The 57671-nt window shown below is 34.3% G+C and carries 47 protein-coding genes (2 of these 47 cut by a window edge); 35 read left to right on the top strand and 12 right to left on the bottom strand.

What is annotated here, in order from left to right; all coding sequences use genetic code 11:
- From ABD077_RS21755 to ABD077_RS21745, 3 genes are all read left to right on the top strand, one after another.
- A protein-coding gene (locus ABD077_RS21755; RefSeq protein ID WP_343914319.1) for a hypothetical protein crosses the window boundary here: on the top strand, positions 1–18 show its 3' portion. It extends 597 nt beyond the left edge of the window; the window shows 18 of its 615 coding nt (coding positions 598–615); its start codon lies off the left edge, out of view; it ends in the stop codon at positions 16–18.
- A 217-nt stretch (positions 19–235) separates the two neighbouring features.
- A complete protein-coding gene (locus ABD077_RS21750) occupies positions 236–829 on the top strand; it encodes a hypothetical protein (RefSeq protein ID WP_343914318.1) in 594 nt (197 codons plus the stop codon).
- A gap of 707 nt (positions 830–1536) precedes the next feature.
- Positions 1537–4314, top strand: coding sequence for an outer membrane beta-barrel protein (locus ABD077_RS21745; protein WP_343914317.1), 2778 nt, complete (start codon positions 1537–1539; stop codon positions 4312–4314).
- A 156-nt stretch (positions 4315–4470) separates the two neighbouring features.
- Here ABD077_RS21745 and ABD077_RS21740 read toward each other — a convergent pair whose 3' ends face one another.
- From ABD077_RS21740 to ABD077_RS21725, 4 genes are all read right to left on the bottom strand, one after another.
- The gene (locus ABD077_RS21740; RefSeq protein ID WP_343914316.1) at positions 4471–5412 is read right to left on the bottom strand and encodes a class I SAM-dependent methyltransferase; all 942 of its coding nucleotides are present in this window, start codon (positions 5410–5412) and stop codon (positions 4471–4473) included.
- Between the two features lie 88 nt (positions 5413–5500).
- Positions 5501–5830 (bottom strand): MerR family transcriptional regulator, encoded by a 330-nt coding sequence (locus ABD077_RS21735; protein WP_299606090.1) that lies wholly within the window; start codon positions 5828–5830, stop codon positions 5501–5503.
- A 2-nt stretch (positions 5831–5832) separates the two neighbouring features.
- Positions 5833–6951: a CapA family protein gene (locus ABD077_RS21730; protein WP_343914315.1), complete on the bottom strand. Its 1119-nt coding sequence runs from the start codon at positions 6949–6951 to the stop codon at positions 5833–5835.
- Between the two features lie 5 nt (positions 6952–6956).
- Complete coding sequence (locus ABD077_RS21725) at positions 6957–7934, bottom strand: M23 family metallopeptidase (RefSeq protein ID WP_299898463.1); 978 nt, start codon at positions 7932–7934, stop codon at positions 6957–6959.
- Positions 7935–8110: 176 nt separating this feature from the next.
- Here ABD077_RS21725 and alaS point away from each other — a divergent pair, with 176 nt between their 5' ends.
- Both alaS and ABD077_RS21715 read left to right on the top strand, forming a co-directional pair.
- A complete protein-coding gene (alaS, locus tag ABD077_RS21720) occupies positions 8111–10741 on the top strand; it encodes an alanine--tRNA ligase (RefSeq protein WP_343914314.1) in 2631 nt (876 codons plus the stop codon).
- Positions 10742–10788: 47 nt separating this feature from the next.
- The gene (locus ABD077_RS21715; RefSeq protein WP_343914313.1) at positions 10789–11736 is read left to right on the top strand and encodes a GSCFA domain-containing protein; all 948 of its coding nucleotides are present in this window, start codon (positions 10789–10791) and stop codon (positions 11734–11736) included.
- Here the strand turns inward: ABD077_RS21715 and ABD077_RS21710 are convergent.
- Both ABD077_RS21710 and ABD077_RS21705 read right to left on the bottom strand, forming a co-directional pair.
- The gene (locus ABD077_RS21710) at positions 11733–12155 is read right to left on the bottom strand and encodes a hypothetical protein (RefSeq protein ID WP_343914312.1); all 423 of its coding nucleotides are present in this window, start codon (positions 12153–12155) and stop codon (positions 11733–11735) included. The genes ABD077_RS21715 and ABD077_RS21710 overlap by 4 nt on opposite strands.
- A gap of 241 nt (positions 12156–12396) precedes the next feature.
- Positions 12397–13200: a S24 family peptidase gene (locus tag ABD077_RS21705; protein ID WP_343914311.1), complete on the bottom strand. Its 804-nt coding sequence runs from the start codon at positions 13198–13200 to the stop codon at positions 12397–12399.
- 289 nt (positions 13201–13489) lie between these two features.
- Here ABD077_RS21705 and ABD077_RS21700 point away from each other — a divergent pair, with 289 nt between their 5' ends.
- From ABD077_RS21700 to ABD077_RS21660, 9 genes are all read left to right on the top strand, one after another.
- Positions 13490–13645: a hypothetical protein gene (locus tag ABD077_RS21700; RefSeq protein ID WP_343914310.1), complete on the top strand. Its 156-nt coding sequence runs from the start codon at positions 13490–13492 to the stop codon at positions 13643–13645.
- 2 nt (positions 13646–13647) lie between these two features.
- Positions 13648–17076, top strand: coding sequence for a hypothetical protein (locus tag ABD077_RS21695; RefSeq protein ID WP_343914309.1), 3429 nt, complete (start codon positions 13648–13650; stop codon positions 17074–17076).
- A 137-nt stretch (positions 17077–17213) separates the two neighbouring features.
- Positions 17214–19778, top strand: a complete 2565-nt coding sequence (locus ABD077_RS21690; protein ID WP_343914308.1) for an HNH endonuclease signature motif containing protein — start codon at positions 17214–17216, stop codon at positions 19776–19778.
- On the top strand, positions 19778–20188 hold the full coding sequence (locus tag ABD077_RS21685; RefSeq protein WP_343914307.1) for an SMI1/KNR4 family protein: 411 nt from the start codon (positions 19778–19780) through the stop codon (positions 20186–20188). The genes ABD077_RS21690 and ABD077_RS21685 overlap by 1 nt, the downstream gene beginning before the upstream one ends.
- A 275-nt stretch (positions 20189–20463) precedes the next feature.
- The gene (locus tag ABD077_RS21680; protein WP_343914306.1) at positions 20464–23700 is read left to right on the top strand and encodes a M14 family zinc carboxypeptidase; all 3237 of its coding nucleotides are present in this window, start codon (positions 20464–20466) and stop codon (positions 23698–23700) included.
- Positions 23701–24229: 529 nt separating this feature from the next.
- Positions 24230–24658 carry a TIGR02594 family protein gene (locus ABD077_RS21675; RefSeq protein ID WP_343914305.1) on the top strand — a complete coding sequence of 143 codons (429 nt, stop codon included), beginning with the start codon at positions 24230–24232 and terminating at the stop codon, positions 24656–24658.
- On the top strand, positions 24651–25061 hold the full coding sequence (locus ABD077_RS21670; protein ID WP_299606130.1) for a phage holin family protein: 411 nt from the start codon (positions 24651–24653) through the stop codon (positions 25059–25061). The genes ABD077_RS21675 and ABD077_RS21670 overlap by 8 nt, the downstream gene beginning before the upstream one ends.
- A 191-nt stretch (positions 25062–25252) precedes the next feature.
- Complete coding sequence (locus tag ABD077_RS21665; RefSeq protein ID WP_343914304.1) at positions 25253–26227, top strand: hypothetical protein; 975 nt, start codon at positions 25253–25255, stop codon at positions 26225–26227.
- A 91-nt stretch (positions 26228–26318) separates the two neighbouring features.
- Positions 26319–26939, top strand: coding sequence for a hypothetical protein (locus tag ABD077_RS21660; RefSeq protein ID WP_343914303.1), 621 nt, complete (start codon positions 26319–26321; stop codon positions 26937–26939).
- A gap of 69 nt (positions 26940–27008) precedes the next feature.
- Here the strand turns inward: ABD077_RS21660 and ABD077_RS21655 are convergent, their stop codons facing one another.
- Positions 27009–28769, bottom strand: coding sequence for an aromatic amino acid hydroxylase (locus ABD077_RS21655; RefSeq protein WP_343914302.1), 1761 nt, complete (start codon positions 28767–28769; stop codon positions 27009–27011).
- A gap of 204 nt (positions 28770–28973) precedes the next feature.
- On the opposite strand from ABD077_RS21655, the gene ABD077_RS21650 reads away from it, so the two are divergent.
- Complete coding sequence (locus ABD077_RS21650; RefSeq protein ID WP_343914301.1) at positions 28974–30641, top strand: T9SS type A sorting domain-containing protein; 1668 nt, start codon at positions 28974–28976, stop codon at positions 30639–30641.
- 17 nt (positions 30642–30658) lie between these two features.
- On the opposite strand, the gene ABD077_RS21645 is transcribed toward ABD077_RS21650, so the two are convergent.
- On the bottom strand, positions 30659–31087 hold the full coding sequence (locus ABD077_RS21645; protein ID WP_343914300.1) for an META domain-containing protein: 429 nt from the start codon (positions 31085–31087) through the stop codon (positions 30659–30661).
- Positions 31088–31239: 152 nt separating this feature from the next.
- Between ABD077_RS21645 and ABD077_RS21640 the strand changes: the two genes are divergently transcribed.
- The 19 genes from ABD077_RS21640 (at position 31240) to ABD077_RS21550 (ending at position 49957) form a co-directional block, all read left to right on the top strand.
- Positions 31240–31809 carry a TetR/AcrR family transcriptional regulator gene (locus tag ABD077_RS21640; protein ID WP_343914299.1) on the top strand — a complete coding sequence of 190 codons (570 nt, stop codon included), beginning with the start codon at positions 31240–31242 and terminating at the stop codon, positions 31807–31809.
- A 77-nt stretch (positions 31810–31886) separates the two neighbouring features.
- Entirely contained in the window at positions 31887–32960 is a 1074-nt protein-coding gene (paaE, locus tag ABD077_RS21635; RefSeq protein WP_343914298.1) for a 1,2-phenylacetyl-CoA epoxidase subunit PaaE, read from the top strand.
- Positions 32961–33016: 56 nt separating this feature from the next.
- The gene (paaA, locus tag ABD077_RS21630) at positions 33017–33973 is read left to right on the top strand and encodes a 1,2-phenylacetyl-CoA epoxidase subunit PaaA (protein ID WP_299606148.1); all 957 of its coding nucleotides are present in this window, start codon (positions 33017–33019) and stop codon (positions 33971–33973) included.
- 11 nt (positions 33974–33984) lie between these two features.
- The gene (gene paaB, locus ABD077_RS21625; RefSeq protein WP_299606151.1) at positions 33985–34269 is read left to right on the top strand and encodes a 1,2-phenylacetyl-CoA epoxidase subunit PaaB; all 285 of its coding nucleotides are present in this window, start codon (positions 33985–33987) and stop codon (positions 34267–34269) included.
- A gap of 72 nt (positions 34270–34341) precedes the next feature.
- Positions 34342–35097, top strand: a complete 756-nt coding sequence (gene paaC, locus ABD077_RS21620) for a 1,2-phenylacetyl-CoA epoxidase subunit PaaC (RefSeq protein ID WP_343914297.1) — start codon at positions 34342–34344, stop codon at positions 35095–35097.
- 64 nt (positions 35098–35161) lie between these two features.
- A complete protein-coding gene (gene paaD, locus ABD077_RS21615; RefSeq protein WP_299606157.1) occupies positions 35162–35665 on the top strand; it encodes a 1,2-phenylacetyl-CoA epoxidase subunit PaaD in 504 nt (167 codons plus the stop codon).
- On the top strand, positions 35666–36034 hold the full coding sequence (locus ABD077_RS21610; RefSeq protein WP_343914296.1) for a VOC family protein: 369 nt from the start codon (positions 35666–35668) through the stop codon (positions 36032–36034).
- 56 nt (positions 36035–36090) lie between these two features.
- Positions 36091–36870, top strand: a complete 780-nt coding sequence (locus ABD077_RS21605) for an enoyl-CoA hydratase-related protein (protein WP_343914295.1) — start codon at positions 36091–36093, stop codon at positions 36868–36870.
- Entirely contained in the window at positions 36871–38097 is a 1227-nt protein-coding gene (locus ABD077_RS21600; RefSeq protein ID WP_343914294.1) for a 3-hydroxyacyl-CoA dehydrogenase NAD-binding domain-containing protein, read from the top strand.
- Positions 38098–38122: 25 nt separating this feature from the next.
- On the top strand, positions 38123–38557 hold the full coding sequence (locus ABD077_RS21595) for a PaaI family thioesterase (RefSeq protein ID WP_343914293.1): 435 nt from the start codon (positions 38123–38125) through the stop codon (positions 38555–38557).
- 31 nt (positions 38558–38588) lie between these two features.
- Complete coding sequence (locus ABD077_RS21590; RefSeq protein WP_343914292.1) at positions 38589–39140, top strand: hypothetical protein; 552 nt, start codon at positions 38589–38591, stop codon at positions 39138–39140.
- A gap of 5 nt (positions 39141–39145) precedes the next feature.
- Positions 39146–40354 carry a 3-oxoadipyl-CoA thiolase gene (gene pcaF / locus ABD077_RS21585; protein WP_343914291.1) on the top strand — a complete coding sequence of 403 codons (1209 nt, stop codon included), beginning with the start codon at positions 39146–39148 and terminating at the stop codon, positions 40352–40354.
- A gap of 165 nt (positions 40355–40519) precedes the next feature.
- Entirely contained in the window at positions 40520–43018 is a 2499-nt protein-coding gene (gene paaZ / locus ABD077_RS21580) for a phenylacetic acid degradation bifunctional protein PaaZ (RefSeq protein ID WP_343914290.1), read from the top strand.
- A gap of 51 nt (positions 43019–43069) precedes the next feature.
- Positions 43070–43822, top strand: coding sequence for an enoyl-CoA hydratase/isomerase family protein (locus ABD077_RS21575; RefSeq protein WP_343914289.1), 753 nt, complete (start codon positions 43070–43072; stop codon positions 43820–43822).
- Between the two features lie 3 nt (positions 43823–43825).
- Positions 43826–44425, top strand: coding sequence for an acyltransferase (locus tag ABD077_RS21570; protein ID WP_343914288.1), 600 nt, complete (start codon positions 43826–43828; stop codon positions 44423–44425).
- On the top strand, positions 44422–45195 hold the full coding sequence (locus tag ABD077_RS21565) for a DUF3050 domain-containing protein (protein ID WP_343914287.1): 774 nt from the start codon (positions 44422–44424) through the stop codon (positions 45193–45195). Before ABD077_RS21570 ends, ABD077_RS21565 begins: the two co-directional genes overlap by 4 nt.
- A gap of 46 nt (positions 45196–45241) precedes the next feature.
- Positions 45242–46564 (top strand): dihydrolipoamide acetyltransferase family protein, encoded by a 1323-nt coding sequence (locus ABD077_RS21560; RefSeq protein ID WP_343914286.1) that lies wholly within the window; start codon positions 45242–45244, stop codon positions 46562–46564.
- Between the two features lie 142 nt (positions 46565–46706).
- Positions 46707–47780: a branched-chain amino acid aminotransferase gene (locus ABD077_RS21555; protein ID WP_343914285.1), complete on the top strand. Its 1074-nt coding sequence runs from the start codon at positions 46707–46709 to the stop codon at positions 47778–47780.
- An 86-nt stretch (positions 47781–47866) separates the two neighbouring features.
- Positions 47867–49957 carry an alpha-ketoacid dehydrogenase subunit alpha/beta gene (locus ABD077_RS21550; RefSeq protein WP_343914283.1) on the top strand — a complete coding sequence of 697 codons (2091 nt, stop codon included), beginning with the start codon at positions 47867–47869 and terminating at the stop codon, positions 49955–49957.
- Between the two features lie 674 nt (positions 49958–50631).
- Here the strand turns inward: ABD077_RS21550 and ABD077_RS21545 are convergent.
- Positions 50632–53274 carry a TonB-dependent receptor plug domain-containing protein gene (locus ABD077_RS21545; protein ID WP_343914282.1) on the bottom strand — a complete coding sequence of 881 codons (2643 nt, stop codon included), beginning with the start codon at positions 53272–53274 and terminating at the stop codon, positions 50632–50634.
- Positions 53275–53458: 184 nt separating this feature from the next.
- On the opposite strand from ABD077_RS21545, the gene ABD077_RS21540 reads away from it, so the two are divergent.
- Entirely contained in the window at positions 53459–53881 is a 423-nt protein-coding gene (locus tag ABD077_RS21540) for a lipocalin-like domain-containing protein (protein ID WP_343914281.1), read from the top strand.
- Positions 53882–53943: 62 nt separating this feature from the next.
- Here the strand turns inward: ABD077_RS21540 and ABD077_RS21535 are convergent, their stop codons facing one another.
- The 3 genes from ABD077_RS21535 to ABD077_RS21525 form a co-directional block, all read right to left on the bottom strand.
- Positions 53944–56592 carry a TonB-dependent receptor gene (locus ABD077_RS21535; protein ID WP_343914280.1) on the bottom strand — a complete coding sequence of 883 codons (2649 nt, stop codon included), beginning with the start codon at positions 56590–56592 and terminating at the stop codon, positions 53944–53946.
- Positions 56589–57509, bottom strand: a complete 921-nt coding sequence (locus ABD077_RS21530) for a FecR family protein (protein WP_343914279.1) — start codon at positions 57507–57509, stop codon at positions 56589–56591. The genes ABD077_RS21535 and ABD077_RS21530 overlap by 4 nt, the downstream gene beginning before the upstream one ends.
- Before the next feature lie 91 nt (positions 57510–57600).
- Positions 57601–57671, bottom strand: partial view of an RNA polymerase sigma factor gene (locus tag ABD077_RS21525; RefSeq protein WP_343914278.1) — the 3' portion only. The gene runs 442 nt beyond the window's last position; only the last 71 of its 513 coding nucleotides appear in the window; its start codon lies beyond the right edge, outside the window; its stop codon occupies positions 57601–57603.

Here is a 57671-nt window from a genome sequence, read left to right as displayed (position 1 = left end):
TTGAGAAAACAAAAGTAGATTACTAGTCCATTTTCACTTTGATTGTAAGTTCTTCGAAGTTTGCAACTTCGTAGGATCATTATGTATTAAGATTGTAAAAATTATATAAATGATAAAACCAATTATAATATATAATGCCCACATATTACATAGGTATTATCCGTTATTGAAGTCTACAAAGTAGCGGCCGGAAAGGTATTTATATTTATCATGATAAATTTTAAAAATAGATATTATGCCTGGAACCAACGGAGATCAACCCAATGATGATAAACCTAAAAATATATTTGAACGTGTTAAAGATGCGTACAAACAACGAAAAGAAAGAAAAGCACGAGAAAGACAAAGAAGGGAAGAAGAATATCGAATAGATCTTCGGCGTATTAGTGGATCAAGAGAGAATAGAGAATTGCGTGAACAACAGTATCAAGAAAGGTTAGCACAACAAAGAAGGGAAAGACAGGAGAGGCAAGAAGCACGTGATATAGACCTTGATCCAAGAGAAACATTTGTAGAAGCTCATATGGCTAAAGAGCAGCCAAAAAATTCTCAACCAGGAGAAATGTATAGAGATGAAGACGGTAAACGCTATGTAAAAGCTTATGTAGAGGTTGAAGAAAATAATCTGTCAGAAAGAGATGTCAATGGATCTAGCACATCACTTATTTCCAAAGAAAAACTTACAAACCTGACCGAACAACCAAAAGAGAAAGCTGAAGAAAACGAAAAAGCTAAAGCTATAGAAAAAGATAAAAACAATAGAAATAGCCAAGATAGCACCAGAGGTAACAAGAGTAATAAAAGAAGAAGCCAAGGCAGAAATTTATGATGGTAAAGATATCGCGAATTTGTAATCCGTGCGATTCCGACGAAACTGTTCCTAAAACCCCGTCGCTGCCGCTAGTTTGTAACTAGTGGCTTTTCTATTTTATTAACCTAAATTAATCTAGCAGCCAAGAATAAAGCTAGTAAAGTATGTACCAGATATATTAGGAAACTTTTGCTTTCTACTCATTGCAACAAATTAAACAAAAGCTGTGATTATAGTAACCACAGTTTTTGTTTTTAAATGTGTTGTGCTAAGCACAAGCAAGACGTTCGTGCCAGCGTGGGAATCCGTAAAGTAGAGGTTTTTTAAAATACCTGTAATATTGTTGTTTTTCGTAACACTTTAAAATTTAATGTAACGCTATTTCAGTACGAGACATTTATTTAAAAAAAAGAGATTGCCGTTTAAAGACAATCTCATTATCATTATATTATATGTGCGGATTACAAATCTTCGCTATCGGGTTCATATGTATAACTGATATACAAGACTTTTTTTATGTGTCTCTAGAATTATTTTTCTTACTAAAATATAACCTATAAAAATAGCTTAGTGCAGTTTTTCTCAATTTCTTTTTTCTTAATAGTAGTGTATAAACTTTTTCAAAAAAAACATAAAAAGAAGGTAACATTTTTACTTTTGCGAACACTTATGAATAATGGATAATTAGTTTTAAGTAATCACAAATTCATCAATCAATTTTATACATGAAAATACAACAAATCACTCTACTGGGTATATTATTCTTTTGTTCTTTCTTTTTACAAGCGCAAAATTTTTCAATTAATGGTCAAATAAACGATGCGGAAAAAAGAACTCCAATTGAAGCTGCAACTGTGTATGTAGAAGCTGTGAAAGATAGTACGCTAATTACGTATACGATTTCTGATGCAAAAGGTAATTTTCAACTTTTAGGAAACACTCCAAGAAAAGAAGTTAAGGTTTTCATTTCGTCAATAGGATATCAACCCTATTTTAAAAAAATTAAGCTTACAAATCCAAAAATTGATTTAGGGCAAATTAATTTGGATTTTGCAGTAGAATCATTAGACGAAGTGCTAGTAAAGTCAAGAGCTCCTGTTACGATAAAAAAAGACACTTTAGAATTTAATGTAGCGTCATTTAAAACTAAAAAAGATGCTAATGTTGAAGATTTATTAAAAGAGTTACCAGGAGTTGAGGTTGGCGATGACGGAAAAATTAGAGTAAATGGAAAAGAAGTCAATAAGATTTTGGTAAATGGAAAACCTTTTTTTGGAGACGATCCTACAATTGCTACTAGAAATTTAACAAAAGACATTGTCGATAAAATTCAGGTTACAGATACTAAAACAGATGCAGAAGCATTTGCTGGAGAAGAAGGCGATGGAGAAAATAAAACCATAAATATAACAATCCAGGAAGATAAAAATAAAGGAACTTTTGGTCGAGTCGCAGCCGGTATAGGAACAGATGAACGTTATGAAGCAGCCGGGATTATTAATTATTTTAATGATGATCAAAGGATTAGTGTTTTAATGGGAGGGAATAATATCAACTCGCCTGGATTTAGTTTTGGTGAGATACGGAAGATGTTCGGAGGAGCCAGAAGTATGTCTGTAAACGATAGTGGAGCATTTTCTATTGATGGAATCTCTTTTGGAGGAGGAGAAGGTATAGTGACTTCTAGAAATGCAGGGGTTAACTACACTGATGATTTAAATAATAAAATAAATGTGAATGCTAACTATTTTTATGGCTCAACAGATTCAGAAAATGAAAGGCTTAGTGAGCGAGAAAACATCCTGCCAGACACGCGTTTTTTTTCTACTTCTTCTTCTAATTCTATTAGTAAAATAGATAATCATGATGTGAATATTGGTTTTGATATTAAAGTGGATTCTACTTTTTTAATCAATATAAAACCATCTTTAAAATTTATAACATCTGATTCTCGTTTTCAGAGTACAGATAGTTCTAGCGATGAAAATGGAGTGCAACTTAATAGATCAAATCTTTTTACCAATTCGGAACGTTTAGATAAAAGATTTACAAATGATATTGATATAACCAAGAGGTTTGGTAATCGTGGTGCTTTTCTAAAGGTTAATACCTCAACTGGATTTAATAATACTTCTAGTGATGAGTTTCTGCAATCAAATACAGATATATTTGGAGACTTACCCGAAACCTTATCTAGAGATCAGTTTACAAATACAGAAAATTCTTTTACAAGTTGGTATGCCAATATTACATATAGACATCCTTTAATTTCAAAAAAAGTATTTTTAGATGTCTCTTACTCATATAGATGGGATGTTAGAGAAAACCTGGAAAGTACTTTTAATTTTAATACAGTTACGCAGGAGTATGATGACTTTAATGAAGATTTAAGTACTGACTTTAGATTTATTAATACAAGAAAGACTCCAGGAGCAAAATTAGTATATCAAGGAAAAAAACTATCAGCAAGTGTTGGTACTGGTTATGTGTTTAGGACTTTAGAAAATCAAGACAAACTAAGAGGTATCGAATTTGAACAAGACTTTGATGCTATTGAACTTAATGGGCGAGTTAATTATAGATTTAGTCCAAAAGCTTCATTGTACACGGGATATCAGTTAAGTAATAGGCCGCCAGATATTTCCCAACTTCAGCCGTTTCAGGATGTTTCCAATCCTTTAAATACTATTACAGGAAATCCAAATCTTAAACCCTCTAATGAGCATAGCGTATATGTTGGGTTTAATGACTACGATTTTCAGAAAAGATCGGGATTTTATAGTTATTTTAATATTCGAGCAACTAACGATAAAGTAGTGCCAAGAACGATCATTGATGAAAATTTGGTGTCGAATACAACTTTTGATAATGTTAATGGTGATTATCGAATTTATGGAAGTTTATCAAAGAGTAAATCTTATAAAATAGACTCATTAAGAACTATAAAAGTAGGCCTTGGGCTATACGGTAATATAAATAGGATCGTAAATTTTAACAATGAAATACAATATAGGACTAATACTACCTCATTAACTCCTAATCTTAGTTTTACGTTTACATGGAAAAATATTTTAGAATTAAGACCTAGATATAGTATTTCATTTACGAATACTACTTATGATATTGATCTCTTTGATAATAGAGATTTTTTAAGGCACGATTTATGGTTAAGAACGACAACTTTTGTACCTAAAAATTTAGAATGGAGTAATGATATCAAATATAATTATAATCCAGATGTAGCAGCAGGCTTTCAACGAAGTTCCTGGTTTTGGAATACCACAGTCGCCTATTCTTTATGGAAAAAGAAAGCAACTGTTACTTTAAAAATATATGATTTGCTAAATCAAAATAACAACGCAAGACGTATTGCGACATCTAATTATATTGAGGATGCAGAAAGTACTGTTTTACAGCAATATTTTATGTTGAGTTTTAGTTATAAATTTAATAGTTTGGGAAAAAAGGGAGAGGTTGGAAAAGATAATTTTTTCTTTGATTAAAACTTTCTTAAAAGAGGTGTTAGCCTTTTGGGGTAGGATAGAACAGATGTAATGTGCCAATCCGTGTTATCAGTAAAGGTGATATTCGATATAGTATCAAAATAAAAAGATGTGTTACCTCAAAAACTTAATTTTTTTATAAAAAAAGTTTTGAAGCTAGATATTTTGGGCAATAAAAGTACCTCGTTGGTATTTGGTAAGTTTGGTTAGATCCGGTGAGACCTTGTATTTTTTTATGATATCTTCATGAACTTGGTCTAGTGCTAAAGAAATAGAAGGTTTGTAGTTTTCTCCTATAAAATCTAAAATGATAAGATCGTTTTTTTTAAACAATTCATGATAATATATATAAGATAGTCTGTTGGTGTAGGCTATCGAATTTCCAGCCCAGAACTTCCATTGTTTATCAGAAAACCTAAGAAAATTGTATTCGGAAATTTTTTTGTCTTGAAAAAAACCAGGATTGGTGAAATGATCAACAAAGTTTATGGTATGAACCGTAAATCCTCCTTTTTTTAACCAACTTCTGAATTTTTCAAATAGAACTTCTAAAAACTTTGGAGGAATGTGTTCAAAAACTACCTGAGAATATATATAATCAAAAGTAATTTCTTCATCTTCAATATCCTCAATTGTATAGGGCGCAACATATATAATATTACTAAAAGAAAGGGCTTCTTCTAAAGATGTACAACCTACTATAAAATCTAGTTTGTTTTTTATCTCTTTAGCAGAAAAAACACTTCTTTGAGATATGTTGTCAATAAACTCTGATTGATTTAAAAAATTGATCTGTTTTTGAAAAGTTTTGAAAGTAATATCTTTATCAATGTCAACAGTAACTACTTTTTTGAATCCTAATAAAGTCAGAATAATTGGTGAAATTATGGAATATCCGGTTCCTATTTCAAGAGCATAATTAGGCTGATTTAAATCCAAATTAGTGTAATCATATTTTCGTAAACATTCGTGAAATTGGTATCGAACTACATTTTGGTGATATTCCTTTTTTAAAGTTGCAGGAATATGGTTTAGCTGATCTCCCAATCGAGTAGCTGATAATATTTTTTGTAAAGAAGCTTTAACTCTCCAATTCATTCTGTTAAAACAATAATGAAATTAAATAAAACTAGCATTTACCTTAATGATTTATGGAAAAAACATATTCCAGAGGAAATAATATTCGTTATAACTGCTCCTTGATTTTTAATAACTGCGCTCGTATGGATTCTAATTTCCGAATAATATCAAAACTGTCTAAAGCTTCTTGTTTTTGTTCTTTAAGATGGGTTTTAGCGCCTTCTAAGGTAAAACCACGTTCTTTTACCAGATGGTAGATAAGCTCTAAATTTTTTATATCTTCTGGAGTAAACTTTCGATTTCCTTTGGCATTTTTTTTAGGTTTTAAAATATCAAATTCCTTTTCCCAAAAACGGATAAGAGAAGCATTTACGTCAAATGCATCAGCTACTTCACCAATACCGTAATATAATTTTTTGGGTAAGTCTACATACATATTTAGTTATCTTTTTGTTGGGTAAAACTCCCATCTTCTTTAAATACTAAATTGCTTTCAGGAAAATCTTCCTCTGTCAATTTTTTAATTTCTTTTAGTGCCCTTTTTTTATCATCCATAAATGGATAGATTTCATCAATTTGCTTAGCGGAATGTAATTTACCTTTGATAAAATTACCTTCTGGATCAATATCGATCTCTGCTATGGGGGCATATCCTTTGATTCCAGTTAAATTAAATCTAGAATAGGTGCAAAAATTTCCTAAACTATAAGCAATAAATTTGTTATTATATACTTCAAAAGCTCTGGAAACGTGTGGCCCATGGCCTAAAACAACGTCCGCTCCTGCATCTATCAATGTATGTGCAAAGAGGTATACATTACCGCGATCTTCGCCATAAAAACGTTCTGTTTTTCTAGGTACATGCGTATGATCCGATCCTTCTGCACCACCGTGGAAAGAAACAATTACAATATCTGCTTTTTCCTTCAGTTCCTTTACAATCCTTTTTGCTTTGGTTAAGTTATGAATTTTTACGCAATCTTTGTTTGGGGCAAAGGCACAAAATCCGTACGTGATTCCATTTTTTTCGAAAATAGTAGATTCCTGTGCAAAAATTCCGGCATAGGCAATGTTATGTTTCTCTAAAGTTTTAGCTGTGTTTTTAATACCTACAGCACCAAAGTCGCCAATATGATTATTCGCAACACTCATTACATCAAACCCGCTTTCCTCTAAATATTGACCAAAGAATTCCGGAGAACGGAACGAATAACATTTAGAAGGGTCAGAACAGCGCTTGGCATTTTCACCTTCGTTAGTAAGTGTACCTTCTAAATTTCCAAAAAGAATGTCTGCTTGTTGCAGTACAATATTCACATCATCAAATGGTCCTTTGTCTTTTGGAGGTAGGTAACTTTCGTTAGGGAAATTGGTTCCCATCATGATATCTCCAACAGCCATAAGTTTTATGCTTTTGGGAGCAGATAGTTTTTCCATTTCTAGTTTAAAACTCTCCACAATGGTAGTCATAGAGTCAATGGCTTCTTTTGAAAATTTCTGAGCTTGTATTGTAGTGCTAAAACCAATTAGAATTACAAAAAGAAGTGCTTTGCGCATATAGACTAGTCTAGAGTTTCATTAATAAGAGAAGAAGCTTTTAGCATTTCATTAAATTCCTCTGAAGTTAAACTTCCATAATAGAAATTTCGAGGATTGATACGTTCACCATCTTTAAATATTTCATAATGAAGGTGAGGCGCTACCGATCTACCGGTACTACCCACATATCCAATAATATCTCCACGTTTGACTTTCTGTCCTTTCTTTACATTGTATTTGCTTAAATGAGCATACAAACTAACATAGTTAAACCCGTGATCTATTCTTATATGTTTTCCGTAACCGCTTGAGTTTGCATCTGCACGAGTAACTGTTCCATTTCCAGAAGCATAAATTGGGGTTCCTGTAGCTGCAGAAAAATCCATTCCATAGTGAAACTTTCGGGCTTTGGTAAAAGGGTCACTTCTCCATCCATAACCAGAGGCCATACGTTTTAGATCAGAATTTTCGATTGGTTGAATTGCAGGAATCGTAGCAAGTAATTCTTCTTTCTGTTCCGCTAATTCTTTAATCTCATCTAATGATATAGATTGAACGGCGATTTGTTTGGTAAGTTTATCTATTTGTTTTTGGCTTTCAATAATCATTTCAGAGTTATCGTAACCTTCATACCCTTTATACCTATTTACTCCACCGAATCCAGCACTTCGTACTTCTTCAGGAATTGGTGGTGCACCAAAATATAAGCGGTAAATATTATCATCTCTTTCTGCAATTTCAGCAAGAACAGCATGATCTTTTTTCAATTGCTTGTTCATAAGTTCATATTGCAGTTTCATATTGTCTAATTCCCTTTTATATGCTTTCTCTTTAGGAGTTTCTAATTGAGGAATATTTAGGTAGATTACCAGAAGGATGAAGCCTGCTAAAAAAGCACCAAGAATCCCCAAGATGGCAAAACCAAATTTACGACCCTTCTTTTGCTCAATTCTACGATAAGATAGCGTCTCGCTATCGTAGTAATATTTAACCTTTGACATAATCTAAAATATACTATTTTTGCAGGATGTTAGCCAAAAACAGGCTAATTTATACTTTGAGGCTGCAACAAATATAATAAATTGTCGCAAAGTCCAGAAAAAACTGACAATTATCGATGGCGTAGGGAAGTCAGAACTATCGATAACTAACTGATAAGAAATAAAATAGAAGAAAAATGAAATCCCAAGACATCAGAAACCAATTTTTAGCGTTTTTTGAATCCAAAAAACATAGCATAGTGCCTTCTGCACCCATGGTGATCAAAGACGATCCTACACTGATGTTTACCAATGCCGGAATGAACCAGTTTAAAGAGTTCTTTTTAGGAAATGGGACACCAAAGAATAATAGAATTGCAGATACCCAAAAATGTTTGCGAGTAAGTGGTAAGCATAACGATTTGGAAGAAGTGGGAATGGATACTTATCACCATACCATGTTTGAAATGTTAGGTAACTGGAGTTTCGGTGATTACTTTAAAAAGGAAGCGATCGAATGGGCGTGGGAACTGCTAACCGATGTTTTCGGTATCGATAAAGATATTCTGTACGTTTCTGTTTTTGAAGGAGCAAAAGATGAAAATCTGGAAATGGATCAGGAAGCATACGATTTATGGACAAATATAGTTCCAGAAGATCGTATCATTATGGGAAATAAGAAAGATAATTTCTGGGAGATGGGAGATCAAGGACCTTGTGGTCCGTGTTCGGAGATTCACGTAGATCTAAGGTCTGAAGAAGAGAAGGCGAAAGTTCCTGGACGTGATTTAGTGAATCAGGATGATCCATTAGTAGTAGAGATCTGGAATCTGGTTTTTATGCAATTTAATCGCAAAGCCAATGGTTCTTTAGAAAAATTACCAGCGCAGCATGTGGATACAGGAATGGGATTTGAGCGTTTGTGTATGGCATTGCAAGGAGTAAAGTCTAATTATGATACAGATGTATTTACTCCGTTGATACGAGAAATAGAAACGATTACAAATAGTACGTATGACAAAGATAGTATCCCAACTAAGGAGAGTGGTAAGGTTAGTGTTGCTATTCGTGTAATTGCAGATCACCTTAGAGCGGTATCTTTTTCGATTGCAGATGGACAATTACCTAGTAACACAGGTGCTGGATATGTAATTCGTAGAATTCTAAGAAGAGCCATCCGATACGGATTTACGTTTTTGAATACCAAAGAACCTTTTATCTATAAATTGGTAGATACACTTAGTAATCAAATGAGTGATGCTTTTCCAGAGTTGAAATCTCAGAAAAACTTAATTGTCAATGTAATTAAGGAAGAAGAAAATTCTTTTTTAAGAACATTGGATCAAGGATTGGTGTTGTTGGATAATGTGATCAAGAATACCAAAGGAAAAGTAGTTTCAGGAGAAAAAGCCTTTGAGTTATATGATACTTATGGTTTTCCAAAAGATTTAACGGCACTTATTTTAAGTGAACAAGGATACGAATATGATGAAGCGAGTTTTGAAGTAGAGTTGCAAAAACAAAAGGACCGTTCCAGAGCTGCTTCCGAAGTAAAAGCAGGAGACTGGGAAATCCTATTGCCAAATGCTGAAGAAGGGTTTATCGGATATGATCATACTTCGGGAGATGCTAAAATATCTCGCTATCGTAAAGTAAATAGTAAGAAGGATGGAGAACTGTATCAATTAGTACTAGATCAAACACCATTCTATCCAGAAGGTGGAGGTCAAGTAGGTGACAAAGGATATTTAGAAGTTGCTAATGGCGATGTGGTATATATTGTTGATACTAAAAAAGAGAACAATTTGATTATCCATTTTGCTAAAAGTCTACCAAAGCATTTAGGAGAAACTTACAAGGCAGTGGTAGATACAAAACAACGCACCAGAACCGCTTCTAATCATACAGCAACGCATTTGTTACATCAGGCATTACGTACTGTTTTAGGAACTCATGTGGCTCAAAAGGGTTCGATGGTGCATAGCGGGAATTTGAGATTTGATTTCTCTCATTTTTCTAAAGTATCCGTAGATGAGTTACAGCAGGTAGAAGATTTTGTGAATGCTAGAATTAGAGAAGGATTGCCATTGGAAGAAAAGCGAAGTATATCCTATGATCAAGCAATTGCAGAAGGCGCGATAGCATTATTCGGAGAGAAATATGGAGATTCGGTAAGAGCGATTCGTTTTGGAGAATCTATGGAATTATGTGGAGGAATTCATGTGCAAAACACTAGTGATATTTGGCATTTTAAAATTACTTCTGAAAGTGCTGTTGCTGCAGGGATTCGAAGAATAGAGGCGATCACGAGTGATGCTGCTAAAGATTATTTTACAAATCAAACGGAAGCTTTTTCGGAAGTAAAAGCAATATTAAAAAATGCAAAAGATCCAGTAAAAGCAATTACTACTTTGCAAGAAGAAAATGCAAGTCTTAAGAAACAAATAGAAGCGCTTCTTAAAGATAAAGCCAAAAACCTAAAAGGAGACCTTAAAGCTGAGTTTAAAGAAGTAAATGGAATTCAGTTTTTAAGTAAAAAAGTAGATCTAGATCCAGCAGGAATTAAAGATCTATCCTTTGAATTAGGAGGAGAAGTATCAAATGCATTTATGCTTTTTGGAGCGGATAATAATGGCAAAGCATTATTGTCTTGTTATATCTCTAAAAACCTGGTTGAAGAGAAAGGGCTTAATGCTGGTCAGGTAGTGCGCGAACTTGGAAAATATATCCAGGGCGGTGGCGGTGGTCAACCGTTTTTTGCAACTGCAGGTGGTAAAAATCCAGCAGGTATCGAAGAAGCCTTAGAAAAAGTAAAAGAATATTTGTAACCTAATACAATACCAGTGTGCTATTTTAAGTTCTATTGGATAGTCTTATGAACTTGCAAACCAACATACCCTTAAAACCTCAGCAACCTAAGATCAACTATGATTCTAATCTAATGTTATTAGGATCGTGTTTTGCTGAAAATATTGGAGAGAAGTTCTCGTACTTTAAATATAAGTCTTTAATAAACCCCTTCGGTATACTTTTTCATCCTAAAGCTATTGAGACATTTTTGTGGATGGCTACTCAGCAGGAAAAGTATACCGAAACGGATTTATTTTTTCATAACGAACGATGGCATTGCTTTGATGCACATTCTAAATTGAGTCACCCAGATCAAAAAACAGTGTTGAATACACTAAATCAAGGGTTGGATCAGGCATATAATGATATGCTGTCTGCTACGCATATTTGTATAACTCTAGGAACAGCCTGGGTATATCGACTGCAAGCGTTAGACATGATTGTAGCAAATTGTCATAAAATTCCTCAAAAAGAGTTTTCTAAAGAAATATTGTCCGTTGCCGAAGTAGTGCAATGTTTGCAGAATAGTGTTGGTTTGATCAGAAGTTTTAATCCAGGTGTTCAGATAATTTTTACAGTATCTCCTGTTAGACATAGTAAAGACGGTTTTGTAGAAAATAATCGCAGTAAATCGCATCTTATCGCTGCAATACATCAGATTATTAGCGTTGATCAGAATAGTACTTATTTTCCTTCTTATGAGATTATGATGGATGAACTTAGGGATTATCGATTTTATAAAGAAGATATGATTCATCCCAGTTCACTAGCCATTGATTATATATGGGAACGTTTTAAGCAAACCTGGATTGATGAAAATGCCTTGCCGACTATGGATAAGGTAAATGAAATACAAAATGGGATAGCACATCGACCTTTTAATCCCGATAGCGAGCAACATCATCAGTTTCTTCTGAAATTAGAACAAAAAAAACTACAAATCCAGCAGCAATATTCTTTTATCAAGTTCTAATTTAAGAAACTGGATAATAATTGCAGACTGCCCGCTAATATTCCTGCACCAAGAGAAGTGGTATTGTAAGGATTGTCCCAATTTCGTCGATCTACAGAATAAGATGTAAATGGATCAAATAGGAATTCATGAGTAAAAGCATTGCTCGTAACCGCAACAAATGGACGAGATCTTGAGATTCCAAAAACTGGATAATCAGAAATTCTTGAAGCACCAAAAAATAGTCGGTAGTCTACATTATCCTTACTGATTCCTGTTAATTGATAGTTCTTAGACACAGAAACAGGAATGGAATCTATAATTAAAGTCTTTCGAACGTTCTTTTTCTTTGTTAATGACGGATTTTGTATTGATTGAGCAGGTAGTATTTGAATACAAAAAAAGCAAACGACACAGAATAAAAGATTAAAATTTTTCATATTTCAAAAGGTTAGAAGGTTTTGAAGAAAAATAGCATCAAAAAATATTCCATAAATATACACCATAAAATGTTAACCTTTTGATTTATTGAAAGACAAAAGTAAGGATAGATATAAGTATAAAAGTCTTTATTGTGAGGTTTTTTTACGTGAGATCGGGTGATGACTACGGTGGTTGCGCCCGATCTTTTATTTAATTAGGGTGCGTTCGAGATCAGTATTTCATATCCTCGATCTTTATCTAATGTGTTCTTCTTAATTCCTCTTCTAATAAGACAATTTTAGTCTCTAAATCGTGAAGCCTGTCATAAACATCTACAGGTTCAGGCATTTGTTTAGAAGCGAACATGGTAACATACCAAGCTTCCATAATTTCCTCATAATTTATCGTGTAGGTAGGATAGTTCCCGTTTTTATTGTCAGATTTTAGAATAAGCTTACCTCTTTCCTCAATTCGATTGATTACTCGTTTTAAAACAATACCGTCATTCTTACTTACAATTACATAGACTCTTCCGTCTTTGATGTCTTGTAAATCTTCTACGTACTTGCCAAAAACTAAATCTCCATCAAAAAAAGTACGAACCATAGAGTTTCCTTGTACTTCAAAACATCTAAAGGTTCCATTGGTAAGATGAGGCATGTTAAAAGAAGGAAGTGTTTCTATAAATTCGGTATCTCCATATCCATCTAAATAACCAGCACGTGCTTTTATGGGTACGTAGACTACATTTTCGTCTCCTTCTTGATTTACTGCAACAACTTGCGGAATTCCACCATATGTTGAAATTTCTTGTTGTTTTTGTTTTAATATTTGATTGCTTTTGCCAAAAAGATACTCAGGATCTATAGAAAATTCTTCAATCATACGCTCTAATAAATCGTAGCCAGGTTTGGTTCGTTTTCTAGAACCGTCAGATTGCAATCTTCCTGTGGTAATGCTATCTATTGTTGTGCTAGTGACACCTATCCGTTTCGCAAAAGAATGATTATTTAATCCAAAAAAATCTATTATCTCCCTTATTTTCGTGTCAATTTCTACCATTTTCCCATTCTTTTTGTTAAAAACATATGATGAAAATAAAATTAAACATTTTACAGAATATTTTTGTATTTTGTTGTAAATTTCTGTATAATGTTGTATATTTGTACTGTAATTAGTTGCTAAAATACAAAAAAGAATTCATAATCAAACATTTGTATTAATTCTATTGCAACATTTTCAGGTGAAATAGTATAAGACGTCGTGCTAAAATCACTTTAGACGGGTAACTATTCAAACTTTTGTTTGAATAGGGTGGTGTTTTTGTGTCTAATTTTAAAATAAGAGACTTATGCAACGAAGTAAACTGTTATTAGAAAAGCGTAAACAGTTTGTTCATAATTATGTACAAAACAATTCAGAAAAACAAATGAAAGTCATCGTTGAAGAGCTGATCGATCAGCTCTTCATTTCCGAAAAAACAATTTATAATATTTTAAAAGACTAAATATGAGTCAAAACATTAAGAATACACTGTATCGATTTGTTACGATGCGCTCTGCAGAGTTAATTGGAGATGAAGAAAAGAGAATTGGATTTATCAGTTATCCAGAGGCTCAAACTGATGTTGCTGAGGCTTCCTCTTTGATCATAGAAGAGACTGCAGATGTTTCACGAAACGAATTAACCGCAGTTGCTTCTATATATGTTCCTAAATTTAAAACTGTAGAAGATGTTAAAAGAGCATTTCCAGGTTTGGCTGAATTTGCAAAATGGTTAATTACTAATAGAACCAAATTAACGGTAGTAGAAACAGATGATAGAGTTGCTGATGTAGCGAGTGAAACCTTATCAACTATAGCCTTAAAATCACTTTGGGATGATTTGCACAATAGTATTCTAACAAGTGGTTCTCCATATCTCAGAGATTTGTTACTTTCTATTATCGTAGCGGATTATTTTATCAAACAATCTGTACGATTAGAAAAAACCGATGAAGCTTACAGAAAGATGGCACAATCACGGGTGATCATCGACAAATCTTTATTCGAAAATAATGATGACGAAGGATCTGATCCTCTTCCAACTCCAGTAGTGATGGCAAAGGATTTTCAGAAAGAAATGAATATTGCTACAGCTATCGAGAAAAATGAAGAGTTGAGTTTGATTTTAAAAGAAGTTGAACGTGCAGAAACAGTGTATGTAAGGGAAAATGAAAAGGCTAGAGAAATTTACCAAAGAGATTATGATGGGTTGGTTTCAAAAGCGTATAAGGATGCTACGATTATTGATAAAATTATAGAAGATCCTGGATCGGGAAATAATGTTGTAGTTCAGGAATATGAAAATCTAGCCCTTCCAGAATATGATTTTTCTATATCTAATGAGTTGGAAGATCCTAAGGTATTAGCATTATTGGGAGAAAAAACTAAAAGTTACATAAATACTTTGGTTTCAGATTTGGCAATAGACTCTTTAGAAGAAGTGAAAGATGTGATCAATGATCAAATCAAACAAAATGCTGAGGTTATTTCTGAAAACACCTCATCAGGAACCAAACAAGTAAGTGTTTTGGGTGCAACACTACCCGTGTCAGAAATCAATCCTGGACAGGCATTTACATTTAGTTGCTGTTCTTTGTCAGAATTAGGAAGTAATCGATATTCTATCATCATGACGATCAAAGTTCCAGATACATCCTTAGATGTTACCAGTACTTTGTATCATATGAACTATGCTGATGGAACATCAAATACCAATGGGTTTTTTAGACAAAGAAAATTTAATAATAGTATTTCTTTAAGCCTATATTCCGGAATTGTAATTGATAAACCTGTTAGTAATTTCAAAGGGAGTATAACCTTCTCAAATGGTGCGAAATACAAGTTCAATATTCCGAATTTTACACCCACTCAATGTGCTACAGGATCATTAATTCTAGTTTCTGGAGGAGATACGGGTACTCCAGAAGAGGAAGTACCAAATGGTTTTGGAATTCAGCGTTTGGGAATTGCTGATTATCGCAAAGTGGAACAAGAAGTTTGTTGCTATGTGCCAGGAGAAGTTTCTCATATCGAGAATATTATGGCTCGTGAGTACAAAGAAAAATCTACTCGAAGATTAAGAAGGCAAGAAGATACAGTGACTGTTGCTACAGAGCAAGAATTAGAAACATTAACGGAAACTACTTCCACAGGTCGTTTCGAGATGAATCAAGAGATTGCTTCAGTTCTGGCACAGGATAGATCATTTGCTGCATCAGCAGGAGTTTCGTATTCTAATGCCGGATTTAATGCTAGTGCTAATGCAAGTTTTGCAAGTAATACCAGTAAAGAAGAGTCTGATATTCAGGCGGTAAGTCAAGCAAGAGAAGTAACAGAAAGAGCCTTAGATCGTGTAGTTCAAAAAGTGAGAGAAGAACGAGTTACCAAAGTAATTGAAGAATACGAAGAAAATAGCTCCCATGGTTTCGATAACAGAGAAGGAGATAAACATATTTCTGGAGTATATCGTTGGGTTGATAAAATCTACAATAATAGAATCCTTAATTATGGGAAACGATTAATGTATGAGTTTATGGTGCCTGAACCTGCTGCTTTTCACGATTTGGCTGTTAAACTAAAAGGTGATAGTGATGCAGAGGTATTAGTAAAACCATTAGATCCTAGAACAGCTGCAGGAACAATGAATCTTAAAGATTTTAGGAAGATTACTGATAGTACCTTAGCGCATTGGGCAGGAATTTATAATGTAGAAGTCGATAGTATTGCAAAAGAAATGAATGTTTCTGATTCATTTAGTGTAACTGGAACTAGTTATTTAAGTTCGCACAACTATCCTGGAGCAAGCGATTTTAGCCTTAGAATTCCAGAAGGTTACAAAGCTACTAGAGCTTATGTAAATGGAGGTTATGTGTTTGTGCCTAATAGAATAGAGCTAAGTTATGCAACGATTTCTGTTGGTGATAAAAGTTTTAGCCTGTCTGGAAGAGCCTATTGGGATCAGGAAAGAACCTTGTATCTAAATGGTGTAGAAAATGAATTAGGAGTTTCTGTAATTGGCTCTGATGTTGGAGGAATTCGTGTGAATGTTGTTGCAAAATGTGTTTTAACAGAAAAAGCTAAGCAACAATGGCAAATGGATTCTTTTGGTAAAATTATCGAGGCATATGAAGCTAAGTTAGCGGAATATGAAGAGAAATTAGCAGAACAAAAGGAATTACAAGAAGAAACCTTCAAGACGAATCCAGGATTCTATCGCCAAATAGAAAAAACTGTTTTACGAAAGAATTGTATCACATATTTATTGGGTCATGAAAATATGGGACTCAATATGTTTACGGGTAACCAGAATAAGCTAGATGAATATCGTCCTGATCATACGAGCGATCGTTTAGATGCGTATGCTGCAAAAGTAAAGTTCTTCGAACAAGCTTTCGAATGGGATATTATGAGCTATCAATTCTATCCATTTTATTGGGCAAGTAAAAATAATTGGTCTAAGCGATACATTATCGAGAATAACGATCCATTATTCAAAGCATTCTTGCAAAGTGGTATGGCCAGAGTTATTGTAACCGTAAGGCCTGGATTCGAAGAAATGGTTAACTGGTATTTAGCAACAGGTCAAATCTGGAATGGCGGACAAGTGCCGACAATCGATGATCCAGAGTTTGTATCTATCGTAGAAGAATTACGTAACCCAGAAAGTGTAGTTGAAGAAACTTGGGAAACTAGAGTTCCGACCTCGCTTACCGTAATTCAAGCAGGATCTATTGGTCTCAATGTAGAAGGATTACCATGCGATGATGATTGTGCTGATTGGACACAGTTTGACTCTGATCGCAATCCTATCCAGCAAACCGATAATCTTATTGGAGGTAATGAGACTTCACAAGGAGTAGGTACTGATATTATTGGAGAAACAGCGGTTTCTTAATCCCAACAATTATAAAGGAATGATGAGTTATAAAACCTGAAAAATGGTTTGCTATTCATCGCATACAAGTGTCCCTATTCTTGGGGGTAGGGATGCTGTATGCCCTAAAATAAGTGTTAATACAAAAGAAAGTAATTATGTATGCATACGATTATGGGGTTAGGAATTTTAATAAAAAATATCAACCCTTTCCCAATATAACGGTTTTCAATGATCAAATAGAAGTACTAGATCAGTCCAGTTCATTGTTCTCAGAAGTTCTTATTTATAAACAAGTTACTTTGGATGAGAATAACGATTCTTACGCAAGAATTACGCCTTCAGGAATCGAATATTCGGATCTTTTTATAAAGGAATATTTGCAAAAGTTTGGTCAATTTCAATCAACAGGAGAAACGAGAAATATTGTTGGGTTTTCTGCCCAAAGAGAAATTTTTGAGTTTAAAGGAAATTACTTCGTTTTCAATCCTGAAATTGTGATTTTAGATGAGGTGGTAGTTACCGCTAAAGGAACAGGTAACAAGAAAAAATTCGCGCCAGATCTTAGGTTGTTGAGTGAGCAATTGCAAGGGTCGGAATTATCAGTGATTTTATTTATTACCAAAGATGGAGCAAAACTAGAACGTGCTTATCAAAAAATAGATCAATTCGGTGCGAATGAGATTGTCATGTTTGTGGAAAAAGACGATGCTTATAACACCTTTGGTTCGGTGATACGAGTAAATTCTGGTGATGAGATTACTGAAAGCACTGAAATTCCATTTAATGATATTGCCAAATTAACCAAAACTTTTGAAATTGGAGTTAATTCTTCTGCGATCAAAGATGTGTTAGAAGATCATGTAAAAGACAAAGACAGTGTTTTTTATCTGATTCGAAATGTATTTCAAAAAGGTATCGAAGTAGTAAATATTCCTGCCAATTTTGCTTTAGAAAAAGTAGCAGATGCGATGGATGCTGTTTCCAAAGGTATCGAAGATAACCTGAAGATAGGAAGTAAATACTGGAAAGCGTATGATCAAGAAGGAAATCCTGATAAAACTTATAGTCCAATACTTCCAGGTTTTGAATTGATAGAACAATTAGAAACACTGAATGAGAATATAGATTATGATCAGTTATTAAGTGGATTTACTCAAAAGTTAGATGCTTTGGAAAGTCAGTTACAAACAGGAATTGATAAAATCCCTTTTCAGTTGATTCGTGATTTTGTAAAAGAAAAAGTAAGTGTCCTTTTTGACTTTATTAATGAAGGGAAATCGTTTCTAAAAGAAGTGGCTTTACAGATATTGTCGTTTACCAAAAGCTATTTTATTTTCCTCAATTCTTTTTTAGTAGGATTGATCAATAGTTTGGTAGATGTCATTAAAGGTATTTTTGATCTGATTGGGTTGATCTGCAAGATTGTCATTGGGATCAATAAAGCACAAGAGCAAACTGCCAAAACTCCGGCATCTATGTTTAGCTTATTTGTGGAGCTTTTTGAAAATGCTATGGAGACTACTGCAAAATTATTTACGCTAAAAAATATCAAAGCTTTTTTCAAGTTTATGATTGGGCTTTTTGTGAAATTCCTGACGTCTCCACCATCTATTTCCTCTGATAAATTAGGGTATGGAATCGGATATTTAATCGGGTTTATTGTCGAAGAGGTGGTGTTTGCGATTCTTACTGGAGGTGCAAAAACCGTAGGAACAGCCCTAAAACTGGCTGCTGATTCTTATAAAAGCTTGATTAGAGGTGTATATCAAGCTACTAAAAAGACCATCAAATTAACAATCGATGGCATTTTAACTATCATCAGAGAAATACAAAAACAAGTGAATGATTTCCCAAAGCTTTTAGATGATTTAGGGAAATGGTTGGATGAGGTTTTGCAGGTGGGGAGGAAAATAGATGCTTATGCTCAATTTGCTAAGGGTTTGATAAGAGCACTACAGGATTTAGGAGTAGATATTGCTAGAACTCTACTCAATGGAACGGAAAGAGCGGTTGTAACTCAATACGGAGATGTGATTTATGAAGGGCCATTCCAGAATTTCTTTAATGCTTTAACGGATTTTAATAAAAAAGCAGGAGTTAATCGAAACCAACTGAAACAGCGTTTAGATGAAATTGCTTCTGGGTTAAATGAAGAAATGCTTTCTATTCTCAAAAAGAAAAAACTAAAAGTAGAAAGAAAACCAAGGGCAACAAAAACCTTAGACGTAGTGGATCGTAATGGTAAGATTGTATTTAGAGGGTTACCGGATGATGTGCCGAAATTCTTAGAGTTTATTAATAAACCATTGGAGCAAAGAAGAAAGTTGATATTGGAAATGCAGAAAACATTACGAGGAAAGACTACAAAATATAATCAACTCAAAACTTTGGATAAGGGATATGATATTCCAACTAGTAAAAGCGGTACTTCACCAGATTTTGATGGATTAACTGAATATTTGTATCAAGGAAACGCTAAATTTGGAAAAGTAAAAATAAAAATTACCGGTTCAAGAGATGTTGATTTTGCACAAGCAAATGAACTTATGAAATTGGACGAAATTCCAGAAGGCTATACCTGGCATCATCTTGATGATTTGGATGAAAACCTGGAAGGTACTATGCAATTAGTAAAATCCACTATACATACAGCAACATACAAGCATTTTGGATCAGCTAAACAATTACAGGAATTATTGGATATCAAAAAATACTTATAATGATTAATTTTAAAAATACTAAAAAACAATTATTACCAGAAGAATTAAGCGAGTTTGAAAAAGAGCAAGGTTTTATATTACCAATAGATTATAAATCACATATTTTGATTTATAATGGAGGTAGACCTGATAAGGATTATTTTGGAGACACCCGTTTAAGCTATTTTTACCCAATAAAGTATGGAGATTCTGGAACTTTGGAAGAGACATTAAATGTTATTTCAGATGTTTTACCAGATGGTTTTTTTCCTTTTGCTTACGATGGTGGAGGGAATCAAATATGTATCGCGTTGGATGAGAAAAACTATGGGAAGATTTTTATTTGGTATCATGATATGGATGATGATGAAGATATTGAATTACTTGCAAACTCATTTAAAGAGTTTATGAATGGTTTAACTGAAGAATAAGAGCTGTGTAAAACAAAATTATAATCCCAAAAACCGCTCAATCTGAGCGGTTTTTTTATGATATTTCCCCTTAGAAGATGATAGTTTTTACAAGCTTGTAAAACGATTTTGAATAGTTAATCTATTGATTTACTGGGGTGTTTTTGATGGAAAAGATTAGGGTTTAGAAGGGGTTTTTGATGTTTTTTATCCTATCTTTAAGATTGTTAAAACCAATTTAAAATTAAACACTGCTTCTTAACCAAAGCAGAACTTACACAAACACTCTTAAAACCATGAAGAAAACACTATCGTTTATCTTATGGATCGGCATGATCCTAAGTTATCCTATGTTTGCACAGCAAACTCCAAAAGAACAGGCTATTGAATATATAAATCTTAAAGGAGAAGTAATATTTGATATAGCTATTAAAAACCCTTTGCAAATACAATCTATTAGTCAGGGACTTTCAGTTGTTAATTATGATGAAAGCACTGGAATTCTTAAGCTTATGGCTAATCAATCTCAATTTGATCAGTTTTTGCAAAGAAACGTCTCATTCACAGTTAGTAAAGAAGATAATATCGTTGGTTATCAAACCATGACTTCAGATCTTTCTGTAAAAGCAGCAACCTTTCCATTAACAGCCTATCCAACGTACGCAGATTATGTAAGCATCATGAATGATTTTGCAACTAATAATCCTACCATTTGTCAGGTGGAAAACATTGGTGCAACTACAGAAGGTGATAAATCTATACTTTTTGTAAAACTTTCTGATAACGTATCGGCTAATGAACAAGAACCCAGAGTGATGTACACATCTTCTATGCATGGTGATGAGATCGCAGGATATCCTATGATGCTTAATCTTATTGATTTTTTGCTAAATACCTATAATGACACTTCGCATCCAAGACATGCAGAAATTAAACAATTGTTAGATAATAATGAGGTATGGATTAATCCACTAGCCAATCCAGATGGAACGTTTAGAAATAGTGCGAATAATACTTCGGTAGCTAATGCTACCCGAGGTAATGCTAATAATGTAGATCTGAATCGAAACTATCCAGATCCAGATGATGGGCCAAATCCTGATGGGAATAGTCATCAGATAGAAACACAACATTTTATGAATTTTGCAGCGGACAAACACTTTGTGCTATCCGCAAATTTTCACGGAGGAATTGAATTGATTAATTATCCTTGGGACACCTACGCTGGTGCACATCCAGATCAAGATTATTTTATTCACATCTCCGAGGAATATAGAGATTTTTGCCAGCAAAATAGTCCAAATGGGTATTTTGATGCTCTTAATAATGGAATTACAAACGGATATGCTTGGTATGAAGTACAGGGAGGAAGACAAGATTATCAAATTTATTTCCATAAAGGAAGGGAAGTAACAGTAGAACTTTCGAATGCTAAAACTCCTCCCGCAAATCAACTAGTCAATTTTTGGAATTATAATCAAGAAGCACTTATCGGATTTTTGAAACAAGTCAATTATGGAATTCGAGGTGTAGTTACCGATGCAGTAACTAGTCAGGCAATTGATGCAAAAATAACAGTAGTTGGAAAAGAGAATTATGAAACCTGGACTCCTACCGAATTACCAGAAGGAGATTATTACAGACCAATCAAAGCTGGAGTATACGATGTGCTTTATGAAGCAGAATGCTATGAGTCCAAAACCATTACAAATGTGGTGATTGCGGATGATCAGGCCGTTATACAAAATGTGCAGCTAACTCCAATTGGAGCGGTAGCTCCAACAGGATTAACCGCATCTGCAGTACAATCTAGTAGTGTTAGTTTAAGTTGGACCGGTAGTGCTGGAGCTACTTTTGATCTTAGATATAGAGAAACGGGAACAACTAACTGGACCGTTATCAATCTGGCTACAAATACAACTACGCTTACGGGATTATTATCAGAGACTACTTATGAAGCTCAGGTTCGTAGCATTTGCTCTGGAGCTACTACATCTCCCTATAGTGATGCGATATCATTTACAACAACAGCAACTCCGGCATGTTCTGGAATTAGCACATTTCCGTATACAGAAGGTTTTGAAACCGATTTGGGTGTTTGGTTAAATGCTAATAATGATGATATAAATTGGACAAGAGATAGTAATGGAACTCCATCCAGTGGAACAGGACCGTCTTCCGCTCAAGAAGGATCTTTTTATTTATTCACAGAAGCATCTGGTAATGGGAGTGGTTATCCAGGAAAAGTCGCTTTGTTAAATAGTCCTTGTATTGATTTAGGAAACCTAAGTGGAGCTACCTTGGAGTTTGCGTATCATATGAATGGCACAAATATGGGATCGTTAGAAGTATTAGTAAGTACGGATGAAGGGGCAAGTTATACATCTCTTTGGTCTAGAAGTGGAAGTCAAGGGAATCAATGGAATCAAGCATCGATAGATTTGTCTTCATATACAGGATCTGTAATTGAGTTTCAGTTTAAGGGGACTACCGGAAATGGATTCAGAAGTGACCTAGCAATCGATGATTTCGCAATTATCTCTAGCACACCAGATACACAAGCACCTTCTGCGCCAACCAACCTTACAGCATCAAATATTACAGGAACAACAGTAGATTTATCTTGGAATCCATCTACCGATGACATTGGAGTATCAGTTTACGAAGTGTATCAGGGAACAACACTCTTTGCTAGTTCAACTTCTGTAAACACCACAGTAAGTGGATTAAACCCAAATACTACATATACATTTGTTGTGATTGCTAAAGATGCTGCTGGTAACAGTTCAGCCGAAAGTAACGACGTTACTATTACCACGACAGGAGTTGTAATTACTTATTGCGATAGTCAAGGTAATAATGTAAATGATGAGTTTATTGATTATGTGAGTATAGGAGGAATCGATAATGTTTCCGCAGCAACCACGGGGTATTCGGACTTTACGAACTTAACGGGTTCGATTAGTTATGGACAAAACACGATTGTATTAAGCCTGAATTATACGGGTACAGTATATACAGAATACTGGAATGTATGGATAGATTATGATCAGAGTGGAACTTTTGAAAGTTCAGAGAAAATTGTTTCAGAATCTACCAGAAGTGATGCAAATCAATCTTATGATTTTTCGGTACCTTCTAGTGCATTATCGGGAACAACGAGAATGAGAGTGACTTTAAAATATAATGCTACGGCTACTCCTTGCGAAACCTTTACCTATGGAGAGGTGGAGGATTACACCGTAAATATTGGTAGCACAAAGGTTGCTACAATCATAAGTGCTAAAGATGACTTTGATAATAATGCAAAACTTCGGTTGTATCCTAATCCTGTAACGAACGGAATTCTTTTTATTGATGGAGTTACTGATTCGAATACAGAAATAAAAGTTTATAATTACGCAGGTCAAATACTAATAAATTCAAAGTTCGATGACGGAAAAATAGATGTAAGTAATTTATCTAATGGTCTGTATTTGTTACAAGTTGGTGATCAGTCTGATAAAAGAATAGAAAGATTTATAGTACAATAGTTTTTCTGTTTTATAAGCAATAAAATATCTTTTTTAGAAGGTCAAAATTCAGAGAGTTTTTCTTTTGAATTTTGACCTTTTTTCATCCCGTAGTTGCAGTAGGTAGTAGGCGAAATTTTTCTCAAAACCTTAATGTATTTGTATATTTGTATACGCTTTTCAAAGCACTGTAAATCATTGATTTTGATGACAATTCAATGACCAAAGTGTATTAACAGTTTACTGTATGATGTACAAAAAAAGAACGGGTTTTTAGGTTCCTGCAGGTATTATAATTAAGCCTAAAAACTTCACTCTTTTTAAGTGCAATTAACCAAGTTCTGCGTAATTAAAAAGATTCAAAAAAAAGGCAAACATATCACCAGTTTTCGGAGTGGATTAAGTGTTTTTTTGAACAATATTATTTACGTGGGAGTAATCAATCATTTTTAACATGTGAAATAAGCCATGATTACTATGTAGGTAGTAACCTAGATAGTTTATGGCAAATTACATCTGATAGTCAAATAAACTAAAAAACAAAAAACAGATGAATATTTTAGAAATGGCGCTATCTCAGTATGGCGTTACGGAGATTAATGGCTCCAAAGATCATCCACAGATCATTTCCTATTTTAATGAACTTGGCTTTGATGGCGCTCAATTGCATGATGAAACTGCTTGGTGCAGTGCATTTACCAATTGGGTAGCTAAAAAATCTGGTTATTCCTATTCTGGTAAGCTTACGGCTAGAAGTTGGCTTAATGTTGGACAATCTACAAACACTCCAGGTGTGGGAGATATTGTAGTATTATGGAGAGAAAGCCGCACCAGTTGGAAAGGCCATGTTGGTTTTTTTATCAAAGAAACGAAAGGATTTGTATATGTTCTGGGAGGAAATCAAAACAATAAGGTGTGTATTCAAGCATACCCTAAAAATCGAGTTTTAGAGTATAAAAAATTAACAAAAAATGGATAAAATTATTAATATATTATTTTGGCTGCTTGCGATCCTGTCTCCAGTGAATGGAGTGATGATGACAATGGTCTTCCTGATTCTGGTTGATTTTATTACAGGTTCCTATGCATCCTATAAAAACAAAGTTCCTATAAGTAGCGAACGAATAAGTAATACGATCTCTAAATTTTTTATCTATAATTTGGTGATTCTAGCATCTTTCTTATTAGAAACTTTTATCGTAGATGAAGTTCCTTTTCTTAAGATAATTGCTGGATTTATAGCCATTACAGAGATAAAATCGATTTTAGAAAACTTCAATAAAATTTATGGTATAGACCTTTTTAAAGCTTTAGTAAGTATGCTAAGATCAGGAGGTATTTCTGAGACCATAAATACCATCTCTAAAGAAGGAAAAAAATAGAGAGATGATCAGAATCACTACACTTTAGATAACACAATCTTAGGTTTTTCATTTTTTAGGCATTTGCGTATGAGTAATACCTGGCAGGTAGTTGCGTAGACGATTACATGATAAATTTTAGTATTGATACTCGCAAAAGTGTAGTGGTTTTTTAATGAAATAAAATGATAACTAATAGAAATACATAAAGAATGTCTATAAAAACAAAAGAAGAATTAAAATCATATTTCGAAACAGGGGATATTCCAACAGAGCAGCAATATGAAGAATTAATAGATGGTTTTTATCATAAGAATGAAGGAAAACTTGTAAAGAAGGTAATAGAAGATAACGATGAAGCTGTTGTAGTTGAATTTACGGATGGAACCGTACTAAATATTCCCAACTCTTGGGATATTGACCAGATAAACGGATTGTTAGAAGCACTAACGAATAAAGTAACTATTGAGGATGGTAAAGGATTATCTTCTAATGATTTTACAAATGCAGAAAAACAAAAGTTAGCATCATTATCGTCAACTGGTGGTAATGTAACCGTGGATAGTGTGTTATCTGACGCGTCTGTGAATCCCGTTCGAAATAATGCGATTACGGTAGCACTAAAAAACAAGGTGTCGATAAACGAAGGTGAATATAGAGCATTAAAGAATTCTGTTTTAAAACACAATGTTAGAACCTATACAAATGTAAAACCAGATGAAATTACTTTTGATACTGATTTTATAGAAGTAGATAAATTGCTTGATACTGATGGTACATCCATAGGGAGTTTTTTCTTTGTAAAAAACGTGTATTCTTCTTCTACAGGAGCATTTGCCTATTTTAAAAATAAAGGTAAAGTTAAAATCAGAGCGAACAAACATCCTCTTTCTTTAATTGTGGATACCACAAAAGAAACTGTTTCCTATAATAATTATACGGGTTATAGGATGCAATCGTATAGTGGTCCAATTACTAATAAACTTCTGGAAGATGTCTCTCTAAAATTTGAATTGATTTTCATAGAAACAGAAGCGGATCAAATTGAAGTAATGAAAGATCGTATGATAGAAAACATTGATATCGTAAACGGAAATTTACAATTAACTACTGGAACAAATCCCAGAAAGATAGTTGCTCAAATATCTCTTAAAAGTTTGAAAATAGCATTGGATAATGTGGTCTAATCCTTAGTAGTTCATTAATTCAAATAGCTCTAAAAATACCAGATTGATGTACTTCAATCTGGTATACTTTTCTAATTTAAAATATATTCGAATGTGGTATAAAATGTCGAGTAATAAAGTGCTGTTGATTATTATCGTAGTCTTGTCTGTATATATTTTGGCTCAAAAACAATGTTCTTCTGATAAAAATATACAATCAGAAAGGCCTAAGGTTACAGTAATGACAGATACTGTTTATCAAGTTAAAATAGATACGTTTTATTTACAAACAGAAAAATACAAAACAGTGTATATTTCTAAAAAGGTAGCATCTACAGAGGTTAATCTAAATGTTAAGGGAAAAACAGATGTAATAAAAGAAGAACAAGTTCTTTTTGAGGAAGCTAGAGAATACCGGGATACTTTATTTAAGGATGATCTAGAGATTTATAGTTACAATTTGTTAAAGGGAGAATTACTTTCTAGTAATTTATCTTATAAATTAAAAGTCCCTAGGGAAATTAAAATAACAAATACTATAGAGCACCCGAAAACATATAAAAGTGGTTTGTATGCTTTTGGCGAAGTAGGAGGTAATCAAAGACAGTTTAATAATATTAGTTTGGGACTTCAATATAACAGGAAAGGAGATTGGTTCGTAAGCTATAGATCTAATTTTAGTAGATTATCTAATGTAACCCATCATATAGGAGTAGGGTTTCGAATAAAATAACCGAAGAAGATAAATAATCAGACCAAGGTTTATGATGCTTTGGTCTGATATATGTCTATATGGTTTTAACTAGCTGATTAAAGCTTTTTTTGTAATAATTTCAATACCACTATCGATTAAATGAGCGATAGAAGGTTTAGCTGCTTTGATCTTATCTAAATGTTGTAAAATGTGATCTGCAAAGTTGGTATCCCGGTCATAAATCAATTCATAAATTTCTATAGGCAATAACCAATCTTCAGAATGATCTTTTTTTATAATCGCAAAAACCGCTTCCAGAGAAAATTTTGTGTTTTCACCATTTCTAACATTTTTTACAGCCTGATATAGAGCATGTAATTCTTTTTCTTGATCGGTATATGATCGTTTTATGGTATTCATATTGGGATTATGAGTAATCATATCAAAAGAATAATCATCTGCAGGGCCCGAAAAAGCAGAAACAATTTCTTTTCCTACTGCAAGATCAAAAGTTCCCCATTCAGGTCTGAATAAGAACTCATCCTTATATTTGATAGTACATTCTTTAAACTGAATAAGGATAAGTTCTCCTTTGATATTACGCATTCCAGTAACGTTGATTCCAGCTACCGTAATACCACTTTCAAACTCAAATTCAATATGTTCTCCATCATAAAAGTTATAAGCTTTTAAATCTCTTGGAGACATGTTTTCTATCGCTAGATTGATTCCTTTTAGTTTTCCTAATGGAGATCTGAATCCATTTGGATGTGCATCAATTCCTTGTCCAATTAATTCTTTTTCTCTAAAAGAAAGAGCAGTAGGACCTTCGGTTTCAAAATAAATAACTTCATTGTCTTCATTCTTGATCATTCTAGTAAAAACACCAGAGACTTGTAGACCAGTACTGAGCTCTATAGTGCCTAAGTTTTGAGATTCTATTAGTTTTGCAAGTCCTCGATGACCTCCTTTTCGTAAGGCCATTGTATCAGCAAACTCTTCTAATACCTGACATAGATAAGCAAAATCAGGAGTTACAAAAAGCTGAGGTTGAGGTTTCGTAATGTCAAAATCTTGAAACGCCGCATCTGGATGATAAGGAAGTTTTGTTACATTATCAGTCATACACCACTCACTTTCTCCAATAGATGAGAGTAATCCTGCACCATAAATTTTAGGATCTTCCACTGTTCCTATTAAACCATACTCAACCGTCCACCAATGCAGATTTCTTATCAGTGCCATTTCAGAAGGTTCTGATTTTTGGTTTTGTAGTTCGTTTACTCTTTTTTCCGCATTTTCAATCTCTTTAGGATCTGTATCAGGAGATTCTTTTAGTATAGAAAGTGTTCTTACGGCATCATACATGTCGTAGTCTCTCTTTGAAGAAATCGCTTTACAGCCAATTTTTCCGAAACGACGGAGGTATTCTGCATAATCCGGATTAGCGATGATAGGAGCATGTCCTGCTGCTTCATGAATAATATCAGGAGCAGGTGTATATTCTATATTTTCGAGTTGTCGAATGTCAGAAGCAATAACTAATATGTTGTACGCCTGAAATTCCATAAAAGCATTTGGAGGAATAAACCCATCTACAGCTACAGCTGCCCATCCAATTTCTTTAAGAATTCTATTCATACCATACATGCTCGGAATTTCGTTAATAGAAATTCCAGTTTTTTCTAACCCTTTTAGATACGATTTATGAGCTACTTTGCTTAATGTGGCAATATTTTTACGCATTACATACCTCCAAACTGCCTGATCTATAGGTGTGTATTCATCATAATTTTGTGGTTTGATGAACTGTTTAAGATGAGGTGGTAGTCTATCAAGTAAAGGATTAGATTCTATTGGTGATGACATGTATAAATTAAATTTTGTGTGCTAATTTTTGGATTCCGAAAAGTACTAGTTTTAAAACTAAGATTAGAATTAATTAACTAATTTTGTTAACGAACAGTAGGGTTTTATTCTAATATTATGTTAGAATAATAGATAGTAGTTTAATTTTTGTTCACTTTATCCGTTATAAGAAAAAGATTGTCAATCTTATTAAGATTATATCCAATGATGAGAAAATTTATATGTATTAGCGTTTCATTACTTTTTACGGTAGTGATATTTGGTCAGGTAACTAATGAACTTCCTAAAAGTTCGGAAGTACAATTTAGCAAAACGTTAGATAATGTGGAGATACCTTCTGTAAAGATGGCTTCTATAGATTTAGATGTATTAAAGAAAGAAGACGCTATAAATGATTTGGATAAGTCTAAGGTATATCGATTCGGTCATGAGTTTAAAGTAGATCTTGGGATTGCAAATGCGGGAGTATGGACAGAATTGCCAAATGGAGATAGGATATGGAGGATACGAATTATCTCAGAAGGTGCAAACACTCTGAATTTTGTATTTAATTCATTCAGACTTCCCGAAGGAGGAAAAGTTTTTTTATATAATGAGGATAAATCATTTCACCTAGGAGCTTATACGGATAAAATGAATAACCCAGACGAAACAATAGGAACGTGGCTTGCCGATGGTGATAATATAATAATAGAATACTTTGAGCCAAAATCCGTAAGAGGTTTAGGAAAATTAAATATTGGTTCAGTAGTCCATGGCTATAGAAGTAAAAGTAACTTCCAGGCATTTCAAAAGGGATTGAACACTTCTGGGGATTGTAATCAAGATGTAAATTGTCCTGTGGGATCGGATTTTGATAGTATTAAAGATATTGTAAAAAAAGCTGTAGGTATTATTCTTGTAGGAAATACTGGATTCTGTACGGGTACCTTGATTAATAACACTAGTAGAGATGGAGCACCGTATTTTCTTACGGCGAATCATTGTGGTACCGCTAATGCTAATTGGGCGTTTCGATTTAATTGGATAAGTACGAATGCGGTTTGTGCTACAACAGAAGATAGTGTAGATAATGGTCCTTCCAATTATTTTCAAACCACTAGTGGGGCAACACCAAGAGCAGTAAATCCAGAGTCTGACGTTCAGTTGGTGGAGATTACAGGTGGATTAGATGAAGATTGGGATATCGAATGGGCAGGATGGGATCGTACAGGAAATGCTCCAGATTTTGTGGTTGGAATTCATCATCCAGATGGTGATATTATGAAAGTATGTCGCGAAGATATAAGTCCGACTATAGAGGATAATGTGAATATTGGGGGTATACCAGACCCAGTGGATACATGGAGAGTGGATGATTGGGATTTAGGAGTTACTGAAGGAGGGTCTTCGGGTTCTGCTATCTTTGATCAAGAAGGTAGAATAGTAGGGCAATTAGCGGGAGGAGGAGCCGCTTGTTCTGGAACTAATGATAATGGAGCGCCGGATTTTTATGGAAGATTTAGTGTTTCTTGGGATTTCGGAACTACAGATGCTACCAGATTATCCAATTGGTTAGATCCAACAAATACGGGTCAAACGGCTCTTAATGCACTATCACAAGGAAATGATCCCGATCCAGGAGAAGGTGGGGAACCGTCAACAGAGATTGTTCTTTATCCAAATCCTACCGAAGGAATGATTACGATTTCTGAAGAAGAAAGCTCCTTTGATTATCTAGTGTTTGATATTTTTGGTCAAGTAGTTACCAGAGGACAAATCACAAATGAAAGAACCATAGATTTATCATCGATAGCTTCAGGAATGTATTTTGTATACATGGAAAACCTTTCCGAAGGAGGTGATTTTACTAAAAAGATAATAGTAGAATAAGAAAAGGGATATTTTCCTTAAAGTTTTTTCTTAGCAGAAAGGATAATTATGCCCTTATGATTCGTTAAGTTGAGTGTATTGCCTTCTAAGTTTTTGTACTTCTCTTCAGCGAACACTTTAAAAAACTCTTTCTCTACATCAGATGTTTCCTCGCAATAGATTTTAGTACCTATTGGGAAACCAGTATTCAAAGAGTTTTTGTCTGCTTTATAATCACAAGTGTAGGAATTGCAACCGGAAAAACCTGAAATACTGTTTTTAGCAGTATTAAAAATCATAGTTAGTTTATACTCGGAAACGTCCTTTCCGTAGAGATTGGTAACCATATAAGTACCATTAAGTTTGGATATATCTTGAGCTTCTTTATTGTTAGAATTTACAGCATTTACGCTATTGCAGTTAGTTAGGAATAGAAAAAAAGTAAACAATAAAGTGTAATATTTCATAGGTTTTCGATTTTTATTAAAAAATGGAGTAAAGAATGTCGTATAATTTCTAAAATAACAAATTTATTATATTTTTAGTGTTTAATCTGTAATCAAAACATGGAATTAATTTTTTAAAATGTTTGATTAACAGTCGTAAAACCCCTGTGCCAATGAAACAAGAGAGTAGAAAGCAAGAAATTGTAAATGCTGCGGCAATTCTTTTTAAAGAAAAAGGCTATAGTGCAGTTACTATGAGAGATTTAGCCACTGCTATGGGAATCAAAGCCGCTAGCCTCTATAATCATATTCAGTCTAAACAAGAAATCTTGTCCACGATTATAATCGAACTTGCTGAAGAGTTTACTACAGGAATGAATCAAATTGTAAATTCGGATCATAGTGCTATTCAAAAATTAGAAAACATAATAAGTCTTCACATAGACGTTACTTTGCGTAATTCTGATGGATTAGCTTCATTAAATAATGACTGGATGCATCTGGAAGAAGATAATCTGCTATATTTTGAAAAAATGAGAAATGATTATGAGGAGAATTTTAGACAGATTGTGATTTCTGGGGTAAATACAAATGAAATAAAACCTAATAATATAGAAATTATTGTGTTTTCAACTTTATCTACACTTAGAACACTTTATTTATGGTATCCTAAGCAGAAAAATATAGAAGCAGATATGCTAAAAAAAGATATGATTTCTGTACTGTTAAAAGGCTTGGTTTAAAATTAACAATTAATTAATTGTGTATCAAACTAACAATTGTTAGTTTTGTTGTACTATAACGTTATAGTGTAGCATGTATGAGTGATTTTTACACAGTTAAAATAGCTGAGGTTCAGGAAGAAACAAAAGATTGTGCCTCTATTACTTTCGAGATTCCTCAAAAGTTAAAAAACGTCTTTGCCTTTACACAAGGACAATATCTTACGCTAAAAACTAACATTGATGGAGAAGAAATAAGACGAAGTTATTCCTTATGTTCTAGCCCTGTTGAAGATGTTTGGAAGGTAGCGGTTAAAAGAATAGCGGGAGGTGTTTTTTCTAATTACGCTTGTGACGTTCTAAAAGCTGGTGATGAATTAGAAGTGCTACCTCCTGCAGGTAGTTTTTTTACTCCAGTAGATCATAATAGTGTCAAAAATTATATTGTTTTTGCTGCAGGAAGTGGAATAACTCCCATACTGTCTATTATTAAAACACATCTCGCTCTAGAACCTGATTGTACGTTTAAGCTGTTTTATTTGAACAGAAATGCGAAATCCATTATCTTTAAAGAAGAGATAGAAGCCTTACGTAACAAATATTTTGGTCGATTAGAGATATTTTATTTCTTAACTAAAGAACATCGAGATATTCCGTTACTAAACGGAAGATTTACTTCCGAAAAGTTAAAGGAATTAACTACAAAAGTGTTTGATGTAAATAACGTAGATGACTGTTTTATTTGTGGTCCTGAAGAAATGATATTTCTTATAAGAGATGAGCTTGTAAAAGCAGGAATGTCTAAAGAAAAAATTCATTATGAGTTGTTTTTTTCTGGAGGTTCTGAAGAGAATCAGAAAAAGATAGCTGAAGTACTAGATAAAAAAGTTGATGGAACCGAAATAACGATTATCGATGGAGGAAAAGAATTTCACTTTGCCATGGATGATGATTACGATAATATACTAGATGGAGCACTTGCTGCGGGAGCAGATCTTCCTTTTGCTTGTAAGGGAGGTGTTTGTAGTACCTGTAAATGTAAGGTTGTAGAAGGAAGTGTGGAAATGAAAATTAATTATGCTCTCGAAGAAGATGAGGTAGCCAAAGGTTTGGTGCTTTCTTGTCAAGCTGTTCCTACTGCCGAAAAAGTGGTAGTAGATTTTGATGTTTAACATTCTTAATGACTCTCTTCGTTGCTAGGATTTGAGTCATAATAAAAACTATTGTTATGAGTGAAAAAGAAATAAAAAATCTAGAAGAAATCTTTGAACAAAAGATCGCCAGAGATGAAAAGATTGAGCCAAAGGATTGGATGCCGGAAAAATATAGAAAGACTCATATTCGTCAGATATCTCAGCATGCACATTCTGAGATCGTAGGAATGTTACCAGAAGGTAATTGGATTACAAGAGCACCTTCTCTAAGACGAAAAGTAGCATTATTAGCAAAAGTACAAGATGAGGCAGGACATGGACTATACTTATATAGTGCCTGTGAAACCCTAGGTATTTCTAGAGACGAATTATATGATCAATTACATACAGGAAAAGCTAAATATTCAAGTATCTTCAACTATCCAACAATAACTTGGGCAGATATTGGAGCTATTGGTTGGTTAGTAGATGGTGCGGCTATTATTAATCAGGTACCATTATGCAGTACTTCTTACGGTCCGTATGCAAGAGCTATGATCAGAGTATGTAAAGAAGAAAGTTTCCACCAGAGACAAGGTTTTGAAATTATGATGACTTTAGCTAATGGAACTCCAGAACAGAAAGAAATGGCACAGGACGCTTTAAATCGCTGGTGGTGGCCATCTTTGATGATGTTAGGTCCTACAGATGCAGAGTCAGTACATACAGCGCAATCTATGAAATGGAAGCTAAAACGTAAAACGAATGACGAATTACGTCAGCAGTTTATTGATCAAACAGTGCCGCAAGCTGATTTAATTGGACTAACGGTGCCAGACCCTGATCTAAAATGGAACGAAGAAACTGGTCATTATGATTTTGGAGAAATTGATTGGGAAGAATTTTGGCAAGTTGTTAAAGGACATGGTCCTTGTAATAAAGAGCGTATGAGCGCTAGAGTAAATGCTTGGGAAAAAGGAGAATGGGTTAGAGATGCAGCTATGGCCTATGCAAAGAAACAAGAAGATAAAAAGCTGAGAGAAGCAATCTAATAATATAAGAAATGAAAAATAATTGGCCACTTTGGGAAGTATTTGTTAGAAGTAAAAATGGCTTAGAACATAGACATTTTGGAAGCCTACACGCTGCAGATGCAGAAATGGCTTTAGAAAATGCCAGAGATGTATACACCAGGAGAAGTGAAGGAGTTAGTATATGGGTTGTGGAGTCAAAGAATATTACAGCTTCAAATCCCGATAATAATGGAGAGCTTTTTGAACCCGCGCAGGATAAAATATACAGACACCCAACGTTTTATGATCTACCTGATGAGGTAAAGCATATGTAATTCTTCTATAAAAGGAAGTTTTTAGGTAAACTAAAAGTTAATTAAAAGATACCCGCTTTGACGGGCAATATCATGAAAAACGAAAATTTAGTTCAATATATATATGGTATAGCTGATAACGCCTTGATCTTAGGACAACGCTTATCAGAACTATGCGGTCATGGTCCTAGTTTAGAAACTGATATTGCAGGTACTAATATGGCTCTTGATCTTTTAGGTCAAACCCGTAGTTATTATCAATATGCAGCCAGTCTGGTAGGTGAAGGAAAAACAGAAGATGACATAGCTTTTCTAAGAACAGAAAGACAATATAAAAATGTACTGTTAGTGGAACAACCTAATAGACATTTTGGATATGTAATCGCAAGACAATTTCTATTCGATGTTTTTCACCTTTTACTACTTCAGGAATTGCAACGAAGTGAAGATGAAACCTTAGCAGCAATTGCCAAAAAAGGGATCAAGGAAGTAAGCTATCATAGAAGATTTTCCTCTGATTGGATAAAAAGGCTGGGTGATGGAACAGAAGAAAGTCATCAAAAAGTTCAAGAAGCGATTAATGATTTATGGAGATTCACAGACGAATTATTCCATATGACAGAGAATGATATGATAGTTGCCGATGAAGGAGTAGGAATAGACGTGAAACAACTAAGAGAGGATTATTATAGGATTGTAAAAGAAGTTCTAGAAGAAGCAACCTTAGCGGTTCCTGAAATAAAATATTTTCAAAAAGGAGGCAAGCAAGGAATTCATAGTGAGCATATGGGGTATTTGTTATCCGACTTGCAATATATGCAGAGAACTTACCCTAATATGAAGTGGTAAGAAATGTTTTTAAGTGCGAAAGAAAACCATTAGATTCTCATCTTTAATATAAAACAAGTATACATTGACTATAGAATTGCAACCTCATATCGATCCAAAACTGATTCCAATTCTGGAAAAAGTTCACGATCCTGAAATTCCCGTGTTGGGAATTTTAGATATGGGTGTAGTTCGTTCCGCAATAATGAAGGATAATGTAGCTCAAATTAAGATTACTCCAACATATAGTGGATGTCCAGCGATGGATGTTATTGGTGATGATATCGTAAGTGCATTTGCTAAAGAAAATATTACAGCCAAGGTGCAATTAGTACTTTCGCCAGCTTGGACTACCGATTGGATAACTCCAAACGGAAGGAAAGCATTAGAGGAGTATGGTGTAGCAGCTCCACTAGGAGAAGAAGCTGATAAGGCTGTTTTATTAGAAGGAAAGAGGATTGTAAAATGCACCAATTGTGGTTCTACAAATACGAAAATGATCAGTCAATTTGGTTCTACAGCCTGTAAAGCATTGTTTCAATGCGAAGACTGTCTAGAACCGTTTGATTATTTTAAATGCTTAAAATGAATGTTAGGACTTAGAACTACCATATACAAAGTAAGTGATCTTGAAAAAGCCAAGAAATGGTATACAAAGGCTTTTGAAGTTGCACCTTATTTTGATGAACCTTACTACGTGGGGTTTAATGTTGGTGGATTCGAATTAGGCCTACAACCAGATGAAGAAACTCCCGCTAAGAAATCTGAAAATGTACTATCCTATTGGGGAGTTAGTGATGTTGAAAAAGAATTTCAAAGACTTATTGATTTAGGAGCCACATCTCATGAAAAACCAACCAATGTCGGAGGAGAACTTATGGTGGCAACAGTAAAATGTCCTTGGGATAATATTATCGGAATTATTTATAACCCATACTTTAAAATAGAAACACAATAATCAAAAAAATAATCCTTAAAAATTTTTCTTCTTGAAGAAATTAGGATACATAGTTTATGAGCTCAATACAAATAAAAATAGAAAACGGAGTTGCCTGGATTACCTTAAACCGTCCGGAAACGTTTAATAGTTTTAATAGAGAAATGGCACTTACGCTTCAAAGCACGCTAGACGATTGTGAAAGTAATAATGAGGTAAGAGCTATTGTGTTAACCGGTAATGGTAAAGCATTTTGTGCAGGACAAGATCTAAACGAAGTTACATCGCCAGAACTAAATCCTGGTTTTAGAAAAATCTTAGAAGAACATTACAATCCTATTGTACAACGCATACGACAAATTGAAAAACCTATCATTTCAGGAGTCAATGGAGTTGCGGCAGGAGCGGGAGCAAATATTGCTTTAGCTTGTGATATTGTCATTGCATCAGAGGCTTCAAGTTTTATTCAGGCATTTAGTAAAATAGGATTGATCCCAGATAGTGCAGGAACATTCTTTTTACCAAGACTTATTGGTTTTCAAAAAGCGTCAGCATTAATGATGCTAGGGGATAAGGTTTCAGCCAATGAAGCAGAATCGTTAGGGATGGTTTACAAAGTAATCCCGATAGAAAGTTTCATGGAAGAAGTTGGGAAAATAGCAAATAAGATGGCTATGATGCCTACAAAAGCTTTAGGATTGACGAAAAGATTGCTGAACCAATCTATGGTTAACAATTTAGATCAACAACTCTCATTAGAATCAGATCTTCAAATAGAAGCTGCTGAGACCGAAGATTATTCGGAAGGTGTTAACGCCTTTATAGAAAAAAGAAAACCTGTTTTTAAAGGAAAGTAAATGATAGTAGGTATTATAGGATCAGGAACAATGGGCAGTGGTATTGCACAAGTAGCAGCCACAGCTGGCAATACTGTAAAAGTATTTGATACTAGAAAAGAAGCACTGGAAAAAAGTAAACTCGCTTTAGAAAAAATATTATCGCGTCTCATAGTAAAGGGAAGAATAACAGAAGCAGATAAAGATCACATTCAAGGTAATATTCAGTATGTTGATTCCTTAAAAAGCTTAGATAATACCGATTTGGTAATCGAAGCTATCGTGGAGAACTTAGATATTAAACAAAAGGTTTTTTCTGAACTAGAATCATATGTTTCAGAAAATACCATTATTGCTTCGAATACATCTTCTTTATCAATCGCATCTATTGCTGCTTCATTACAAAAGCCAGAAAGATGTGTAGGAATTCACTTTTTTAATCCAGCGCCATTAATGAAGCTGGTCGAAGTTATTCCAGCAGTACAAACTTCACAAGGGGTTACCCAAAAAGTTGTAGAAACTATTTCTGACTGGAAAAAGGTAGTTGCATTAGCAAAAGATACTCCCGGATTTATAGTGAATCGAGTAGCTAGACCCTTTTACGGTGAGTCACTGCGAATTTTTGAAGAAGGTTTAGCAGATGTAAGTACCATTGATAAAAGTTTAAAAGAGTTGGGAGGTTTCAGAATGGGACCCTTCGAATTGATGGATTTTATAGGTAATGATGTTAATTATACAGTAACTGAAACCGTGTTTACCGCGTTCTATTATGACCCTAGATACAAACCATCTTTGACACAAAAAAGATTGTCCGAAGCAGGATATTTGGGAAGAAAATCTGGAAAAGGATACTACAATTATAATAACGACGGGAAGATAGATTCACAAAATGTAGTAAGCCCTAAAAGCTCAAGTAAAGTTGAGAAATTATCCAAAGAAGAACTTCCTCAATATATTTTCAACCGAGTATTGGTGATGTTGATTAATGAAGCTGCAGATGCATTGTTTTGGAATATTGCTTCAGCAGAAGATATAGATAATGCTATGACCAAAGGAGTAAATTATCCTAAAGGTTTATTGGCATGGGCAGATCAAAAAGGTATAGACTGGTGTGTGAATAAACTAGATAAACTCTATAACGAATATCATGAAGATCGATATAGATGTAGTCCATTACTTAGAAAAATGGATAGAGAAAATAGAACCTTTTTTGCGAAACAAGAACACGCAGTAGATAATAATAATTAATACTAGTCATAATTCAGAACTTATAATGAGTAACACCACAAATTCTCATATACTTAAAAACTCTCAGACTATTCCTGAAAAAATGCTGAGCATGGATCCATTTAGCCAATGGCTGGGTATCGAAGTTTTAGAAGTAGAAAAAGGTAGATGTAAAGTAGGAATGACGGTTAGAAAAGAAATGTTGAATAGTATGGGTAAAGCCCACGGAGGCATATCCTATAGTTTAGCAGATACAGCTTTCGGTTTTTCCGCCAATACTCATGGTAAGTACGCTGTCTCTATAGAAACATCTATCAATCATATCGAAGCCCTAGAAAAAGGAGATTACCTAACTGCAGAAGCTGTTACCGATATAGCAAAAACAAAAGTTGGGTTTAATATCGTAGAGGTAAAAAGAGGAGAACAAATTGTAGCCCTTTTTAAAGGAGTGGTTTACAGAACAAATAAAGATTGGGAATAACTTTTTAACTAACTATTATTTACACAAACAAATGAGAGTATTATTAATAACAGTAATCCTGTTATCATTTCTTTCTTGCGGGAAAGAAACAAAGTCTAAAAAAGAAACACTAGAAGGAACAGAACCAGTTACCACTGAAACTGTAGAACAAAGATCTGAAGAGGTAGAAAGTGCTTTGGGAGGGTTGTTTAATGATCAAATTGATATGGAAGTTGATGAATCCGTTTTCGTAATTGATAATGGAACTAATAGAGCAAATGAAGATATGTCGGCAGGTATCATGAAAATGTTAGCGCCACAACCCTATGAAGCGTTTAAAAAGAGAATGATGGAAGAACCCGAAGATCAAAATGGAGTTACTTCTTTAGGATTGGAAGAAGTGGAATTAGGCGGGAAAACTGTTTTAGTCCAAAAGTCAAAAACGTTGGATGATGCTGGAGGAGAAATGATGATGATCATGCATGCTTTTGATGCAGGAGAGAACAAAACGATCATGATTTCTTCCTACTTTATGAAAGAGGAAGAATCTAAATATTTACCGCTAATAGAAAAATCAGTACTATCAGCAAAATTGAAAGAATAAAAACAATGAAAGAAGCATATATCATAGATGGAGTACGAACTCCGATCGGTAATTACAAAGGAACGTTATCAGCTGTCCGTACAGATGATTTAGGTGCTTTGGTTATTCAAAAATTGGTAGAAAACAATCCTAATATCCCAAAAGAAGCCTATGACGATGTAATTATGGGATGTGCTAATCAGGCTGGAGAGGATAATAGGAACGTCGCAAGAATGTGTTCTTTGTTGGCAGGGCTACCTTTTACCGTTCCCGGAGAAACTGTAAATCGTTTATGTAGTTCTGGATTGTCAGCAATTATTCATGCCAATAGAGCAATTAAAGCAGGAGATGGAGATCTCTTTATCTCTGGAGGAGTAGAAAATATGACTCGTGGTCCTTATGTAATAGCAAAGCCATCTTCGGCCTTTGGTAATGACTCTAAAATGTATGATTCGAGCTTTGGATGGCGATTCGTGAATCAAAAAATGCATGAATTGTATGGTACTGATGGTATGGGGACTACTGCAGAGAACTTGGTGGAGAAATATAATATCTCTCGAGAAGATCAGGATGCATTTGCCTATTGGAGCCAGATGAAAGCTACAAAAGCGAGAGAATCGGGAAGGTTAGCAAAAGAGATTACTACAGTAGAAATTCCGCAACGTAAAAAAGATTCAATTCTGTTTTCTGAGGATGAGTTTATAAAACCAACTACAACAGAAGAGGTGCTGGCAAAATTACACCCTGCCTTTAAGAAAGAAGGAAGTGTTACTGCGGGTAACTCTTCAGGCCTTAACGATGGTGCAGCAGCAACCATTATTGCTTCAGAGGATGCAGTAAAGCAATATGGGTTGAGTCCTATTGCAAGAATAGTAAGTTCTGCGGTAGTTGGAGTGGAGCCGAGAATTATGGGAATAGGCCCTGTACAAGCATCTAATAAGGCGTTAGAAAAAGCAGGGATTACGATGGATGATATTGATATTATAGAATTAAATGAGGCTTTCGCTTCACAAGCACTGGCTTGCATTAGAGAATGGGGATTAAAAGATGATGATCCTAGAATTAACCCAAATGGAGGATCCATTGCAATAGGTCATCCTCTTGGAGTAACAGGAACTAGAATTGCCTATTCCGCAGCACTCGAATTACAAGAGCAAAATAAACGATTTGCCCTTATTACGATGTGTGTAGGAGTTGGCCAAGGATATGCCTGTGTAATTGAACGAGTGAGTTAGTCGATGAGTGTTGAGTACACTCGCTTCGCTCGCTGTGAGGTTTGAGAATATAAGAAAAATTGTCATTCCTGCGGAGGCAGGAATCTATATAAGATTAAACTTTTTTGTTTCTTTTTTACATTACACGAAAAGGAAATAAAAAAAAGAAAAATAAAAAGCGAAAGCATGAAAATACTACAAAGCTATATCAACGGAACATGGGCAGAAGGGAATGGTGATGGTATCATTATGCATGATGCCGTAACTGGAGAAGTAATTGGTCGTTCAACAACAGATGGTTTAGATATACCATCAGTATTACAATACGGAAGAACCAAAGGAGGTGAGGTATTAAGAAAAATGACCTTTCAGGAGAGAGGAAATATGCTTAAAAAATTAGCATTGTTCTTAACTAAGAGAAAAGAGCAGTTTTACGAGATAAGTTATCGTACCGGAGCAACGCGTATTGATAGTTGGATAGATATAGAAGGAGGATTCGGAAACTTGTTTGCTAATGCATCTCTTAGAAAATTATTTCCTAATCAACCGTATCATGTAGAAGGAGATCCTATAGATTTATCCAGAGGCGGAAGATTTATGGCGCACCATATTTTGGTACCAAAACGTGGAGTAGCATTGCATATTAACGCATTTAACTTTCCTATTTGGGGGATGTTAGAAAAATGTGCAGTCAATTGGATGGCTGGTATGCCAGCAGTAGTATTACCTGCTCCTCAAACAGCTTATTTGACTGAAGCACTAGTACGTGTGATAATCGATTCTGGAATTCTGCCAGAAGGTTCATTGCAATTACTAAGCGGTATGACCAAAAATATTTTGGACACAGTAGAATCTCAGGATATAGTGACTTTTACAGGATCTGCACATACAGGTAAATTGTTAAAAGCACATCCTAGATTAATTGAGGAATCAGTTCCTTTTACAATGGAAGCAGATTCTTTGAATGCATCAGTATTAGGTAAAGATGCAATACCAGGCACTCCAGAATTTAATCTTTTTATCAAAGAAGTTAGAAAAGAAATGACCGTTAAAACAGGTCAGAAATGTACCGCAATCAGAAGAATTATTGTTCCATCTGATTTGGTGGAAGATGTTCAAATTGCATTAGGACAACAATTAGATAAGGTTACCATCGGTGATCCAAGGTTGAAAGAAGTAAGAATGGGAGCTTTGGCAAGTAAACAACAAGTAGAAAGTTTCCGTAATAATGTATCAGAAATAGCAAAAACTGCACAAATGGTATATGGTAGTTTAGATACCATAGAAACGGTTGGTGCGGATGCAGAAAAAGGAGCCTTTGTTAGTCCAATATTGATGAGACAAGATGATCCCTTCAAAAATAAAGAAGCCCATATCATAGAAGCATTTGGACCAGTTTCTACCATTATGCCATACGATACATTGGATGATGCCATCACTCTTGCTCATATGGGTAAAGGTTCTTTGGTATCTTCTATTTTCACCTATGATGATCAAATAGCTAAAGAGTTTGTAGTTGGAGCAGCTTCACATCACGGACGTATTTTAGTTGGAAATCGTGAAAACGCTAAGCAAAGTACTGGTCATGGTTCTCCATTGCCAATGTTAACGCATGGTGGTCCAGGTCGTGCTGGTGGTGGTGAAGAGATGGGTGGAATGAGAGGAATTAAACATTATATGCAGCGATGTGCCGTACAAGGTACTCCAACAACTCTCACTGAAGTAACCGGGATTTACCAAGCCAATTCAAAATACAAAGAAACGGATAAGCATCCATTTGCATATCACTGGGAAGATATCGAACCAGGAATGTCGTTAAAAACACATAAAAGGACAGTTACGGATACTGATATCATAAACTTCGCTAATCTTACTTGGGATCACTTTTATGCTCATACGGATATTACTTCATTGGACGGAAGTATTTTCGAAAAAAGAACAGCACACGGATATTTTATATTAGCAGCGGCAGCAGGTCTTTTTGTATATCCTAATAAAGGTCCAGTAGCGGCAAATTATGGTTTAGAGGAATGTAGGTTCCTGAGACCTATCTACCATAATGATACGGTATATGTAAGACTTACTTGTAAGCAAAAGATTGATCGTGATCATAGAGGTAAAGAGTTGCCAAGTGGAATTGTAAAGTGGTTTGTAGAAGTATTTGATCAGGAAGATGAATTAGCTGCAATAGCTACAATTTTAACGATGGTACAAAAAAAATCACCATTTGTACAAGTTAATCGTTCAAATATTGAAGGATATTTAGCAAAGCTTACTGAAGATATGAAACCGAAGTGGGGCATCATGACACCACAACATATGATAGAACATCTAGAATATACGGTACGCATTGGAGCTGGTGAAATTCAAGATTTTGAGATCGCTACTCCAGAGGAGTATTTAGAAAAAGTACAAGAGATGGTTTATAATCATAAACCCATGCCAAGAGAACATCAACATCCTTTGATGAAAAAAGGAGATCTAGAAGTTTTAAGACATGAAAACCTTGCTACTGCTAAAACCAAATTATTAGAAGCATTGGATAACCTGGAGATATTTTTTAAAGAAAATCCAGAAGCAGTTACCAAAAATGCAGTTTTTGGTGAGATGAATAAGTTTGAATGGGATCTATTGAATGTGAAGCATATGAATCATCACTTTGAGCAATTCAATCTATTGGATTAAATAAATATTTACAAACCGAAAATAAGATTCCCGCCTACGCGGGAAGAAACTATGACAGCACCTTACGTATATATAGATATAGAAAACGGAATAGGAACTATAGAGTTCTTTCATCCAGCACATAATTCATTACCAGGAGATATTCTAGCAAAACTAGCACAAACAATTACTGAAGCTGGTGAGAATGAACAGATAAAAGTAATTATTTTAAAGAGTGGAGGTAATAGAACCTTTTGTGCCGGAGCTAGTTTTAAAGAATTAATCAATATTAATGATGCTGAGACGGGTAAAATCTTTTTCTCTGGTTTTGCCAATGTCATCAACGCGATGCGTAAATGTCCAAAATTCATCATTGGTCGAGTACAAGGTAAAACTGTAGGCGGAGGAGTTGGACTTGCTTCTGCAACAGATTATTGTATGGCTAGTAAATTTGCTTCAATTAAATTAAGTGAACTAAATGTTGGGATTGGACCTTTTGTAGTAGGTCCTGCGGTAGAACGGAAAATTGGATTGTCTGCTATGTCACAAATAGCCATTGATGCAAATTCTTTTTATGAAGCAGAATGGGCTCGTGATAAAGGATTGTTTACCAAAGTTTTTGAAGATACAGAAACCTTAGATGCTGAAGTGAAAGCATTTGCAACACATTTATGTACCTATAATCCTGAAGCCATGTCTGAAATGAAAAAAGCATTTTGGACTGGTACAGAACACTGGGATACTTTACTGGCAGAAAGAGCAGAAATAAGCGGTAGATTAGTACTAAGTGATTTTACGAAAGAAACTTTAAAACGATTTAAATAGCGTATGATTTACTCTTTTAAAGGATATATACCTGTTGTACATCCAAGTAGTTTTGTGCATCCACTAGCAGCAGTAACCGGTAATGTGATTATTGGTAAAAACTGTTATATCGGACCTGGAGCTGCTATTAGAGGAGATTGGGGAGAGATCGTTTTAGAAGATGGAGTAAATGTACAAGAAAACTGTACTGTACATATGTTTCCAGGTAAATCCATAGTGCTTAAAGAAAGTGCACATGTAGGTCATGGAGCGGTCATTCATGGAGCTAATTTAGGGCGTAATTGCCTTATTGGTATGAATACAGTGATTATGGATGATGCAGAAATTGGAGATGAGTGTATCGTAGGTGCTATGTCTTTTGTAAAAGCAAAAACCATTTTTCCTAAAAGAAGTCTTATTGTAGGTAACCCTGCTAAGATTATCAAAGAAGTTTCGGATGAAATGATTCATTGGAAAACCAAGGGAACTCAACTATACCAGCAATTACCAGCTGATTGTTTTGAATCTTTACAAGAAGTAGAACCTTTGACAGAAATCCCAAAAGACAGACCAACTCAAGAAGCATTTTATAAAACATTAGAAGAGTTTAAAGAAAATAGATGAATGTAAATCAACTGATACAGCAATTAGAACCGTTACGATTACAACTTGCAAAACACCCTTTGTATCATCAAATGAAGGAGGTAGAAGATGTAAGAGTATTTATGGAAAGTCATGTTTTTGCAGTTTGGGATTTTATGTCATTATTAAAAAGCTTGCAAATACATTTAACAACTGTATCACTACCTTGGATACCGTCTAGTAACCCAAAGGTTAGACGTTTTATAAATGAAATTGTATTAGGAGAAGAAAGCGATATAGATCAATCTGGTAAATCAGTTAGCCATTTCGAAATGTATCTGGATGCAATGGAAGAAGTGGGAGCAAATACTAATCAGGTAAGTGTTTTGATGAAGAATATCGCTGCAGGAAAAAATATCCAAAATGCAATAGATAGCTTACCTATTTCTGAGCAAGTAAAAATGTTTATGAAGTTTACATTCGAGGTTATCGCAACAGGTAAACCTCATATTATAGCTGCTGTATTTACATTTGGAAGAGAAGACCTGATTCCTGATATGTTTATCGAAATAGTAAAAGGAATTCAAGATAATTCGGATGTTACTCTGGAAAAATTAGTGTACTATTTAGAAAGACATATAGAATTAGATGGTGACGAACATGGCCCACTTAGCTTAGAAATGGTAGCATCTCTTTGCGAAACTAAGGAGCATTGGGAAGAGGCATTATTATACAGTAAAATGGCTCTGGCGAACCGAATAGCACTGTGGGATAATATCTCTGAAGTGTTACAAAATAGTACAGTAACATAAGAAATTTTAATTTTAGATTTAAAACTAACAAACATTAGTTAACCAAATGTCAACGATAGAATTGAAAATGCCCAAAATGGGTGAAAGTATTTCCGAAGCAACCATTTTAAATTGGTTAAAAAAGGTTGGAGATCCTGTTGAAGAAGATGAAACTATTCTTGAAGTAGCTACAGATAAAGTAGACTCTGAAGTGCCTTCTCCATGCAATGGGGTGATTTCTAAAATTCTTTTTGAACCCAATGAAGTAGTAGCCATAGGAAGTGTTATTGCCATTATAGCTGCAGATGGTGAAGTAGCACAAAAAGAAACCAAAAAAGAAGAAAGCTCTATAGAAAAAGTTCAAGAAAAGGAATCAAGTTCAGCTTCTCTCCCAAAGGGAGAGATGTCCACTTCAAGTGGACAGAGAGGGCAATTTAAAGTAATAGGTTCTTCTGAAAATGATGGTTTCCTTTCACCTTTGGTAATAAGTATCGCCAAAAAGGAGAACCTAAGCATAGAAGAAGTACAAAGTATTGCAGGTAGTGGTGAAGGAGGACGTATCCGTAAGAGTGATATTATCGGGTATTTAAAAAACAGAAAATATCCATTACCAAGTAGACCACAACAACCTCAGGTTTCAAAATCTACCTACAAAGCACCGCCGATCTCTTTTGTCGAAGGGAAAGATCGAATTGTTGAGATGGATCGTATGCGTAAGATGATCGCTGATCATATGGTATACTCAAAACATACCTCTCCTCATGTAACCAGTTATATAGAAGTGGATGTAACCAACTTGGTTCAATGGAGAAATAATTATAAAGTAAGGTTTCAGGAAAAGTATGGAGAGAAACTAACCTTTACACCAATTTTTGTAGAAGCAGTGGCAAAAGCCATTCAAGAATATCCTATGATCAATGTGTCTGTTGATGAAAACAAAATCGTTGTGCATAAAGATATCAATATAGGGATGGCAACAGCACTGCCTAGTGGCAATTTGATTGTGCCTGTGGTAAAACAAGCAGATGAAAAAAATCTATTAGGATTGGCAAAACAAGTAAATCACCTTGCAAATAATGCTAGGAACAATTGTTTAAAACCAGAAGAGATTCAAGGTAGTACATTCACCATTTCTAATGTAGGAACATTCGGTAGTTTAATGGGTACACCTATTATTAATCAACCAGAAGTTGCGATTCTGGCTCTAGGAATTATCAAAAAACGTCCAGAGGTTATTACTACAGATAAAGGAGATGAAATAGCAATAAGAAGTATGATGTATTTATCCCTATCATTTGATCATAGGGTAGTAGACGGTTTCTTGGGTGGATCCTTCTTAAGAAAAGTAGGAGATGAGTTAGAAGCTTTTGATACAAATAGAGAAATATAATACGCGCAAGGGATAGCAACGGCATCCTTTTTTGCGTCAGTTCGAGTATCCTTCTTATGAAGGATGTATCGAGAACAAGTAAAAAAGATATAGTGAATAGCCCAGTCCGCCTCAGGCGGATGCGGCCTAAAACAAACATATTATGGAACAACAAATCAAAATTACAAGAACTTCAGATTCAAGATTAAAAGACGTAGATTTTGATAACATTCCTTTGGGAACAGTTTTTACGGATCACATGTTTATATGTGAATATGAAAACGGAAGCTGGAATAACCCAAGAATAGAACCTTTAGAATTAATCCCTACGCATCCGGCGGCTATGGCATTGCATTATGGGCAAGCTATTTTTGAAGGAATGAAAGCGACTGTAGGAAATGATAATACTCCATTACTATTTAGACCCGAAGAAAATGCAAAGCGTTTTAATCATAGTGCAAGAAGAATGGGAATGCCAACCGTTCCAGAATCACTATTTGTGGAAGCAGTTGCAAAAATTGTAGGAGTGGAACACTCTTGGATTCCGCCAATGGAAGGTAGCGCACTATATCTAAGACCATTTATGTATGCAGATGAGCCTTTTATCGGGATGCGTGCAGCCACAAGTTATAAGTTTATTGTGATTTGTTCTCCAGCGGGACCATTTTTTACCAAAAAGATTAGGTTATATGCCGAAACAGAATATATCAGAGCTGCCGATGGTGGCACAGGAGAGGCAAAAGCAGCGGGTAATTATGCAGCAGCTATTCTGCCTACTGAGAAAGCAAAAGCTAAAGGATACGATCAGGTGTTATGGCTAGATGCCAATGAACATAAATATGTACAGGAAGTGGGAACTATGAATATCTTCTTTAAAGTAGAAGGGAAGTTTATTACTCCTAGTACAGATGGATCTATCTTGAAAGGAATTACCAGAGATAGTGTGATTACTTTGTTGAAAGATAAAGGTTTTGAAGTTACAGAAAGGCCAATCACAATCGATGAGGTTATTGAGTTTTCAAAACAAGGAAAATTAGAAGAAGCTTTTGGTACCGGTACCGCAGTTGCTATCGCTATGGTAGAGGCGATAGGGTATAATGATGAAGTAATTACATTACCATCAGAAAATCCGGTGAGTCAGGATATGAAAAAGACCATGGATGAGATCAAGACCCAAAAACAAGCAGATAATCATGGTTGGATTATTCCTGTACAAGTAGAAGAGGAGGTAAGTTAATTTACGAATTATGATTTAAGATTTACGACGGAAAGGCATAAAAAGTAATCGTATCTCGTAAATCCTACATCAAAAATCTAGAGGATATGATAGTATCAACAACAGTTGCAAAAGAAGTTTTACAAAAAGCATTTTCGCTATTATGCACAGCCAAATCTATGGCAGAGCTGTATGAAGATAATTTCAAAGTAGTATCAAAGTATGTACATGCCACCTCTCGTGGTCATGAAGCTATTCAAATAGCTGTAGCAATGCAGCTGTTGCCACAAGATTATGCATTTCCTTATTATAGAGATGATGCTATGTTATTGGGTATAGGAATGCGTCCTTATGATCTGATGTTGCAATTATTAGCAAAAAGAGAGGATCCTTTTTCTGGCGGTCGTACCTATTATTCGCATCCAAGTTTAAAAGATGCTGATAAACCAAAGATTCCGCATCAATCATCCGCAACGGGAATGCAAGCCATTCCAGCTACTGGTGTAGCGTTAGGAATGCAGTATAAAGAGTTAGTAGATATTCCACATAACGATTCCAGCAAGAGTAAGATATCTGAACAGCTTATGGCTGCACCTTTGGTGCTGTGCTCATTGGGAGATGCTTCGGTTACTGAAGGAGAAATAGCAGAGGCTTTTCAAATGGCAGCTTTGAAACAGTTACCAATATTATATTTGGTACAAGATAACGGATGGGATATTTCTGCCAACGAAGAAGAAACCAGAGCGCAAAGTGCTTATGAATATGCGGCAGGTTTTCATGGATTAGAAGCTATTACTATTGATGGGGCTAATTTTATGGAAAGCTACCTGGCTATTCAAGAAGTGATTAAAACAATTCGGGAAGAGCGAAGACCAATGTTGGTACATGCCAAGGTTCCGTTATTAAACCATCATACTTCTGGTGTACGAATGGAGTGGTATCGTGATGATTTGGAAGAAGCTCGATCTAGAGATCCATATCCAGTACTTAGGAATCAACTATTAGAAAATGGATTTACAGAAGAAGAAGTTCAAAAAATTGAAGCAGAAGCGCAAATAGCTGTAAAGAAAGATTTGGAAGAAGCTATGAAAGCTGAAGATCCAACTCCTGAGGATTTGTTTACTCATGATTTTGCACCTACGCCAATTCTTGAAGAGTCTGGTGAACGCGCACCTGATGATAAGGATGAGGTGGTTATGGTAGATTGCGCCTTATTTGCAGTAGAAGAGCTGATGAAAAAACACAAAGAGTGTCTGTTATATGGTCAGGATGTTGGAGGAAGATTAGGAGGTGTTTTTAGAGAGGCCGCTACTTTAGCACAGAAATTTGGAGATGAACGTGTATTTAATACACCTATCCAAGAGGCGTTTATTGTCGGGTCAACAGTAGGAATGTCTGCAGTTGGTTTAAAACCAATAGTAGAGGTTCAATTTGCGGATTATATATGGCCAGGATTGAACCAATTATTTACAGAAGTGAGTCGCTCTTGCTATTTGTCGAATGGTAAATGGCCGGTATCTATGATATTGAGAGTTCCTATAGGGGCGTATGGAAGTGGAGGACCTTATCATTCATCTTCGGTAGAATCTGTAGTGACAAATATTAGAGGATTAAAGATTGCATACCCTAGTAACGGAGCAGATCTTAAAGGACTAATGAAAGCAGCGTATTACGACCCTAATCCAGTAGTTATTTTTGAACATAAAGGATTGTATTGGTCCAAAGTAAAAGGTACCGATGCTGCAAGAACTATAGAACCCGCAGAAGATTATGTATTGCCATTTGGTAAAGCAAATGTAGTGCAGCGTATTTGGGCACAAGATGAAAAAGAAACGATAACTATTGTTACCTATGGTATGGGTGTGCATTGGGCGTTGAATGCTTCTAAAGACATAGCAGACGTTGTAGAGATTATTGATTTGAGAACATTACATCCTATAGATGAAGACACAATCATGGAATCTGTAAGAAAAACTAAAAAGTGTTTAGTGGTTACAGAAGAGCCTTCGAATAATTCACTTGCTAGAGCACTAGCTGGAAAAATACAGGAAGAATGCTTCAGATCCTTAGACGCTCCAGTAATGACTATTGGGTCCGAAAATATGCCAGCGATTCCATTAAATAGTACATTAGAACAGACCATGATTCCTTCAACAGAAAAAGTAAAAAACAAAATACATGAATTGTTGAAGTATTAGTAAGTGTAAAATATAATTGTTTCATCCCTAGTTATTTATATAGCTAGGGATTTTTTTTACTAGTAAAAATAAATAAAAGAAGGAAAATACTTACAATTTATTATATTTTTATCTATTAAATATGTTAAAAAGCACTTTTTTTAGATAAAATACACAATTTTGTTTGGAGAATTAAAAAATGATTGTATCTTTACACCAGAGTTAATGAGTTAGCGCTTTCATTCCCCCCAAGATGAAAGCAATTTTAAAAAAGTGAGTTTTAATTTTAGAATAAGCCCCTAAATTAAGATGATTTGTGTGAAGAAAAAGAGCGTGGAGACGCTCTTTTTTGTTTTTATATATTTTTTATCCCTACTATGAAATGAATATAACTTGTGGATTACTTCGACTAAACAAAAATGTTATTAACATTTGTAGTATAAGTAGTACAGAATAAAACATATGCATGTATTAAACATGTTAAAAAACACTTTTTTTAGATAAAATACACAATTTTGTTTGGAGAATTTAAAAAAGATTGTATCTTTATACCAGAGTTAATGAGTTAGCGCTTTCATTTTCCCCAAGGTGAAAGCAATTTTAAAAAAGTGAGTTTTAATTTTAGAATAAGCCCCTAAATTAAGATGATTTGTGTGAAGAAAAAGAGCGTGGAGACGCTCTTTTTTGTTTTTATATTAAAAATTAAAACGTAAAACCAAATCAGGAGTAAAACGAAGAGATTCATTGTCAAAACTTTCTATGAAGAAATTGAAGTTTTCATCAACATTTTCTCTATATCCTTGACTAATCACATTTTTTCTATTATAGAGATTCCTAATTGATACTCCTACCATACCCTTCCAATCTTTATCTCTATCAAGTTTAAAACGATACAATGCAGAAATATCTAATCGATGATAATCTTTGTATCTACTCGAGTTAATTCCTGTGGGATCCGTAATCGTACCATCAAAATCATTATCATCTCTAAATAATTTCGTAAAAGGTCTTCCTGTTGCGTAATTCCAACCCATTGCAAATTCAAAATTATTTACGGTTAGCGTTTGTGAAAAATTGAATACATGTCGTTGATCAAAGTTTCCTGGAAAATAAGAATCCTGAACAAGTGGAAATGAACTGATGGTCTTGCTGTAGGAGTATCCTGTCCAAAATCTATAATTACGAATTCTTTTTTTAAGAAGTATGTCAACTCCAATTCGTTCTTCTTCTCCATAAAAAACAGTGCTATCATCAATATCTGGTTGTGCTAGATCAAGTATGATATCACTTAATGAAGAAACATCGTTTATCTTTTTATAATACCCTTCGATATCAAAATTCCATCCTTTGTAAGTATATAAACCTCCCAAAGTAAATTGCATGCTTTTTACAACTCGAACAAAAATATCCTCATTGTCCAAGCCCTCTGTGGAGTTACTGGATAATATCCAGACGTTGTCGGATACCGGTAGGGTTGGAAATATACCACCTGTACTATTATAAGTAAGATAATTATTGAGTTGTTGATTCTTTAATTCTGCAGAAGTATTTAATGTAAAATTATCAGATAATTGATACGATGAAAACATTCTAGGTTCTATAAAAAAAGCATTTACATTACTTAATTGCGAACCTCTTAAACCTATATTTATAAAGGTTCTTGGAGTTTTATATTTATACTCAGAATAAAGAGTGTGATTTGTTCCATTCCCTTTTAAGGCAACAACATCCTCAGGAAATGAACTCTCAAAAAGTTCATATTCAGTTCTGTTATATGTAAATTGATAACCAACATTAAGACTATGCTTTTTTGCTATAGGAAGATGAAGAGCATATTCACCACCAATATCATTAACTTCATTATTAATGGCTAAACTTTGTTCATTATCTGTGTCCGAGACTAAAGGACTATTTATAAAGTTATAGCGTTGATCGTAAGAAGAAAAATAGAAGTTAATATTTTGTGATATATCATTGCGATACTTTTTATCCCAATTGAAGCTAAAACCCGAATTCCGGATTTTAAGAATATCTTTAATATTGGTTTGTGCAGTAGTACCTGGGATTTGTAAATTTTTATTGTTGTCTAAACGATTTTCTGCAAAAATAGCACTCAGCTTTATTGTATTATATTCATTTGGTTTCCAAAGCATTTTGAAGTTGCTATCAGAAAAAGAAAAATCATCTTCTCTGGAAGTTTCGAGAGGTGTCGGATCTTCATTAGCATCAGGAATATTCGCTCTAGTATTCTGAAATACTTTTCTTACCAGATTGTTATACGTAATATTTTGATAAATATCGGTGGTAGATCTTCGTCCAGCAAGCATTATTCCGAGTTTATCGGATAGAGGTAATTTTAAGTAAACATCTCCATGAGTAAAATTTAAGCCACCACCAACTTGTAACTTTTCGGTAAGGTCATTGTCTGACTCTATGACAACAACTCCAGAAATACGATCACCATAGCGGACACTAGTACCACCTCTATACACCTGAACATTTTCGGTAATAAAGGGATTAAATGAAGATATTTGATTAAAAAAGTGACCACTTTGGTACATTTTGATACCATCCCAAAGCACTAAATTTTGTCCGGGTGTACCTCCTCTAATATATAACCCTGCAGGATCTTCTGTCGGGCTACTAATGCCTGGTAATAGTTGAAGGCTTTGCAATACGTCAGGTTCTACAAGACCCGGAAGTACACGCAGTTTTTTAGTTGATATATTTACCGAAGCGTCTTGATTTTTTTGAATTCCTCCAGTTAGATATTCCTTTACTAATACCTGACCTAAACTCTGAATTTCTGGCCGTAAACTAATTGTATCACAAGATGTTGTAGTTAGTTCTGAAACTTTAATAGTTCTGTTTTGATAGCCAAAATATCCTATCGAAATAGAATCCCAGGGATGAACCTGTAATTCGAAATTACCCATGTTATCTGTAAGGTCAATAGTTTTCTTATTTTGAATGATATCTGCTTGTGGTAATTCAAATTTAGAAATGGCATCTATGAGAACTCCACAAATAGTGACTTTTTCAGTATTCTTAACTAAAATGTAGTCAGTCTCACTGACTTTTTGTAATAGGTAAGGAGTTTGAAGTGCTATAATGTTCTGAAGATTGGTAATCGATAGATGTATATTCTTAAGCTTCAATGCTATATCTTCAATAGCTTTTACATCATATGAAAAATTAAACTTCAATTGATCCTCAAAAGTTTCTAGTATAGAAACCAAAGACTGTCTTTCGGTTGTAGTCGATAAATTTATTTCCTGAGAATAAGAAATAATTGTACAAAAGAGTAGCAGGACTGGAATAAATCTGGATAATTTCACCTATTTCTTAGTGCTATGTTTTAAAAATTTTTAAAGATAACTATTATAAATGATTCTCAAAGGAATCGGTACTCAGTATGAAAACAAAAGAGACTAAATGATGTTTTAAAAAACAGAAAAAAAGTAGGGTGTTTTCATTTTAGTATGTTTTAGGAGTCGTAAAACATAAAAGATAAAAACGACTATGAAAAAAATCATTTTATTATTAGCTGTAATCTCTACAATTGTAATTTCTTGTAAATCCGATGATGACGCTGCAGGACCTGTAGATAATCAAGATCCGTTTATTGGTACGTGGAAAATAACACAAGAATTCGAAAATGGAGTAGAAGTTATGCAAGAAGCTTGTGATTTAGAAGAAACCATAACTGTCAAAAACGATATGACATTTAGTGGTACCTATTATATGATGGGAGCTTCTAGTTGTGAGGTAGGAGGTACTTATGCTGGAACTTGGGAGAACCTTGGAGATAACAAGTACAAAGTTACTTCTGATGATCCAGAAGACACTGAAGTAGAAGCAACAGTTACATTTTCAGGAAATACTATGACCACAGTAACTAATGACGAAGATGGAGAGTTTAAACAAGTATTAATCAGAGTTTAAATGTAAAAAATATAAATAACTGAAAAGACAATGACTTATTTATAGTTGTTGTCTTTTTTTGATTAAAAATTAAATCTCAAAACAAAATCGGGTGTAAAACGTAAAGATTTATTTTCGAAACCTTGGAGATAGAAGTTGAAATCTTCATCTTGAACATTTCTGAAACCTTGACTAATAGTATTTTTTCGGTTATAGATGTTTCTCAGTGAAATTCCAATCATTCCATTCGTTTCTTTTGACGTGTCAATTTTAAATCTGTAAGTAACAGATGCGTCCAGTCTGTGATAAGACTTAAATCTACTAGAGTTTATACCTCTGGCGTCGATCACTCCACCATCGAGATCATTATCGTCCCGAATTATTTGTGTAAAAGGTCTACCGGTAGCGTAATTCCAGCCAAGTGCAAACTCGAAATCTTTTACTTTTAACGTTTGAGAAAAATTGAATGTATGACGTTGATCAAAATTCCCATCAAAATAGGTGCCTTGAACTAGTGGGAAAGAAGATATGGTTTTACTTAAGGAATATCCAGCCCAAAACCTATAGTTCTGGACTCGTTTCTTGATCAATACATCAAAACCTATTCGCTCTTCCTCTCCATAAAATATTAACGAGTCATCATCATCGGGTAACGCTAAATCAAGAATTAGATCAGTTAATGAAGATACATCCTTTATTTTTTTGTAATATCCTTCGAGATCAAAATTCCATCCTTTATATGTATATAAGGCTCCTAACGTAAATTGCATACTTTTTACGACACGTATAGGAACTTCTTCCAGAAATTCTCCGTCAAAATTATTATTAGAAAGAATCCAAATATTATCAGCAACAGGAAGTGATGGAATTGTTCCGAACACACTGTTATAGGTATTAAAGTTATTTAATTGCTGGTTTTTTAGTTCTGCAGAGGTATTCAGAGTAAAGTTGTCCAATATTTTGTAAGAAGAAAACATACGGGGTTCAAGGAAAAAAGAATTCGTATTACTTAATTGTGATCCTCTTAACCCAATATTTATATATGTTTTAGGAGTTTTATATTTATATTCTGAGTATAGGGTATGATTGGTTCCATTTCCATTAATACTAGCACCAAACTCATCTGTTCCAAAATCATCCGATAAAATAGTTGTAGTTTCATATCCCGTTTCATTATAGGTAAACTGATACCCTAAGTCTATAGATTGTTTTTTAGTAACGGGAAAATGTACTGTATATTCCGCTCCTATATCTTTAACTGTATTATTAATAATTAGGCTTTCCGAAGAACCATTAAATGACCTTATGTCAATGTTATTATATCTTTGATCATAAGACGAGAAGTAAAAATTAATATTTTGATAGATGTCAGTTGCATATTTTTTATCCCAATGTAAACTAAGACCAAAGTTTCTAATTTTTAAAACATCTTTTACATCCGCCTCAATATTGGCTGCAGGAACTCTTACGGTTTTATCATTATCGAGTCGGTTTTCCGCAAATATGGAACTCAATTTAATGGTGTTTTTTTTATTGGGACTCCAAAGAAATTTGAAATTACTATCAGAAAATGAAAAATCATCCTTCCTGGAACGTTCCTCTGCAGTAGTTTCTTCTCCCACATCTGGTATCGTTGCTCTTGTATTTTGAAATACTTTTCTTACCAGATTATTATATGCTATGTTTTGATAAACATCTGTGGTAGACCTTCTCCCAGCAACCATAAACCCTGCTTTTTTTGACAGTGGTACTTTGATATACGCATCTACATGAGTAAAATTTAATCCACCTCCAGCTTGAAACTTATCAGTGAGATCATCATCGGATTCTATAGCTACTACTCCCGATATTCTATCACCATACCGAACACTGGTTCCACCTCGATAAACGGTTACGTTTTTAGTAATAAACGGATTAAAAGTAGAGATTTGGTTAAAAAAATGACCACTATGATACATCTTTATTCCATCCCAAAGTACCAAGTTTTGACCAGGTGTTCCGCCTCTAATATATAGTCCGGCAGGATCCTCGGTTGGACTACTAATCCCTGGTAGTAATTGTAAACTTTGTAATACGTCGGGTTCTACAAGTCCAGGAAGAATTCGAAGTTTTTTGGTAGATATATTTACAGAAGCATCTTGATTTTTTTGAATACCTCCTGTCAGGTATTCTTTAACTAAAACCTGTCCTAAATTTTGAATTTCAGGTTGTAGACTAATCGTATCACAGCTATTAGTAAGGTTCGAAATTTTTACGGTTTTGTTTTTATATCCAAGGTAAGATATGGCTATAGAATCCCAAGGATGAAGTTGTAATTCGAAAAAACCTTTGTTATCTGTAAGATCAACAGTTTTATTATATAGAAGTATATCTGCCTGCGGTAGTTCAAATTTCGAAACTGCATCAATAACAACACCACAGACATTCACTATTTTATCATTTTTAACAAGAATAAAATCCGTATCACTTACTTTTTGCAGCAGATAAGGGGTTTGAGATTCTATTATTTTCTGTAAAGAAGCAATAGTAATGAGTTCGCTATCAATAGATAGTGCTATATCTTTGATAATATCAGCATCGTAAGAAAAACTGAATTGATATTGATCTTTAAATGTTTCTAGAATTGTTCTTAGCGATTGTTTTTCTGAAGAACGTACTACTGTAATTTCTTGAGAATAAATATCAATATGCCAGAAAAAAAATAAAAATAGTATTAGAGATAAAAACCTCACTTGTTTTTTAATTCAATAGTTTTAGAGGATTTAAATATATAATTAATATTCATTGGTTCAAAACAAGTCTTTAATGCAGTAGTAAGATCTGTATGAGTAAAGAAACCAGAAAATAATCGGTTTGTATCTACATCTCCTTTTTCTATAGTAATGTCGTATTGTCTTTCGAGCTCTGCAATGAGTCTGCCTAGCGATACTTGATTAAAAGTACTTTTTTGTTGCATCCATCCGGGTTTAGACTCTTTAATTTTAACCGAATTTAATGTGTTGCTATCTTTAGAAGTAACACCTTTTCCAGGAGTAAGAATAGCTTCATTCTTTCCGTTGTTTACAGAAACTTTACCTTCATAGCATTGTACTTCTATGGTGGTATTTCTAGAATATACATTAAACTCAGTTCCTAATACTTTAATCTCTCCATTTTTGGTTTTGACAGTAAATTGAGATCCTTTGGCAACATCAAAAAAAGCTTCCCCATCCAGCATAATAGTACGATCATTTTTAAACGAACGATCATTGTATTCAATAGTAGATTTAGCGTTAAGCGTTACTATAGAGTTATCTGGTAATGTCCAGGTTTTTGTTTCTGCATAACTTGTATTGATCGTTGTGGTATTAAAAAACACTGTTCGTAGACCAATTAACACAAGAAAAACAGCTGCTGCAGCATATAGCCAAGGACGTAATTTGATTACTTTAGAGCTTTTAGATGTGCTTTCCGTATATGTTTGGTTATATTCCTTCTGCTTTTGCAGATTTACTTCAATATCAAATACAGGGCGTTCAAATTTATCAACGCCTTTTAGAATATCCTTATAAGCCAGATATTCTGGAGTATGCTCAAACTCTTTTTTTTCTTTTTCGGAGAGGTCATTAGCTAACCATCGTCCTAAGAAATTGTCATCATTTTTATTCATCTAAGAATGTTTTTATATTTTAAATCCTGTTTATGAAACAGGTGTCTATTTGCATGTCTAAATTTCACTTCTTTATTATATAAGTGGAACTTTAAATTTTTCCTATTTTTTTTCTTAGCGTTACCAAGGCTAAATGCATCCTTTTTTCTACTGCTTTTACTG

Origin of the sequence: Aquimarina litoralis (assembly GCF_039523995.1) — a bacterium.
In the GTDB taxonomy this organism is placed as follows: domain Bacteria; phylum Bacteroidota; class Bacteroidia; order Flavobacteriales; family Flavobacteriaceae; genus Aquimarina; species Aquimarina litoralis.
The sequence above is the reverse complement of the archived record's forward strand: the minus strand, read 5'-3'. Positions and strand labels throughout refer to the sequence as shown.

Coding starts and splice junctions, on each gene's coding strand:
- ABD077_RS21685 (WP_343914307.1), top strand. CDS start 19,778: ATGATTAATTTTAAAAATACTAAAAAACAATTATTACCAGAAGAATTA.
- ABD077_RS21555 (WP_343914285.1), top strand. CDS start 46,707: ATGGAACAACAAATCAAAATTACAAGAACTTCAGATTCAAGATTAAAA.
- paaC (WP_343914297.1), top strand. CDS start 34,342: ATGAAAAACGAAAATTTAGTTCAATATATATATGGTATAGCTGATAAC.
- ABD077_RS21730 (WP_343914315.1), bottom strand. CDS start 6,951: ATGCGCAAAGCACTTCTTTTTGTAATTCTAATTGGTTTTAGCACTACA.
- ABD077_RS21640 (WP_343914299.1), top strand. CDS start 31,240: ATGAAACAAGAGAGTAGAAAGCAAGAAATTGTAAATGCTGCGGCAATT.
- ABD077_RS21665 (WP_343914304.1), top strand. CDS start 25,253: ATGTCTATAAAAACAAAAGAAGAATTAAAATCATATTTCGAAACAGGG.
- ABD077_RS21740 (WP_343914316.1), bottom strand. CDS start 5,412: ATGAATTGGAGAGTTAAAGCTTCTTTACAAAAAATATTATCAGCTACT.
- ABD077_RS21565 (WP_343914287.1), top strand. CDS start 44,422: ATGAATGTAAATCAACTGATACAGCAATTAGAACCGTTACGATTACAA.
- paaA (WP_299606148.1), top strand. CDS start 33,017: ATGAGTGAAAAAGAAATAAAAAATCTAGAAGAAATCTTTGAACAAAAG.
- alaS (WP_343914314.1), top strand. CDS start 8,111: ATGAAATCCCAAGACATCAGAAACCAATTTTTAGCGTTTTTTGAATCC.
- paaZ (WP_343914290.1), top strand. CDS start 40,520: ATGAAAATACTACAAAGCTATATCAACGGAACATGGGCAGAAGGGAAT.
- ABD077_RS21560 (WP_343914286.1), top strand. CDS start 45,242: ATGTCAACGATAGAATTGAAAATGCCCAAAATGGGTGAAAGTATTTCC.
- ABD077_RS21530 (WP_343914279.1), bottom strand. CDS start 57,509: ATGAATAAAAATGATGACAATTTCTTAGGACGATGGTTAGCTAATGAC.
- ABD077_RS21655 (WP_343914302.1), bottom strand. CDS start 28,769: ATGTCATCACCAATAGAATCTAATCCTTTACTTGATAGACTACCACCT.
- ABD077_RS21700 (WP_343914310.1), top strand. CDS start 13,490: ATGCAACGAAGTAAACTGTTATTAGAAAAGCGTAAACAGTTTGTTCAT.
- ABD077_RS21715 (WP_343914313.1), top strand. CDS start 10,789: ATGAACTTGCAAACCAACATACCCTTAAAACCTCAGCAACCTAAGATC.
- ABD077_RS21575 (WP_343914289.1), top strand. CDS start 43,070: ATGACAGCACCTTACGTATATATAGATATAGAAAACGGAATAGGAACT.
- ABD077_RS21645 (WP_343914300.1), bottom strand. CDS start 31,087: ATGAAATATTACACTTTATTGTTTACTTTTTTTCTATTCCTAACTAAC.
- paaE (WP_343914298.1), top strand. CDS start 31,887: ATGAGTGATTTTTACACAGTTAAAATAGCTGAGGTTCAGGAAGAAACA.
- ABD077_RS21670 (WP_299606130.1), top strand. CDS start 24,651: ATGGATAAAATTATTAATATATTATTTTGGCTGCTTGCGATCCTGTCT.
- ABD077_RS21695 (WP_343914309.1), top strand. CDS start 13,648: ATGAGTCAAAACATTAAGAATACACTGTATCGATTTGTTACGATGCGC.
- ABD077_RS21735 (WP_299606090.1), bottom strand. CDS start 5,830: ATGTATGTAGACTTACCCAAAAAATTATATTACGGTATTGGTGAAGTA.
- ABD077_RS21550 (WP_343914283.1), top strand. CDS start 47,867: ATGATAGTATCAACAACAGTTGCAAAAGAAGTTTTACAAAAAGCATTT.
- ABD077_RS21610 (WP_343914296.1), top strand. CDS start 35,666: ATGTTAGGACTTAGAACTACCATATACAAAGTAAGTGATCTTGAAAAA.
- pcaF (WP_343914291.1), top strand. CDS start 39,146: ATGAAAGAAGCATATATCATAGATGGAGTACGAACTCCGATCGGTAAT.
- ABD077_RS21680 (WP_343914306.1), top strand. CDS start 20,464: ATGAAGAAAACACTATCGTTTATCTTATGGATCGGCATGATCCTAAGT.
- ABD077_RS21660 (WP_343914303.1), top strand. CDS start 26,319: ATGTGGTATAAAATGTCGAGTAATAAAGTGCTGTTGATTATTATCGTA.
- ABD077_RS21705 (WP_343914311.1), bottom strand. CDS start 13,200: ATGGTAGAAATTGACACGAAAATAAGGGAGATAATAGATTTTTTTGGA.
- ABD077_RS21590 (WP_343914292.1), top strand. CDS start 38,589: ATGAGAGTATTATTAATAACAGTAATCCTGTTATCATTTCTTTCTTGC.
- ABD077_RS21675 (WP_343914305.1), top strand. CDS start 24,230: ATGAATATTTTAGAAATGGCGCTATCTCAGTATGGCGTTACGGAGATT.
- ABD077_RS21725 (WP_299898463.1), bottom strand. CDS start 7,934: ATGTCAAAGGTTAAATATTACTACGATAGCGAGACGCTATCTTATCGT.
- paaB (WP_299606151.1), top strand. CDS start 33,985: ATGAAAAATAATTGGCCACTTTGGGAAGTATTTGTTAGAAGTAAAAAT.
- ABD077_RS21650 (WP_343914301.1), top strand. CDS start 28,974: ATGATGAGAAAATTTATATGTATTAGCGTTTCATTACTTTTTACGGTA.
- ABD077_RS21540 (WP_343914281.1), top strand. CDS start 53,459: ATGAAAAAAATCATTTTATTATTAGCTGTAATCTCTACAATTGTAATT.
- ABD077_RS21605 (WP_343914295.1), top strand. CDS start 36,091: ATGAGCTCAATACAAATAAAAATAGAAAACGGAGTTGCCTGGATTACC.
- ABD077_RS21595 (WP_343914293.1), top strand. CDS start 38,123: ATGAGTAACACCACAAATTCTCATATACTTAAAAACTCTCAGACTATT.
- ABD077_RS21745 (WP_343914317.1), top strand. CDS start 1,537: ATGAAAATACAACAAATCACTCTACTGGGTATATTATTCTTTTGTTCT.
- ABD077_RS21600 (WP_343914294.1), top strand. CDS start 36,871: ATGATAGTAGGTATTATAGGATCAGGAACAATGGGCAGTGGTATTGCA.
- ABD077_RS21570 (WP_343914288.1), top strand. CDS start 43,826: ATGATTTACTCTTTTAAAGGATATATACCTGTTGTACATCCAAGTAGT.
- ABD077_RS21710 (WP_343914312.1), bottom strand. CDS start 12,155: ATGAAAAATTTTAATCTTTTATTCTGTGTCGTTTGCTTTTTTTGTATT.
- ABD077_RS21750 (WP_343914318.1), top strand. CDS start 236: ATGCCTGGAACCAACGGAGATCAACCCAATGATGATAAACCTAAAAAT.
- ABD077_RS21690 (WP_343914308.1), top strand. CDS start 17,214: ATGTATGCATACGATTATGGGGTTAGGAATTTTAATAAAAAATATCAA.